Consider the following 41,968-nt stretch of genomic DNA (forward strand, 5'->3'; position numbering starts at 1 on the left):
AAAGGGCTAACAAATTGTTCAAGAGTGATTCGGCACGCGTGGCATTTTTACTATGCGTTGGTTTTAGTGGTTAAGGTGGTATGCGGAAGCTTCGGTATAGCGTGCCTCACACCTTAACAAGGCGTTATGTTCTTGGAGGAAATGGTGGGCTATCAAAGGGATAGGGTAACTTTCAGCGTTTTCCATAAACTGGCTTTAACTATTTACAAATGCTTAAAATTTAAGGTGTTAGGCGAAACAGAAAAGCTAGAGTGGCAGCAAATTTTAGTAGCCGATTGTTTGCGTGTTATAGGGTTTTGTAGTTTGGCTTATTGGCTAGCTTCCAAAGTCCAAATGTTGACATCTAGCGATAAGCACAAGTTTTGGTCTACTCATATTTCGGGTATTGCGTTGCAATACGCAGGTGATATGTGTGGTGCTGAAAGAGCATACTTACAAAGCCAAGATTACGGTTGTGTGCTTTCTTTGAGTTTTAGTTTACAACACTTGGGTAAATTAAACGTGGAGCTTGGTAACTATGAACTCGCTGAAAAGCAGTTTATTGAAGCATTGGCTATTCGAACGAAACTGAAGCGTACAGACTTAATAGATTCGACCAACCGAGCAATACAAGGGTTACAAAAGCTACGAACATAACAAACAGTTCAAGAGGGATTCAGCACGCGTGGCATTTTTGGTATGCGTTTGATTTCGGTGTTGAAGTGCAATGCGGTAACATCGGTATTGCGTGCTTCACCCCTTAACTGGGCGTTAGGAAAATGGAGATAGGCGTGAGTTTAAGGATAATTGAAGTCGTAGATTTTCAGTCGTCGTGGGCTGATGATTTTAACCGAGAGAAAGCGCTAATCTGTAATGCGTTAAACCAAGAAAATGTGGTGGGAGTTCACCATATCGGTAGCACTTCAATTGAAGGTCTATGTGCGAAACCAATTATAGATATTCTACTTGAAGTTAAATGTCTCAGTGATCTGGATGAGCAAAGTTGCTTGATGGAATCGCTAGGTTATCTTGCTAAAGGTGAGTTTGGTATCCCGGGTAGGCGCTACTTTCAAAAAGGTGGGGTTCAACGAACTCATCAAGTCCACGCCTTTCTAACCGATTCACATGAAGCACAAAGACACATCGCTTTTAAAGAGTATCTTATCGCTTTTCCTGAAGTGGCCGATGAGTATGGCGTGTTAAAGAAAACTGGAGCAGCAATCTGCAACAATGACATAGATGTATATTGCCGCCATAAAGACAGCTTTATTAAAGAGCATGAGGCTAAGGCTCTCAACTGGAAATTTGCCTAACAAAGCGTTCAAGAGGGACTTGGCACGCGTGGCATTTTCAATTTGCGTTGTGTTTAGTGGTTACGGTGTTATGCGGTCACTTTTGTATTGCGTGCCTGCGCCCCTTAACGCGGCGTTATGCCTATAAGAGGAAATATGGATAGTAAATGGGAGTGCTTTGGGTGCGGGCATAGCAATGAACACTCATCATTAAAGTGTGAAAAGTGCGGGTCTTTAGGCAAAGAGCTTGCAAACAAGCAGATGGCAAACCACCTGTTAGGGAATGACAAAGTGAAATCGAAGTTTGAATACTGCTGTGATAAATGTGGTTCAGAGTCATATGAGGTTGGTGAGTTAAGAGCCAGTGGTGGATTTTGGAGTACATTTTTCAATTACAACAAACACCGTTTTTATTTCTTATCATGCAGTAGCTGCGGTCACACTGAGTTTTACAAACGAGGTCTAGGTACTGGACAAAAAATACTAGATTTTCTAGGTGGTTAGCATAGGCATAACAAACTGTTTAAGAGTGATTCGCAACGCGTGGCATTTTTATTATGCGTTGGTTTTAGTGGTTAAGGTGGTATGCGGCGGCTTCGGTATTGCGTTGCTCACACCTTAACAGGGCGTTAGTTTTATGGAGGAAATATTGTGGAAATCTGGAAGTTATTGTTCTTTATACCTGCGTGTTTTGCGCTCAATAAGACACCAGGGCCAAACAATCTATTATCGATGAATAATGCTCGTTGTTATGGCTTCAAGTCTGCATTTATTGCTGGTCTTGGCCGGATTGCAGCGTTCACAGTAATGATCGCGTTAGCTGCTTCAGGTTTGGCGGTGGTGCTTTACGCTTCTGAGACCCTATTTCTAACCATTAAAATCGTAGGTGCGGCGTACTTGTTGTGGATTGCCTTTAATCTATGGCGTTCGGAGACAAGTCCCGTCGCTGAACTAGAACATACTCGCAACCGACTAGGTTTAGCTAAACAAGAATTTTTGTTAGCTGCTGGTAATCCGAAGGCGATCTTAATTTTTACTGCTTTTCTTCCACAGTTCGTTGATGTTTCGGCTAGTGTAAATGAACAGTTCTTTGTTTTAGGGGCTACGTTCCTAATATTAGAAATGGGTGCAATATCGATTTATGCCATATTCGGAATATATTTAAGACAGTGGTTCACGAAACCGAAAATGGCGAAGCACTTCAATAGAGGCTGCGCAACCTTTTTAGCTATGTCTGGAGCAAGCCTGTTACTAAGTCGCCAGCAATAAAACTAACAAACGCTTTAAGACGGATTCGCAACGCTCGGCGGTTTTAGTCTGATTTGGTTTTAGTGTTTACGGTGCAATAATTTAGTTTTGTGGTAGCGTTGCTCACCACTTAAGCGGGCGTTAGTTGCAAAGGACAAAATATGACGATTGAGCAGCTTGATAAAGTAGATGTTATTGCACATGACAATGAAAAAGTAATTTTGGTTATATCCGATCATTTAGAGTGGGATGATCAAAATGAAAAGCTATTACTGCTGCAAGACAAATTAAATCTGTATTTATCATTTATTGAATCTGGAGAAATATTTGAACAATACCCAATAGCAAAGGGCAAGCTTTTTGAAATTAGGATTGTTTCAAAGTATCAGCCAAACCGCGAAGCTGAAAAATTCGTTTCATTGGTTTCAGAAGTAGTAAGTGATGCAGGTTTTAGTCTCACGCACGAGTTGGGGACTTACAACTAACAAGGCGTTCAAGGCGGATTCACAACGCTTGGCGATTTCAATTCAAGTCAGGTTAAGTGTCTAAGATGCAATGGTTTAGGTTTGGCGACTGGCGTTGTTCACCACTTAACGCGGCGTTAGTTTGCAAGAGGAAAAACGCAGCTATATCGCAAGATCTAGTGGTAAAAGCTTAAAGTCGAAATTGTCGTATCGGCGTTCAATTTCAGTGTTAACTAGCGTGGTGAAAATCCAAAATTGGCATCGTTTCAACGGCTGATTTGTTTTTGGTGTGGCGACTTTTTGGTTAACTGATTTGAACTTTTTTGCTGAAACTCTGCTCGTTGAGTTTGTTGGTACAAAAGCCGATTTACTCGCTGAAATGACGTTTTCTCTGGTGTGGTAAGTTCACGTGGTTTCAGAGACTTTGTTGAAAGTCCGCATTGTGAGATTGGTTTTCCAAAAGTGCTTTTTGGTGTTGTGAGTTCGTTTCCTGCGGTGCTGTTTGTTCCAAGTCGTTTTATTTACTAGCCGCTTTGAGACTACGCCTGACTTATGTGTATCAAGGTGCATATAGTTTGTTGTTCGCAAAGTTTAAAATAACGCAAAATCAACCCTTTGGGTCTGCAAACTAACAAACTGCTCAAGAGGGATTCACAACGCGTGGCATTTTTACTATGCGTTGATTTTAGTGATTAAGGTGGTTTGCGGCGGCTTTTGTATTGCGTTGCTCACCCCTTAGCAGGGCGTTAGCAATATTAATCGTAACAATAGATGATTTAAATTGAATGGATTTGGGTGGTAAATATAATTTCCGCCCTTTTTATTCAATAAGTCAAAAATGAAAAAACTAACAATTTGCTCTTTACTTATGGGCTCTTTATTTGTGTCAGGTTGTTCTACGATTACCAACGGTTCTAATGAGCAAATCTCATTTAGCTCTCGTGAAGAGGGGACTAAGTTATTTGTTGACGGTAAATACTATGGAAAGGATCACGCGAGTATTACAGTGCCGCGCGGTGATGCTCACACTGTAGTTGCTCAGAAACCTGGATGTGAACAGACGTCAGTTACTACAGACTATAGTTTTCAATGGGGTAAAAGTTTGTTCCTTAATGTTCTAATCGACTTTGGTATTATCTCAATCCCGACAGACTTGCTGACAGGCTCTGCATGGAAAACAGATTCTTCTCATTACGAAGTTACGCCAAACTGCCCAGTAGATCCTGCTAGCTAAGGTCATAAGCTGTAAGAATATTGCTAACAAACTGTTTAAGAGTGATTCGCAACGCGTGGCATTTTTGCTATGCGTTGCGTTTTGCGTTTAAGGTGGTATGCGGTAGCGTTGGTATTGCATTGCTCACACCTTAACAGGGCGTTAGGCAAATGGAGATAGGCGTGAGTTTAAGGGTAATTGAAGTCGTAGATTTTCAGTCGTCGTGGGCTGATGATTTTAACCGAGAGAAAGCGTTAATCTGTAATGCGTTAAGCCAAGAAAATGTGGTGGAAGTTCACCATATCGGTAGCACTTCAGTTGAAGGTTTGTGTGCGAAACCAATTATAGATATTCTGCTCGAAGTTAAATGTCTCAGTGAACTGGATGAGCAAAGTTACTTAATGGAATCGTTGGGCTATCTTGCTAAAGGTGAGTTTGGTATCCCGGGTAGGCGTTACTTTCAAAAAGGTGGGGTTCAACGAACTCATCAAGTCCACGCCTTTCTAACAGGTTCACATGAAGCACAAAGACACATCGCTTTTAAAGAGTATCTTATCGCTTTTCCTGAAGTGGCCGATGAGTATGGTGTGTTAAAGAAAACTGGAACAGCAATCTGCGACAATGACATAGATGTATATTGCCGTCATAAAGACAGCTTTATTAAAGAGCATGAGGCTAAGGCTCTCAACTGGAAATTTGCCTAACAAAGCGTTCAAGAGGGACTTGGCACGCGTGGCATTTTCAATTTGCGTTATGTTTAGTGGTTAAGGTGTTATGCGGTCACTTTTGTATTGCGTGCCTGCGCCCCTTAACGCGGCGTTAGTTGGTTCAAAGGATTGCAAGCTATGTATAAACAAACAGAAGTTAATAAAGTATTACTAACTCTCCTTTTTATCCTAAGCGCGATCATAATATTTACGTCTAGCCACATAAGCAGCGCAGTGATTGCATTATCAATCAATTTGGTTATAGCTGTATTGTTTTACTCTATGACAGTCGGAATAAGTGGAAATAAAATTTACTGGTATTTTGGTTTCGGCTTTCTTCGCAAAGAAGTGGAACTGTCTGACATTGTACAGACTTCACTTTATGAGACTAAGTGGTATCAAGGTATAGGGATTCGTATGTTAAAAGATGGCTGGCTGTACAATGTTTCTGTGGGTAAAGCTCTTAAGTTAACACTGACTAGTGGTAAAAATGTTTATCTTGGGTGCAAAGACTGGAAAAGTCTTCAGCACGCGTTAAATTCAACCAACTAACAAAGCGTTTAAGAGGGATTCTCAACGCTTGGCATTTTCAGTTTGATTCAGCTTTATTGTTTACGGCACAATGATTTAGGCTAGGTGGTGGCGTTGTTCACCCCTTAACGCGGCGTTAGGGCGCAAGGAGTAAAATGATGATTCATCACATAGATCATATTGTTCTCACAGTCTCCGACATAGAAAAATCAGTGGACTTTTATAAACGGGTTTTGTGCATGGAAGAGGTGACTTTTGCCAATGGCCGTAAGGCTGTAACGTTCGGAAATCAAAAGATTAACTTTCAGCTTCTTGGCCAAGAACCGCGAAATGTAGCTAATGTTGGTTCAGGTGATGTTTGCTTAATTTCAGATTGGCCGTTGACATCAGTGGTAAACCATTTAGTCAAAGAAAATGTCAAAATCATAGAGGGTCCAGTCGAAAAATCAGGAGCTGTTGGTGCAATCCAATCGGTCTATTTTTTGGATCTTGATAAAAACTTAATAGAAGTCAGCGTGTATCAATAGGCTCTGCGCCCTAACAAACTGTTCAAGAGGGATTCGCAACGCGTGGCATTTTTACTATGCGTTGGTTTTAGTGATTAAGGTGGTATGCGGCGGCTTCGGTATTGCGTTGCTCACCCCTTAACAGGGCGTTATGCGTCAGAGTATTATGGATGTAAGAATAATTATGGAAAAAGACGATTTAGTTGAGCTAGTAGTTAAGTATTTCGAGAAAGTAGATGCAGGTGATCCTAGTTATCTGGATCTATTTTCAGAGGATGTTGATTTTTTCTTTCCTAAATTTGGACAGGCGAAAGGAAAGAGTGCCTTAGTGGAGTTTGGTAATAGAATTGGTAGCTCATTGAACAGTATCTGGCACGACATAGACGGTTTTCAAATAACAACATCTGGAAACAAGGTAATTGTTGAAGGACAGGAAGGAGGTGTAATGAGTGACGGTACTTCCTGGCCGGACAACAATGTATCCACTGGTCGTTTTTGTAGTGTATTTGAATTTAGTGGAAAATTAATAAGTCGTATGTACGTGTATGTAGATCCTGATTTTCCAAGCACAGATTTACAAAGAATTTCTGTGCTGTCAGAGGGAAAGTAACGCATAACAAACTGTTCAAGAGGGATTCGCAACGCGTGGCATTTTCACTATGCGTTGGTTTTAGTGTTTCAGGTGGTATGCTGCGGCTTTGGTATTGCGTTGCTTACCCCTTAACAGAGCGTTATGCCTCTAGGTATTCTGACAGTTCGGAGAAAGCATGGATAGCTATAAAGAGAGACTTCAAAATACGTTCTTTAATTCCCTCTGGGTCAAAGCTGTAGGTGATTCTTATCCACAAGATCTTCAGCCATACAGTAGTTGTACAAATGAATTATTAGCAAGCCTAGCTGAGACTATCAGAGATTTAAAACCTAAAAGGATCTTAGATCTTGGTTGTGGGTCAGGTGGTTTGAGTGTTTGGTTGGCAAAAGAGTTTGGGTGTACAGTTGTAGGATTAGATCGCTCGTTTGCAGCAATACAATTCGCTCGGGAAAGAACAGAGAAACAAGGGGTATGTGAAAAAGTGAGTTTTGAAGTTGCTTCGTTTGATGACATTAAAAAACTCGAGGGTAATTTCGATATGGTAGTTAGTATTGATGCACTACCATTTGCAAGCGATGAATATTCGGTCTTAACAGATATATATGAGCATTTAAACAACGGTGGGCAGTTATTTTTTACTACCCGTGCCCCTTTAGCTGACTCTCCAAAATTTAAACGTTTGGGCAAGACTTGGAACAAGGCTTTAAGATATTCTGGCTTTGTAAATTCAGCTGAAGTTATCGAGAGAGCAGGTGTTTCAGAGTACTGGGCTTCAATCTATCATGAATGGTTAGCGAATGAACAGCGACTGAGAGCGGAACTATCGGAGCAAGTTGTAGATCTTCTTCTAAACGAAGCAGATGAGGTAGGGTCTAGATTGTTTGACGGTAGACCTTGGTGGTTAATAAAAGCACAAAAGGCATAACAAATTGTTCAAGAGTGATTCGGCACGCGTGGCATTTTTACTATGCGGTGGTTTTAGTGGTTAAGGTATCATGCGGGAGCATCAATATTGCGTGCCTCACACCTTAACAAGGCGTTATGTGTCAATGGGTTTTTAAACAGAGTGAGAAAGATAAAAATGCAGTTTATTTGGGAAGTCTCGGACGTAGAAATAGATACCTTGTTACCTCAGTGGAAATGGTTGCTTAATCCTACAGGGAAACCTTTGTATCTAACCATCATGGGTGACTGGCTATTTGGTGAAGTGGATGGCTCAATTTCATTGTTATCGGTTTTAGATGGTACCTATGAAACAATTGCTTCGGACTTTCATGAGTACAATAAAATGAATAAATCACAAGATTGGTGTGATAATGTCTTTTTAACTAGTTGGTACGACTTGGCGCTCGAACACGGGCTACAACCAAAACAAGACGAATGCTTAGGTTGGAATCTGCATCCAATTATTGGTGGTGAGTTTTGTATGGAAAATTTGCAAGTATTTACTATGAAAGTATATCAATCACTAATGTCTCAGTTGCATTTTCAACTTCAGCACGCAAACACATAACAAACTGTTTAAGAGTGATTCGCAACGCGTGGCATTTTTGCTATGCGTTGCGTCTAGTGTTTAAGGTGGCATGCGGGAGCATCGGTATTGCGTTGCTCACACCTTAACAAGGCGTTAAGTGTAATGAGGGAGTTATGAAAAAAATCTTATTTCTATTATTGGTAGTTTCGACATCTGTATTTGCGGAATCAAGCTCAAGAGAGTTATCGTTGAAATTATATGATCTGATGTCAGTAGATGCTTCGGTGAAGCAGATGTCTGATTCAATGCGAAATATGTTAGAGAAGCAGGTCGAAGCAAACAAGAACATCCCTGATAGCAAAAAAGATGATGCTCAAAAAATATTTAATGACATCATTAATCTTCAAATGAGCATTTATTCTGACCCATCAATAAAAGATCATATCGCTAGCGCTTACCAAGAAATGTATTCAGATGAAGAACTAAAAGGGTTAGTGGAATTTTTTGAATCACCTGCTGGGCAAGCTTTTGCAACCAAAGGAAGCCAGATATCACATTACTTGCAAAGCTATATCCTTTCTAAGTTACAAGAAATTCAGCCTAGCTTGAAAGCTAAGGAGCAAGAACTACATAAGTTACTTGCAGAGTGAAAATTACACTTAACAAGCAATTTAAGAGGGATTCACAACGCTTGGCATTTTTGCTTCTACTTCAAATTTAGTGTTTATGGCACAATGCTTTAGGTTAGGGTGGAGGCGTTGTTCACCCCTTAATTGGGCGTTATATACCTAGGGAGCATAAAGGTGAAAAATAAAATAAAGTTAGTTTACTCATTGTTATTGTTAGTAGTTCTTACAGGCTGTGCATCTACGTTGAAACCGCAAGATCTTAAGGAAGTTGAAACCGTCGGGGTAGTTAACGAGTTTCCTGAATATCCTAACTTTGTAACGACTGGTACAACGATATTTAACAACGATTATGATGCAGTTAAAGATAGTTCTTTCTCTGATTTACTTGTTAAAACGGTCAAAGACTATGTCGAGGCAAAAGGGATGGCGGTTAAGCTTATCTCGGAGTCAGAAATCGGTGATGTTGATATGGCTATAAAGCTTGTACCTAGAGATATTTATGGTGTATCGAATACTTTCGGCTATGGTGTCCATCAACAATCAATCTTTGGTAAACGAATGGGTGCAATAACATATGTATCGTTAAATGTTGTTCCATATATTGATGGCGACAGCAAATGCAGTACGTGTTACTTAAAAGGGGTTAAGGTTCTCGACATTGAAGAGCTTCCCGCGCAGTTCTCGCTTTTATCTCAAGATGAACAAGCGCATGTAAAAGATAGTCTTGATAACAATATCCAAGAAACACTGACTAAAATTTTAGTCGATAGCGGTATATAACAAACTGTTTAAGAGTGATTCGCAACGCTTGGCATTTTTGCTATGCGTTGCGCTCAGTGTTTAAGGTGTTATGCGGGAGCTTCGGTATTGCGTTGCTCACACCTTAACAGGGCGTTATATTCAAAGGTGGAAATCAACATGGACGAGCAAGATAAAGGTCTCGACAAGCAGGGTTTTATCCGAAATATCTACTCATCAAAGAACATCCAGCCCGAATTCAAAGCTGTTGTCGATGCTGTCGTTTCTGAGTTGTGTTACCGACTACCTGATCAAGTCGATGGGATATATTTGTATGGTAGTGTGCCAAGAGGAAACGCGATTGTTGGTAGCTCCGATCTAGATGTATCCATCATACTTACAACCCCAATCAGTCAAAAGGAAGAGCAGGTATTTAATGAATTATCAGCTGCCATTCCTAAAGAGTATCCCGAGGTGAGTAAGCTCGATATTGACCCTGGTTACCTCAATATTGTTCTAGAACCAAAAGAAAAATATCATTGGCAATTTTGGTTGAAGCACTGTTGCTGTTGTATTTGGGGTAATGACTTGTCGGCTAGGTTCTCATCGTACCAACCAAGCATTGAAATAGCTCAAGCTCTTAATGGTGATTTGCTAACCTTCTTGGAACAAACGAGCTTCGGATATGCTGGTATGAGTGACGAGAATGTTGCTAAGGTTCTTGGTAAGAAGTTACTAAGAGCAGCCTATTACTTCGTCGCAGCTAAAGATTGTAGTTGGTATACAGACCTATCCCAATGTGTTGAAGTTGCTAAAAGGTACTATCCAGTTCAAAGTTATGATCTCGAATTAGCCTACCAATATGCTACAGGGAGACTGGTATCTAAAACTGAGGCGATTGAACTATACGAACGGTTAAGTCAAAACATTGTTCCTAGCTAAATGTAAGTACCACTGAACTCACTGAAATTTGAATATAACAAAGCATTTAAGAGTGATTCTCAACGCTTGGCATTTTTCATTCTATCGTTGAGTTCAGTGTTTACGGTGGTAAGGTTGAGTTTCGTGGTAGCTTTGCTCACACCTTAATGCGGCGTTATACGATTAAGGAGAGAAATGAAGCCTGATTTACACGGAAGTAGAATTGTTTTGAGGTCAATTCGAATGAATGATTCTGATGATTTGTTTGAAATTTATGGTGATATTCAAACAATGGAATTTGCCTCAGACCCAGTTTTTACATCGAAAGATCTGATAGTTCAGATGCTAGAAAGCGTTGCTCGACTAGAGAAATCAGGTGAATCGTTGGAATGGGCGATTATGGTTCAAGCGACAAACAAGGTTATTGGAACCTGCGGCTTACATGGCTTTAGTGATAACGGTGATTCCTGTGAAGTCGGATGCTTACTAAATTCATCGTACTGGCGACAAGGGTATATGTCGGAAGCTCTTAGCTTATTATTTTCTCATGCTCAAGCTTTGGGTATTGAAAGATTGTATGCAGATATTGATGAGGGTAACTTTCGGTCTCAAGCTTTGTTTAATAAGCTAGGTTTCAAAGCTAAAAACGGTCAGTTTCAGTGCTTGGTGTGAGGCATCGTATAACAAACTGTTCAAGAGGGATTCACAACGCGTGGCATTTTCACTATGCGTTGAATTTAGTGCTTAAGGTGGTATGCGGCGGCTCCGGTATTGCGTTGCTCACCCCTTAACAGGGCGTTAGGTGTAAGGACTGTTTTTTGAAATACTTCAATAAACTAACTAATTTATGAATATAATAAAAGGAGGGTGTTTTGAAATTTAAATTTCTTTTGTTTTGTATGGCGTTGTCTGGTTGTGCTAATACAACAAATTATAATGATAATAACTTACTTAAGTGGAATGAAATTGAAAATAAAAATCATGTAGTAGGCAAAAGTGAAGGTAATATAGGGTTGGTGAAAATTAGCACACACTCTATGTATTCATCAGAACCTGTTGTATTTGAGGTTTATTATGATTCAATGCCAGCCGTCTTCTACTTTGATTTATGTAAAGAACAAGAAAGATATAAAAAATCTTGTGTAAGTAAGTTTTCAATAAGCAAGTTCGAAGATTATGGTTATAAGGTTGATATCGACTTGAATTATATTGTAGCCGAGAGGGTTGCTGAGTTAAATATGCCTATCATTAAGAATTTTAGTTATGATGGAATGATATCGAAAGATAAAGTACATAAGGCTAATCGTAAAGAAATTGCCTATACAAATGGAAGTGGTGATAGCAAAGAAACATTACAAGAGCTGGATGTGATAGACATCATACCATTATAAACACCTAACAATCTGTTTAAGAGTGATTCGCAACGCGTGGCATTTTTACTATGCGTTAGGTTTAGTGGTTAAGGTGGTATGAGGTGGCTTCGGTATTGCGTTGCTCACACCTTAACAGGGCGTTATGGCGCAGGGCAAAATTCAGCTAAGGGAACTAGATGAGTGATAAAGTTAAAGTAGCCTTGCAGTGGCTCAAAGAAATCTTGGATGCAGAGGATGTGGAGTATCAAATAGTCGGTGGGTTAGCGGCAACCATTCATGGTGGTAGTCGGGAAATCGCAGATATAGATCTTTATATTCATAACTCTGACGCAGACAAGGTGTTATCGCATGTAGCAAAATACATATCAAAGCCGTTAGCTCATTATGCCGAATATGGTTGGGATTTAGAGTATTTCCAGTTGATTTACCAAAGTCAAAAAATTGAAATCGGTTTGTCTCAACATACGAAGATACAATCACGTCAAGATGGCTCTTGGCATCAGCTTGAAATCTACTTTTCAGAATCAGTTATTAAAGAATATCAAGGTATCGAGTTGCCAGTCATCCCAGTTCATCGTTTAGTCGAGTACAAGCGAATATTGGGTAGGGAAGTAGACCAAATTGATATACAAGAGCTAACTTTGAGTTCAGCGCCATAACAAAGCATTTAAGAGTGATTCCCAACGCTTGGCATTATCAGTTCAAGGTTAGGCTTTGTGGCTACGGTGCAATGGGTTAGGTTTAGTGGTAGCGTTGCTCACACCTTAATGCGGCGTTAAGTGTCAATTCAACATGGTATTACGGTTGGAAATAAGATTCGATGGAAGAAAATAATAATAGACTTAATCAAGAATGGGTGACTCTCAATGCGGTAAGAGACATGGTCAAACTTGCTTCCAAAGGCAGTATGTCAAAGTCTACTTACGACAACACGTTAGAGTTTGCTGGAGATCTTTATCCTGAGCTCCTTGGTCCGGAAAATAGCCTTCTAAAAAGAGAACGAGAGAGTGATACGACAAAGGAATATAGACAAAGAGCTGAATTAGAGTCTCTGCGTGAAGAAACGGAAGTTAGTGCCTTAGAATTAGTCTTAAAGGATATTGCTGAGTACGAGTCCTTACTCGATGTTGCTAAAGCAAACCAAAAAGACCGCAAACGGACTGACCAGCTTAAACGTAGGCTTAGCCAGTTAGATAAGGCAAAAAAAGAACTAGAACCTAAAGCTCACAGTGAAAATCAATTGATTTTCCGTGATGCATATAACGTTGAAAGAAATTTACCAGAGCTCTCAAAGGGACATGCGCATAAAGATTTTCGCTTAACTGATGGAAAGATCCTTCGAGTCCGCGTTTTACACCCAGATAGACCTGAGCACATAACAGGCGCAGATATAATATATGAGCGACATAATGATCGCACTGGTGGCATAAGTATCGTCGCAGTTCAATACAAAATCTGGGAAAACAGAAAAATGTATCTTTCCGATGATCGTATGAATGGGCAAATTGACAAGATGCGAGAATTTCTCTGTAACAAAGGGATTTGTCAGTCCAATTCCGATGAATATCGGTTCCCATGTTGTTCCGGTTTCTTGAGACCTACGGATAAACTGCAAACCGCTGAGCAAAAGTTTATTTCAACCGGTGAACATTTACCAATTTGCAAAATTGAAGAGTGTACGAGTTATGGTAAGCGCGGCGGTCTTCAACTTACGTATGACGATATAAAAGAGTACTCTCTTTCCGGTGACCTATTCGAAGAACTCTTTAACCGAGGAAAGATTGGTTCTCGTGAATTAACGCGTAATGAATTGGAAGACTTATATCATGAGGCATCTGTCATTGACTCGTCAGATACCGTAGTAATTTACGTGCAAGAATTTGACACTTAACAATCTGTTTAAGAGTGATTCGCAACGCATGGCATTTTTGCTATGCGTTGCGTTTGGTGTTTAAGGTGGTATGCGGCGGCATCGGTATTGCGTTGCTCACCCCTTAACAGGGCGTTAACTGTACAGGAGATAAAATGAAATACTTTGCTTATGGTTCAAATATGTCTTTGACAAGGTTAAGAGAAAGAGTGCCGAGCGCTGAAAGGGTCGGAATGTTTTCACTCAAAGAACATGATTTGGCATTTCATAAAAGTAGCAAAGACGGCTCCGGCAAGTGTGATGCGTATTTCACTGGAAATATGGAAGACAACATCTTTGGAGCATTGTTTGAAATAGATGAAAATGAAAAACGCTCTTTAGATCGTGCCGAGGGGTTAGGGTATGGTTATGACGAAAAAGTTGTTCAAGTTGAAGATGATCAAGGAAACTTCTTTGAAGCTATTACATATGTAGCAACTAACATTGATGGAAGTTTGGTTCCATATTCTTGGTATTTAAATCATGTAATTGTGGGTGCGCAAGAAATCGGAGTGCCAGTTAGTTACCTAGAAAAGATTCAAGCAGTAACTACCAGTGAAGATTCGAATAAAGAAAGAGATAAAGAGCAACGCGAAATGTACAGTTAACAATCTGTTTAAGCGTGATTCGCAACGCGTGGCATTTTTACTATGCGTTGCGCTCAGTGTTTAAGGTGACATGCGGTAGCATCGGTATTGCGTTGCTCACACCTTAACAGGGCGTTATGTGTTCCCACAGTATTCATCCGGAGTAGGAAGTGGATTATTTACCGAGAGAGGAAATTGAAGGCGTATGGTTTGATTTGTCATATACAGATCAAACTGATTTGCTATCTAAAGTATTTCAAAATAATTGGGAGTTTATCCTAGTTTATCCTAGTTGATCCCTTGTATCTTTTTGATGCAGACATGAACTTAGAAGGGTTAGCAACGCTCCAAGAGTGTGACGATAGTTCCTGTGGGGGTAGTTTATATTTTTATTTAACTATGTTTGCGGATATCGATGAGTTTAGTACGGTTTGGGTTGAAAACTATTCAGTCGAAGACGTAAAAGAATCGGATAAAGTTCAATGGCAATTAGCATTTGCTGGCATGTATTTTTATCCAAGCAAAAGAGATTGGTGTGGCATCTATCTTGACTACCCTTGCCAAGACTTTGTGCTGTTGGGGGCGGATTCATCATTAATTTCAAAAATTAAGGCAAATTTCAAACCAAGTAGTTTGTTTACTATAGAGCACATAGACACTTTGCTAGAAAAACGTTTCGGAAAATCTATTTAACATCAAACACATAACAAGAAATTTAAGAGTGATTCACAACGCTTGGCGCTCTCACTTCTAGCAAGTTTAGTGTTTATGGCACAATGCCTTAGGTAGGGTGTTTGCGTTGTTCACACCTTAATTTGGCGTTATATTTTTGTTCGAAATCACAGTTCAGAAATATCCTATCTTTATTCTAAATTGTGAGCTTTTTCAAACTATACGCTGTACAGTTAAGGGCATTTAGATTGTAATGTGTACAACGATAATAGAATAAAGTGGTAGCGTTATGAATGTGTTAGAAAACCTTAGAGTACTCAAAACAGACATGGAAAGTAACGGTTGGGTGATCGATGCGTTTCCATTCACATTTAAAGCGGTAGATTATATTGTACTAGTTAAGCTGTACGATAAAAACGATGCTAAAAGACCAGAGCATGCACTTTTGGAGCTAGAGTTTTTGAAGAAAAATGACATCTCAGATAACTTAGTTGCTCCAGCTAATACCAGGAAGCTTTTGATCACAGCTCAAGAGCTAAGAACATATTTTGGTATTGAGTGGTCAGAAAATTTGCGTGATATCTTAAGTCAATTTTATGAATATCTCTCTAACTTTATCCCCTTAACTGTTGGTTTACATAGAACTCAAGAAGTTGATGTTGCTATGGTTGAGTCTTTGTCAAAGAGTGATAGTGAGGACCCAAGAAAAATATACTGTTTTTCAGCTAAGAGAAATTCTAACAATAGGAATAGAAGTCCATATAATGACAATAAGACGCGAATATTAAGACCAATTTTGTACTCAAAACTATCAAGTGATCCTCAAGTTAGCTTTAATTACTCGTTAGACGAGGATAAGAAAAAGTCTGACTCAGAAATTATTAGCAACTTTAGTTCTAACAACAAGCTACCCGTTAGTGGAAAAATATAACAAAGCATTTAAGAGTGATTCCCAACGCTTGGCATTTTTCATTCCATCGTTGGGTTTTGTGTTTACGGTGGTGTGGTTAAGTTTCGTGGTAGCGTTGCTCACACCTTAATGCGGCGTTATGCGACCCAGTAAAAAGGAGTTTTAAGGTGGAAGAAATAATTGAACAATTGGTTTCTCAGGGCTACGAAATCTCTGGTAGTAACTCAAAGATTAGAGTGAAGATTGGAGGTTTCGCAGGTAAGGCTACAATTAGCAAAAATCATTATTCGAATACTTTCGTCGTATCTAGTTATACTTGGATTCAGCTTCTATCTTTGACGTTGATCTTTTCTTCTATCATGTCATCGCTCAACAGTCAGTGGGGGCAGCCTGAATTAAGTGGATCAGTGTGGTTTGGTTTGTCGGTTGGAATCCCCGTTATAGTCGTTGGGTATGTTTCAGCGATTATTTCAGAAATTCAATTACAACCGATACGTCAAGTTGTGCGAATGGCAAATTCACAGTTATCATCACCAATCGCATAACAAACTGTTTAAGAGTGATTCGCAACGCGTGGCATTTTTACTATGCGTCTGTTTTAGTGTTTAAGGTGATATGCGGCGGCATCGGTATTGCGTTGCTCACACCTTAACAGGGCGTTAGTGCGCAAAGATAAAAATTACAATTAGCAGGATTTAAAATGAGTGAAATTGCTCGTTTCATATCTGGTAAAGCTCCAGATAAATTTGGTCGCAATGTAGAGCAGGTGTTAGCTTACAACCACTTCTGGCTGGAGCATGATCATAAGTATATTCAAGTTCTTTTCCCGATTGATGAGGGGACTAAGTTCAATCTAAATGCTCCTTTGGTAACTCAAGCAGATCGAGAGGCTTTTGCCAACTCAGAAGAATTACGTGTTGCTCACTTAAAAGCACTCGACCTTTTACTTGAGTTTTGGGGATTACAGCGAGATGGATGTGAGATTTCTTCTTTACAAGCGCTAAGTCCTGCTAACCATGTCTGGCTTAAAAGTCATGACCACAACCAACTTCGTCTGACCCGAGCAATTCGTAGTTTGTATTTACTAGGTAATGAACAGATAGCAACTAACTTGTCTGACTTTCTAGTGGCAGCGGCAAGAGAAACTGGCTTGGTTTCAGATAAAACGGTCGAGTATTGGCGTAACGCGCTCAAAGGTTAGGTGATCGCTGAAAAAGCGCACTAACAAACTGCTCAAGAGGGATTCGCAACGCGTGGCATTTTTACTATGCGTTGGTTTTAGTGGTTAAGGTGGTTTGCGGCAGCTTTTGTATTGCGTTGCTCACCCCTTAGCAGGGCGTTATAACCACGGCATAAAATGGAGTATTTATGATAGCAAGGGAATGGAAAGCTACCTGTCCGAAGGAGCATGAAGAAGGGTTTATTGTGTACCTTTACGAGACAGGCATAAAAGACACATCAGCCACCAAAGGTTTTCTTGGGGCACAAATTCTGAATCGAGATTTAGGAGATGATGCTGAAATCACGTTGCTGACTTACTGGGAAGACCTAGATTGTATTAAGTCGTTTGCAGGTGAAGATATCAGTATTGCTAAGTTGTACCCAGAAGACGAGAAGTACAAATTAAATCCTGATCTCCACGTGAGCCATTATGAAGTCCGCGAGAACATGTGGTTATAACAAAGCGTTTAAGAGGGACTTGGCACGCGTGGCATTTCCAATTTGCGTTGGGTTTAGTGGTTAAGGTGCTATGCGGTCACTTTTGTATTGCGTGCCTGCGCCCCTTAACGCGGCGTTAGTTGCCAACGAGTAAAACGTACCTAAAGCAGAATGTTTAAGGCTAATGTCCATGTGTTTTTGGCTTGGTTTTCGTATTTCAATTTCTAGTTATTTGGGGTTGTGAAAATCGAGCTTTGGCTCCTTGTGCGGTGTGAGTTTTCTGTTTCAGACGCTGATTCGCTTGTTGAGAGTCAGCTCTGCGATATTGTCGTTTCAAATGAGCTTTTTGGTGTTGTTAGCCCGCTTTCTACGGCGTTGCGTGCTCCAAGTGGTTTCAGTGACAAACGCTTTGAAACTGCGCCTGATTTAAGTTTTTCAAAGCATGTAAAAACAGTTTTGGCAAAGTGGTAATAAACTTCAAATCAAAGCGTTAAGTTTGGCAACTAACAAAGCATTCAAGAGGGATTCACAACGCTTGGCAGTTTTGGTTTGAATCAACTTTAGTGTTTACGGCACAATAGCTTAGGCTGGGTGGTGGCGTTGTTCACCCCTTAATGCGGCGTTAGTTTGCAAGAGGAAAAACGCAGCTATATTGCAAGATCTAGTGGTAAAAGCTCAAAGTTGAAATTGTCGTATCGGCGTTCAATTTCAGTGTTAATTAACGTGGTAAAAATCCAAAAGTGGCATCGTTTCAACGGTTGGTTTGTTCTTTGGTGCGGCGACTTTTGGGTTAATTGAGTCGTACTTTTTTGTTGAAACTCTACTTTGTGAGTTTATTGGTACAAAAGCAGATTTACTTGCTGCGAGGAAGTTTTCTCTGGTGTTGTGCGTTCGCTTTCTGCGGCGTTGTTTGTTCCAAGTGGTTTCATTGACTAGCCGCTTTGAGACTACGCCTGACTTAAGTGCATCAAAGTACATATGGTTTGTTGTTCGCAAAGTTTAAAATAACGTAAAATCAACCCTTTGGGTCTGCAAACTAACAAACTGCTCAAGAGGGATTCACAACGCGTGGCATTTTTACTATGCGTTGAATTTAGTGATTAAGGTGGTTTGCGGCGGCTTCGGTATTGCGTTGTTCACCCCTTAGCAGGGCGTTAGCTGCTTAGAGGAAAAATGATGATCCAAGATAAAGCTACATCAAGTTCCAATTACATAAGATTTATCGACAGAGTAATCGAAAATCGAACTGTTTGGGGACTTCAGCATCCTGATGGTGGTTGGGCAGTTTGTAATTCGAATCAGTGTCCAGACGCATTAGTTTATGTTTTTTGGTCAGATAGAGCATACGCAAGTCGGGTCGCAATTGGTGATTGGGAGTTGTATGTCCCAAGTCCAATTAACCTAGATTCATTCGTTGATAATTGGCTAAAAGGTATTCATAGCGATGGACATCTTGTGGGTCTCAATTGGGATCCAAACCTGTGCGGTACAGAAGTTGTCGCAATTGATGTGGCAAAATGTTGGTACGCAGCTAACAAACTGTTTAAGAGGGATTCACAACGCGTGGCATTTTTACTATGCGTTGGTTTTAGTGATTAAGGTGGTATGCGGTGGCATCGGTATTGCGTTGCTCACCCCTTAACAGAGCGTTATGTAGCCGCGAGAGGACGGTAGGTTAAAAGGATTTATATATGTTAAATATTCGGCAAGCTCGCATTGAAGATATCAGTGTTATCAAGAAACTACAGTTTCAGCTTAATGAGTATCATCAAGCAAATTTACCTGATGACTTTTTATCACCGGAAGAAATTGAACAAAAAATAGACCTACACAAGATAATCGAAAGTGAAAGCTCGATTTGTCTGGTAGCCGAAAGCAAAGGGCAGTTAGTAGGTTTTGTTTTTGGTGAGCTATGGGTTCGTAAGTCTTGGACGCTCAAACAGCGAAAGATCGCAAGCGTTGAACAGATTGTTGTGGATTCATGCTTTAGGAGTCAGGGTGTTGGACTGGCGCTAATAGAGGCATTTGAAGAAAGTGCTATTTCTAACGGCGGAGAAGAGCTGTGGTTAGAAGTATATTCTTTCAATGAATCTGCTCTAGCTTTGTATCGCAAAGCTGGTATTGCGCCCAAAATCCAAATTGGACAGAAAGCACTACCCTGAAAGTCGGCTACATAACAAATTGTTCAAGAGTGATTCGGCACGCGTGGCATTTTTACTATGCGTTGGTTTTAGTGGTTAAGGTGATATGCGGAAGCTTCGGTATTGCGTGCCTCACACCTTAACAAGACGTTAGGGCTACAGTGTTTATCAGATCGATAGGTTAATAATGAGAAGTACAGACAAACTATTTAAGTATTTTACAGCTGATGGGGCTGTTCGACTTTTTGAAACCATGGGAATAAGGTTTACTCAACCCGACTTTTTAAACGACCCATATGAGTGTCATCTTGCATTTGATAAAGATGTAAGACTTCAATTAGTTGACCATTTTTACAATTCGATGGTCGCTAATGAAACAACTAAGAGTGAAGCTGAGCTACGTGATATTGCAGAGAGAAACGAAGATACCTTATTGATTAATGCTCTAAAAGGGTATCGAGAAATAAAAAAGGACTTAGGTGTTCTTTCGTTGACAGAGTGCCCTTTAAATTTGTTGATGTGGGCTCATTATGCTGACGAACATAAAGGCGTAGTTGTTGAGTTAGATTATACACATGAGTCACTTTTCAAAATGAGCTCTGGAGGGAAAGAGTTTTCAACTTTGAATGCCGTCAGGTATCAAAATGAAAAAGTCGTAGGTCTACCGTTCCCAGATAAGGTAGTGGAATCTCTGCTGACAAAGTCACCAGAGTGGGAATATGAGAGAGAGTGGCGATTTATTCGCACTCTCAACTTATTAGATGAAGTTAAACCTGATATCTATATTCAGAAGTTAGATCCTAAAGCGATTAAACGTGTGATATTTGGTGCTAGATTCCCAGGCAAGAGACTTGCTGAAATTACTAAGTTTACGGATCGAACCGAGTTTTCTCACGTAAAGCTGGAAAAAGCTACGATGATCCCTAACCGGTTTGGATTAAAAACTGTTAGCTTAGATAAATTCGCTTGGACTTTATTACATAGAGAGCATCACTTTGGTGAAGTCGCTCAAGAAGCACTGCTTTCAGTCGTTATGGAAGATGACGAGATAGAGCCCTAACAAACTGCTCAAGAGGGATTCGCAACGCGTGGCATTTTTACTTTGCGTTGAATTTAGTGATTAAGGTGGTATGCGGCGGCTTCGGTATTGCGTTGCTCACCCCTTAGCAGGGCGTTAAATTTATTGAGGTAGTATCGTGCAGAAAGATGAAATTGTAGAAATCCTTGGTGAGTACAGCTCTGAAATCGCAGCAATGCTACCGAGGTTCAGTAAAACTAGAGACGGTTTGTACATTGATAGCAATGACGGAAATCGTTTTAGAAATATTGTGCAAGAGGTAATAGATCTATGTCACGATCATATACCCGGTTCGTCCAACACCGCAAGCATGATTGCCCAGTATTACAATCAAGGTATTTCTAACTGGCAGCAAATTTCATCCTACGCAAGCCTTGAGGAAGTAAAAGGGGCCATTGATTCTCTATCGATAAGAATCGAGCGAAATCCAAAGATGTTTGACGAAAACCCCAAAATAGATATCGATAAAACTGCTCAGTCCTTGGATGGATTAAATACAATACTCAATCGTTTTCATTCAGTGGCTATGCAATTACGAAAAAGGTATTCCAACCGTTCAACTCTCGATGTAAATGATGAGTATGACGTTCAAAACTTGTTGCACTCATTGTTAAAGTTACACTTTGCTGATATTCGACCTGAAGAGTGGAATCCTAGCTATGCGGGTAGCTCCACTCGAAGTGATTTTCTTCTTCCAGAAGTTAATACAATCATTGAGGTCAAAAAAACTAGGCAATCGATGACCGATAAAGATTTAGGTGACCAGCTGGTTATTGATATTGCTAATTATAAGAAACACCCTCAATGTAACAGCCTAATATGCTTTGTATATGATCCAGAGGGGCGTATTGCAAACCCTAGAGGTATCGAACGCGATTTAAGTGATTGCGATAAAGACATTGATGTAAGAACTATCATAGTACCGAAGCACGAATAAATTTAACAAACAATTTAAGAGTGATTCAGCACGCTTGGCATTTTTGGTTTGGGTTGAGTTCAGTGTTTACGGTAGTCAAATGGAGTGCCGTGGTCGCGTGCTTCACACCTTAATTGGGCGTTATAGCGCTCGATAAAATTGAATATGGATGGTCATGGATAATATCGAAAAAGAGCTTTATCAAGCAGCAATAGAACTAGTAAATATGCGATATCCTTCTGGTTGGGGTGGTGCTGCGGCTGTTAGAACAGAGTCAGGAAAAATATTAACAAGCATTGCTCCTGATACTAAAAACGATGCTCTTTCACTATGCATGGAAGTGGGAGCGTATTTAGAGGCTCACAAACTCAATGAGCGAGTGACCCACTCATTATGCCTGTATCGTGAAAACGAGAACGATGAGTTTCTAATCTTGTCACCATGCGGAGTTTGCCAAGAGCGCCTCGTCCACTGGGGTGGGGATGTCAAAGCAGCCATAACGACTCCAGAGAATGCATTGGTTTTCAAAACTATACGTGAATTAATGCCTCATCATTGGTCACTTGTAAACGGCAAAGCGCTATAACAAACTGTTTAAGAGTGATTCGCAACGCGTGGCACTTTTACTATGCGTTGTATGTAGTGTTTAAGGTGGTATGCGGGAGCTTCGGTAATGCGTTGCTCACACCTTAACAGGGCGTTATATGCTTTAGGGATTTCTGAACAGGATGTTTTTGATACTAGCAATATTGGGTGCTATCTACCTGTTATTTAAGCTGTACCAAGAAGGCGAAGAGATAGGTTGGAATAGAATTTTAGTTACTATCTTTTTTGTCAGCTATTCAGCTCTGTATTTGTGTGTTCCACCTTTCTTAGGCATGAATAACCAATATGCAGGTAAAATGTACGAATTAGTTCCAATCGGGTGCTATTTCATGGCGTTACTTCCCGATATGGAAGAAGCAGAAACTGAGGCGAAAGCCTTTGTATTTTTCGCTTGGTGTGGTCTTATTCTCATAGCATCTTTCTTGGTTTACTTTAAGTTGTATGTGTGGTGATGGGTGCCAGTACGCATATAACAAACTGTTCAAGAGGGATTCACAACGCGTGGCATTTTCACTATGCGTTGGTTTAAGTGATTAAGGTGGTATGCGGCGGCATCGGTATTGCGTTGTTCACCCCTTAACAGGGCGTTATATGCTTTCAACTATAAATCAGTAAATAGGCTAGGAAAAATTATGAGTAAAGGATTATTGCTAATCGATATACAGAACGACTACTTCTTAGGCGGTGCTATGGAATTGGAGGGTATGGAAGATGCAGCTCGCAATTGTGCTCGACTGCTTTCTTACTTCCGAGAGCAAGAGTTACCAGTTTTTCATATTCAGCACATAGCCACGCGTGAAGGTGCGACCTTTTTCATTCCAAATACTTTCGGTTGCAAAATACACGAACTAGTTGAGCCGATGGAGAATGAGCCAGTGATTGTTAAGAATTATCCAAGTTCATTTAGGGAAACTAATTTAAATGAACTTCTTAACTCACAAGGGGCTGATGAACTTGTAATATGCGGTGCAATGACGCATATGTGTATTGACACAACGACAAGGGCAGCATTTGATTTGGGTTATAAATGCACTGTTATATCAGACGGTTGTGCAACGAAGAGTTTAGAGTTTGACGGTAAGCAAGTCTTGGCTTCTGACGTCCAGGCTGCTTATATGGCGGCGCTTAGTGTTCCGTTTGCTCAAGTGGTTTCAACAAATGCTTTGGTTGCTTCATTGTAGCACGCATATAACAAACAATTTAAGAGTGATTCGGCACGCGTGGCATTTTTAGTATGCGTTAGTTTTAGCGGTTAAGGTGGTATGCGGCAGCATCGGCATTGCGTGCCTCACACCTTAATTGGGCGTTATGTGACAGGTATGAAATTCGAACATAAGAAAGTAGAACCAAGTAACAGTGACTTTCAGTCGTTAGTCGCTGAATTGAACTCATCGCTTACTCAAATTACGAGTGACTCTGGTGAAAGTTCGTTTGCATCTGATACTTTTGATTCATCGAAAGATGGGTGCATAGTGGTATATCAAAATAATGTCGCAGTCGCATGCGGGGTGTTTCGATACCATGAAAGTGAAGTTTGTGAACTAAAGCGAATGTATTCCAACAAATATGGTGCAGGGTCTTAGTTACTGGAACAACTCGAACGCTACGCAGTCAACAAAGGGTATCGAAGAGCGATTCTGTCGACACGTAGAGTTAACTCAAAAGCAGTCAGTTTCTATGAACGCAACTCTTACTCAGAATCGGCCGCGTATGGTAAATACATAGGTGTAAAACGCTCAATCTGCCTATCAAAGGTGCTAGTCACATAACAAAGCGTTTAAGACGGATTCACAACGCTTGGCATTTTTGGTTTGAATCAGCTTTAGTGTTTACGGCACAATGGTTTAGGTTGGGGGGCGCGTTGTTCACCACTTAACGCGGCGTTATAACTCTTTTGTCATTTCATCATTACTTCTCAGAAGCAAAGAGGGCTAACCTATGAAAACTAGAATATTAGTCGGTACCATTTGGGTTGCTGTTTTTAGTTTGGGACTCAACGCAAGCCCTCTAAGCACTCAAAGTGATGAACGATTGTTCAAAAATTTTGCTCTTTCATCTTGTATCGCAACCAAATACAAGGGCTCTGATGTGGCTAAAGATGCGGTCACAGCAATGCAAGGTTATCGAGAGTTCTCGGATTTGCCTTTGGAGGTATTCTTTGATCTAAGTGAGTTATTGGAAAGCGGAAATACTACAGCTTACAAATCAAAAAATGGTAGCGTGATAGAGTTAGGCTATTGTATCGATTTCTCTAATTCGGACGTCGTGCATAAGCTGTACTCAAAGGCAAAATCAGAGTTATAACAATCTGTTTAAGAGTGATTCGCAACGCGTGGCATTTTCACTATGCGTTGGTTTTAATGTTTAAGGTGGTATGCAGGGGATTCGGTATTGCGTTGCTCACACCTTAACAGGGCGTTATAGCAATTAGGAAACTTCGGAGGTTATGATGAAACTAATCCGTAAACTATTGCTAACTATAGAGGAAAATCCAAGACAGTTAGAAGTTGAAGGATACGATAAAAACCAAGTTAAATATCATGCGTTACTTTTAATTGAAGCCGGATTTTTAGATGGAAATGTGTCAGATACTTTGGCTAATACTTCCGTAGTTCCAAGTTTTGTTTCTGTTAATCGATTAACTTGGGACGGACACGAATTTTTAGACAATATCCGCAAAGAAGAAGTTTGGAATACAATTAAGACGGAATTTAAAGATGCGAGCATCTCAACTGTGTTTAGTATCGGAAAGCAGTTAACTGAAAATTATGCAAAGAAAAAATTGAGTTCTTTGCTGGGCGAATAATTGCCATAACAAACAGTTCAAGAGGGATTCAGCACGCGTGGCATTTTCGTTATGCGTTGATTTTGGTGTTGAAGTGCCATGCGGCGGCTTGGTCATTGCGTGCTTCACCCCTTAACTGGGCGTTAGGCATCAGAGGAAAGTTATGGAAAACACGTTAATCACATTAGCTAGATTTCACTATGAACTCGGGATGATCGGATATGATGAATATAAAGAGCGTATTGAGGTCGCGTTATGGCTTTCAGATACTGGAGAAATATCTGCGGATCCACGACTAGATAGCGATGAGGATAATCCGGATGAAAATCATGAACTAAACGAGGATGAAGTACAGCCAGTAAGTATCCGCTCATCCACTGAAAAAACTGGCGAAGAAAGAGACAACTGGCTTGAAATTGTGTGTTTGGGTTTGTGGGTTTTTACTAAAGCAGATCCTGATTCTTATCCATCAATTCCACATGGCCACTACAAAAGTCAAAATAGACCTTGGCCAAAGTTAAACCCATATACAGGTCGTGTTTTTAGTTCCAAGCATCAAGAAGACAAGAGTCAAAGGTTATCCAAAAAAGAAATGAGAAATATTTGGCGTAACAAGACCGCTAAGAATGCCAAAGTGGTAATAATGCCTAACAAACTGTTTAAGAGTGATTCGCAACGCGTGGCATTTTTACTATGCGTTGGTTTTAGTGATTAAAGTGGTATGCGGAAGCAACGGTATTGCGTTGCTCACACCTTAACAGGGCGTTAGGCATTTCGAAAGCGGCTAGATGCTACAATTAATCTAGTTGAACTTCGGGGTGTTGAATATGAGTCTAAGATTTTCCTTGCCTTTCATTGTTCTATTAATTGCTGGTTGTGGTCAACCAAAAGACTTTGATGACTGTATATTACAGAGTATGAAAGGAGTCGATAGTGATTTAGGCGCAGAACAGATATATATGTCATGCCGTAAAAAATTTCCCGAAGGTTCAGAGTACAGAGGCAAAGAGCGAGCTTTAAACACCTTAGAATTGATGAACTTGAACGGACGAGCTGGTATCCAGTTTCAAGATGTATATCGTGGTAGCTTATACAATGGTAATAAAGATATCACCGTAACGTCAGTGACAATATCGATTGAAAGTAAGCTTGGTGAAAAGACTGATACTCGCCACTATGAAATTAAAAATGAATTACCTCCATTGTCGACTCGGTCATTTAGTATCAAAATTTTAGCCGGTGATGCGGGTTCTGAATATTCTTGGTCAATTACTGGTGCAAAAGGTGTTAGATAAAAATGCCTAACAAACTGTTTAAGAGTGATTCGCAACGCGTAGCATTTTTACTATGCGTTGGCTTTAGTGTTTAAGGTGGTATGCGGGGCCTTCGGTATTGCGTTGCTCACACCTTAACAGGGCGTTATGTGCTTGGAGGGAAAAATGAATTCAAAGGAAGTTGTCGTAGCATTTTGGGAAGCAATGAAAACTAATGATTTCGCGAAAGCGAGCGAGTGGCTTAGCCCGGATTTTGAAGGGTTTTGGCCTCAATCTGGTGAGCTTACTGTTGGACGAGACAATTTCATAGCAATCAACTCTTACTATCCAGCAAATGGCATTTGGGAATTCGTCGTTCATTCAGTTGTCTGCGATGGCGAAACGGTAGTCACTGATGTTTCTATAACTGATAGCGTTCAAAAGGCGCGTGCTATTACTTTTCATACTGTAGAAAATGGGCTTATTCAAAAACAAAAAGAGTTCTGGCCAGAACCAATGGAAGCACAAGAATGGCGCTCGAAGTGGGTGAGTTTTGTACAATAATAGGCTACGCACATAACAAAGCGTTCAAGAGGGATTCTCAACGCTTGGCGGTTTCGGTTCAAAGTTTAGCTTTTGTGTTTATGGCACAATGGTTTAACTTGGGGGTATAGCGTTGTTCATCCCTTAACGCGGCGTTAGCTTTCAAGGAGTAATTGTGCAACTCAATCTCAATACGTTTTCTATAGAAAGCTTTGTACTTGGCGCAGAGTGTAACTTTCCTGATGGTAGCCATTCTTTTGGATGCTATGTACTAAATGTAGTTAATGGTAAGGTGAACCACATCCATGTCCGCTTGAGTGAGTTTTATTCAAGAGGAGATGTGTTTAAAGGAGATCTTCTGTTGGGCAACCGTTATTTGTCAATAAATGATGGTATGCAGCCAGAACAAATAAAGGCGTTATTTTCTAATCATATTGAATACTGGGACGATGGAGTTGAGGTTAATTACCAGTATCTAGTTGATGGTATTGAGTTAGAATTTAGTTGGCATTACCTAGGAAAGAAACTCATAGCAAATTACATTGCATTGGAAATAGAAAGCTAACAATAAATTTAAGAGTGATTCGCAACGCGTGGCATTTTCACTATGCGTTGGTTTTAGTGTTTAAGGTGGTATGCGGAAGCATCGGTATTGCGTTGCTCACACCTTAACAGGGCGTTAGTTTGCAAGAGGAAAAACGCAGCCATATCGCAAGATCTAGTGGTAAAAGCTCAAAGCTGAAATTGTCGTATTGGCGTTCAATTTCAGTGTTAATTAGCGTGGTGAAAATCCAAAATTGGCATCGTTTCAACGGTTGATTTGTTCTTTGGTGCGGCGACTTTGGGGTTAACTGAGTCGAACTTTTTTGCTGAAACTCTGCTCGTTGAGTTTGTTGGTACAAAAGCAGATTTACTTGCTGAAAGGACGCTTTCTCTGGTGCGGTAAGTTCACTTGGTTTCAGTGGCTTTATTGAAAGTCCGCATTGTGAGATTGGTTTTCCAAAAGTGCTTTTTGGTGTTGTGAGTTCGTTTTCTGCGGCGTTGTTTGTTCCACGTGGTTTCATTGAGTAGCCGCTTTGAGACTACGCCTGACTTAGCTGCATCAAAGTACATAAAGTTTGTTGTTCGCAAAGTTTAAAACAACGTAAAATCAACCCTTTGGGTCTGCAAACTAACAAACTGCTCAAGAGGGATTCACAACGCGTGGCATTTTTACTATGCGTTGATTTTAGTGATTAAGGTGGTATGCGGCGGCTACGGTATTGCGTTGTTCACCCCTTAGCAGGGCGTTATGTTTACTTGTATTTCAAAGGCTTAAAGTTCTTAAGCTCTAGTTCTTTGTCCCTCTGGCAATTCGTCCCTAGTAGACTCAGCAAATTCGCGTTGTCTGCCTAAGTTCTTGAATCTCTCAGGCCGTAAAGCATGCCAATATTCGTGGGTTGCTTCATTATCAGGTCGTGGCGGTCGGCTTCTCGTTTAACTAGCTTAAAGTCGCTTTTAGATTCTTAGTCAATTAGCATTTCAGCTTGGCAGTTGCCTCGGCAATTAGCCATTGTTTTGCGCTTTGGTTGGTAAGAAAGGGCGTTTGTTGTTTCTTAGTTGGGTTGCCTCATTGGGCAGGGAAGTGGAAGTACTTGTTTTAGGTTAATCGCCTTTGGCGGCCAAGTTGGTTCTATCCTTATGGTTTGCTTCAGAAAACTAGTCAGAAATAGTAGTTCTTTCTCAAGTAAATCATGTGTTTGTGGTAAAACATAACAAACAATTTAAGAGGGATTCCCAACGCTTGGCATTTTTGCTTCTACTTCAATTTTAGTGGTTACGGTACAATGCTATAGGTTGAGTGGTAGCGTTGCTCACCCCTTAATTGGGCGTTATATTTCTTTTTAGTTCAGTACGTTATAATGTTAAAACTCAAGTCGAAAGTCGAAAGTCGAAAGCCGAAACGTGAATACGTCTCTCAGTGGTGGTCTCCTGAGACTGATGATGGCAGCCTCGATTTACTTTGCGTCAAATCCACCTGTTTTTGTGGTGCAGTTTCTCTTAGCGGAAATTGTGGGGTTTTTAACTAGTCAGACTAAGGAGGGAGAGCTTATGGGTATGAAAATTATCAACAAAATTAGTAGTCAATTTAAGCAACTTTCAAAATGTGTTGCCATGTTTTGGGAGAACCACCGCTCTTTTAAGTTTAACTTACTGATGATCTGGTGCAACTCCAGTGAAAAGAGCAAATTAGTAGGTGCGCATAGCCCAAATTACCTATAGCGCACTGAAATATAACAAGCAATTTAAGAGGGATTCACAACGCTCGGCATTTTTGCTTCTACTTCAAATTTAGTGTTTATGGCACAATGCTTTAGGTTTGGGTGGAGGCGTTGTTCACCCCTTAATTGGGCGTTATGAAGCAAGGCAGGTCTTTACAACCCGCCTGCTATTTAGAAGATTACTCGAACAGAGTAGTCACCAAATCGAGGAGATGAGCCTTCGATTTGAAATACGTCATTATCCCAACTGTATGTAACATTTGACCAATTCGCATCAAATTCGATATGGATGTTATCAGTATCAAAGTTGTCACTTGGACGCTCTTCAAAACGGATTTTTCCAAATTCATGGGTAGTTCTTGAAAGCCACATATCCGTAATTGTGTTTTCTACGTTTGATGCGGATTGAAAAGTAACTTGTAGGTGCTGGAAAATTGCATCACCATTTCCTACTTCGGGAAAGTCAAAGTTGTCTTGCAGCTATTGCAGTGCAGCAGAAGACTGTGTATCTATGCCTGTATAGCTCACGTTGTTTCCTTATTAATAGTGTGTGCTTATTAAAGTGAGGGCATAATGTTGTTTTTCAATGCTGTCACTAAAAATTGCTTCATAACAAAGCATTTAAGAGTGATTCCCAACGCTTGGCATTTCTCATTCTATCGTTGGGGTTTGTGTCTACGGTGGTATGGTTAAGTTTCGTGGTAGCGTTGCTCACACCTTAATGCGGCGTTATACCTCTTAGGGAAATTATGAAGAAATTACTAACAGCAGCCATGGGATTATTCGTTTCAAATACCAACGCAAATATTAGCTGGGAAGATTTTGTTACTGAAGCGCATACTGCTCTGACAGAAAAGCAGAACAAGCTGATGAGCGAATTCAAACTTGGTGAACATGAGCGTTTCGACTGGGACCAGGAAAGCGGTACTCTTATATTTTCAAACGATGGAAAGGTTGCTGTTATTGCAAAAGTACAGTTCGTCGGTTCCATTTCTACCACGTCAAATACATGGCTTTGGTCTTGGGCGAATTCTTACATTTATGACAATGTAAAAGATCAAATGCACATCGTTCGAGAGTTTGGCGAATCAAAAGGCTATGAATCGCTTACCATAGACAAGTGGCAAGCGGATGAGATTGATGGGTGGGAAATGACTTCCGTAACCTCTTATCTTTTGGAAGCTAAAGGCGCTTACCGAACCACGGAAGAGACGGGGTTTACTTACATGGTGATAACTGACATAAGTTGGGCAAACTAGGTATAACAAACTGTTTAAGAGTGATTCGCAACGCGTGGCATTTTCACTATGCGTTAGGTTTAGTGGTTAAGGTGGTATGCGGAAGCTTTGGTATTGCGTTGCTCACACCTTAACAGGGCGTTATGCCTATAAGAGGAAATATGGATAGTAAATGGGAGTGCTTTGGGTGCGGGTATAGCAATGAACACTCATCATTGAAGTGTGAAAAGTGCGGGTCTTTAGGCAAAGAGCTTGCAAACAAGCAGATGGCAAACCACCTGTTAGGGAATGACAAAGTGAAATCGAAGTTTGAATACTGCTGTGATAAATGTGGTTCAGAGTCATATGAGATTGGTGAGTTAAGAGCCAGTGGTGGATTTTGGAGTACATTTTTCAATTACAATAAACACCGTTTTTATTTCTTATCATGCAGTAGTTGCGGTCACACTGAGTTTTACAAACGAGGTCTAGGTACTGGACAAAAAATACTAGATTTTCTAGGTGGTTAGCATAGGCATAACAAACTGTTTAAGAGTGATTCGCAACGCGTGGCATTTTTACTATGCGTTGGTTTTAGTGATTAAGGTGGTATGCGGCGGCTCTGGTATTGTGTTGCTCACACCTTAACAGGGCGTTATGTATCCGAGTTTCGAAAGAATGATCGCACTATTTAATATGAAACAGGTTTGATTATTTTGAGTGTGTTAGAGTACTTTTTTTTTGTTTCAGTGAGGTACGTACAGTGTCAGTAATTCAATTTGCCAAGTTATGGAAAAACCATCCATACCCAAAATCTCCTTGTGATAGGGCTCATTTTCCTAATCAGTGTGCTATTCGTATGGGGGTTGCTCTGGAGGAAACAGGTATCGACACTTCAACTTTTGACCAAAAATATCCTAATAGGCGCTGCTACCCTGGCTTTAAACATAGTCCGAGACACATTTTAGCAGCCCAAGAGTTAGCAAATTGGATCTCTGTTAACCCTAATATATTTGGAAATAAAGAGCTTATTAAAGATCAAAGAGAAAAATCATTAATTGGTCGGAGAGGGATTATCTTTATCAGGAATGGGTGGGGTAGTACCGATCACATTGACGTTTGGGATGGCGAGCATATGAAGGGAGGCGCCCCTGATTGGATTAATCTTGGTGATGAAGTTTGGTTTTGGGAGATAAAACAGTGAAACAAATAACTGCGCTACTTTTATCGTTTGTTAGTTTTTCTTCGTTAGCATTTAATCTGTCAGTTAACAATGGATCATCTTGTACTTTGTTTGAAGAGTCTACCATTTTTGAAACAAAACTAACTTCTCCATGTAATTGGGCAGTTAATGCTCAAGGTGATTTACAGACACTCAGTGTAAAAGGTAACAAAGTAGCCATTCTTCTAGGTCAACCTATATCTTCTAATCAAGCTGAAAAATGGGGGGTAAGTGTCGAACAGAACTGTTCTCTTGAATCTGTTGGTGTAATGATTGATGAGGTTTCAAAAGTAATCGCGGTCAGTAAGCCGCTTGAAGGGGCATTGTTGTGCCCGGTTCTTCCTATAGATCATGTGTTTTTCAAAAGCTACAATTGGTCTCTCTAGCCGCTATACATAACAAAGCATTTAAGAGTGATTCCCAACGCTTGGCATTTTCAGTTCAAGGTTGGGTTTCGTGTTTTTTGGCGCAATGGTTTAGGTTCGTAGTAGCGTTGCTCACACCTTAATGCGGCGTTATAAGCTATCCGTAGTTGTAGGTTTGGAGAGTTAGGTGTACGAAACCCGTAAAGCTGAAAATAGTGACTATGAGTTCCTATTCGAACTTAAGAAATCAGCAGAATTTGAACCAATCAAAGCGGTATTTGGTTGGAACGACAGTGTTCAAAGAGAAATTCACCACAATGAGTGGGGCGAAGAAAAGCCAACCATAATCGAAGTTGATGGAGTCGCAGTTGGCAGTTACTTGGTGCAGTGCCATTCTGAGTATCTGTACTTTGGTCGCTTTTTCCTATTACCAGAATATCAGGGTAAAGGAATTGGTAGCCAAGTATTAAAAGCAGTCATTGAGCTTGCTGAACAAAAGTCGTTACCGATAAAGCTTTGCTACTTACAAGGAAACCGAGTAGGGCAACTTTACCAAAGGTTTGGCTTTGAGGTTACAGGGCAGGACGAACAGTTCGTGCACATGCTTAAACCACGCTTATAACAAACTGTTTAAGAGTGATTCGCAACGCGTGGTATTTTTACTATGCGTTGAATTTAGTGTTTAAGGTGGTATGTGGCGGCATCGGTATTGCGTTGCTCACACCTTAACAGGGCGTTAGTTTGCAAGAGGAAAAACGCAGCTATATCGCAAGATCTAGTGGTAAAAGCGCAAAGTCGAAATTGTCATATCTGCGTTCAATTTCAGTGTTAACTAGCGTGGTGAAAACCCAAAATTGGCATCGTTTCAACGGTTGATTTGTTCTTTGGTATGGCGACTTTGGGGTTAACTGAGTTGAACTTTTTTGCTGAAACTCTACTCGTTGAGTTTGTTGGTACAAAAGCCGATTTACTCGCTGAAATGGCGTTTTCTCTGGTGTGGAAAGTTCACGTGGTTTCAGTGACTTTGTTCAAAGTCACGCATTGTGAGATTGGTTTTCCAAAAGCGCTTTTTGGTGTTGTGAGTTCGTTTTCTGCGGCGTTGTTTGTTCCACGTGGTTTCATTGAGTAGCCGCTTTGAGACTACGCCTGGCTTAAGTGCATCAAAGCACATAAAGTTTGTTATTTGCAAAGTTTAAAATAACGTAAAATCAACCCTTTGGGTCTGCAAACTAACAAACTGTTTAAGAGTGATTCGCAACGCGTGGCACTTTTACTATGCGTTGTATGTAGTGTTTGAGGTGGTATGCGGCGGCATTGGTACTGCGTTGCTCACACCTTAACAGGGCGTTAGTACGGGTTTGAAATCAAAGGTCATAAGTTTTGGTGTTTATCTGTTTTGGCGCTCGTGTTTACACCTTTCAGTTAGTGCCTTTCACGTTCTTTCCGGTGGCACTATATGCGGAGTGTTTGCTTTGATTTCACCGTTTACGGTCTCTAACTCTTAGCCTATTTCTGTGGCGCTTCTTCTCTTTCGTGGCTTTTACTAAGTCAGAATTGTCTTTCTTTGGTATTGCCGTCGAAGTGCGAGGATCGAATCCTTTTCTAATTTGAAGCCAGTGAAAGTAGGGCAGTTCAATGTGTTTTTCTTCTAGCCAGCTTTCGTCTTTCAATCGGGGTAAAGTTTTGTAGCTGCCCGTCTCACTTCAGTGTTCGAAGCCTTTCATATCATGCCACTTTTCAATATCTTGGAGCGCATAAATAGAAGTAGCGCATGTACTAACAAATTGCCTAAGAGTGATTCGTAACACGTGGCATTTTTACTTTGCGGTGGCTTATGTGATTAGGGCGCTGTGCGGTAGCTTTTGTATTGCGTTACTCACACCTTAGCAAGGCGTTATACGCCAGAGTTCTCCTCGTGCTAGATAAAATATAAATTGAGTAATAAATGACGATACAACAATACTCGCCAATCAACTACGATGGCTCTCGGAAAGTATTCAAAGATGAGTCAGCAAACATTGCGGCTTTGACAGATATCATCACACGCAGGTTGGCGCAAAGTGAAGAGTGGAATTATGTCAACCCAGGAGATTTAGGGTTTGAAATCTACACCAAAACGTTATATCTGAATTTAGCTGACATTGACAGTGCATTGCACTCTCTTGTCGCTTGGCAATATTTTGACTCAAAAAGTATTGAATATGCCTTACTGGAGGGTGGCGAAAAGATTACGATTTCGTTACCAAACAAAGAGGTGTCATTTAGCTTTCACACTGGCAAGGATTACCGTGGGATTGAAGGTAACGATCTAACGGTATCAACATGGCGCTCCTTGTTGTGCGAAGATTTTGATAGCGCAAGACGCTTCGTTGAAATCGTGGATCACCCGCAAATTGAGTGGCAAAGTGAGTCTGATAAGATTTTACTCAAGATGCTCGGGTGCGTTTTTGGCTTGACTGATGGCGAGCCTACGGATTTGATTCAGGAGTACGTCAACTTTAGTGCTTCCGAGCCGGTGAATCACGGTGAACCTGATGCTGTCACCTACCTTCATTTACCAATGATCGATGTCATAATGAAAGTATTTGGTGGCGCTGATGAAAAAACCTACCAAAAGGCAATGTACTCGGCAGTTCAAAATCACCATGAATATTGGAGCCAGCCACGTTTGAATGATTCAAGACACGGCTATTTCTCCATGCAACTGACCACCCTGGCCAAAGTCGCCTTTGCAAGGCATGGTTACTGCATTGGTTTTGAGACTGACTACGTACCAGAGGCGTTCTGTAACCAACCGCTACCCACGTTGAGCTATGATTTTTTAAATAAATACACAGCACAAGAACACGACTAAACGGTATTACCTCTTCTAGTTTGCGTATAACAAACTGTTTAAGAGTGATTCGCAACGCGTGGCATTTTTACTATGCGTTGGTTTTAGTGTTTAAGGTGGTATGCGGCGGTTTCGGTATTGCGTTGCTCACACCTTAACAGGGCGTTATGCATCAAGGATATTATGAAGTCTACTAAAGAAAAGATTATTAAACATTACGCAGAGTTCTTTGAAGGTCATGATTTCGAGATATTGTCTTGGGAGCTTGGGCCAATTAAGAAAATTGTACCCGATTTTCAGGTTGTCAGGTTTGCACCTGGCCCTCAAATTAACATGTGGGTGTATTGCTCAGTAGGTGCATCAGAGATTACACACAGTGATTCAGCTCTTCACGAGTTTGTTGTCGTATCACAGATCGAGTCAAATCGTCTAGTTGAAATGCTGGCAATGGTAACTTACTACCATTCGAATCATAATTTGGGTTTTGGCCATACCTTGCCTATTGGTGAGCCTTGGCTTGAGGGTTCTAACTGTGAAAACTGGCTAATTTCGTTGCCGTATCCATTTGGAGAGGACTTGGAAATAATGCCTCTAAATAGTTCCCACGCTCACGTAGCTTGGTTACTTCCTATCACTGACGACGAACGAAATTTCAAAATCAAGCATGACCTAGATGCGCTCGAACAAAAATTTGATGACGCAGAGCTTAAGTACTGGGAAGTAAAGCGGTCTTCGGTAGTGTAAATGTATAACAATCTGTTTAAGAGTGATTCGCAACGCGTGGCATTTTCACCATGCGTTGGTTTTAGTGTTTAAGGTGGTATGCGGCGGCATCGGTATTGCGTTGCTCACACCTTAACAGGGCGTTAGGCATCAAAGGTTACAAATGTACAGCTCGATATTGATACTATTGTATGGCCTTTTGGTTTCGCTTGGTGCAGTTTCTGGTACGTGCACACAGGGAGATGATGGGCGTTTTTATGCTTCGATAATGTCTGGCTCAGTACTGTTCATTGTCATCATGATCAGGCTTCTTCGTGAAAATAGAGGTTCAAAATTTATATGGATTACGCCCTTAATTGCTTTGCTAGTTGCTATGCCAGTAACTTATTTCTGGGCTCCTTTTGTAATTGAAACAGCCATTGAAGGTCATCATTTGTGTGGCAAAGAACTTGATTCTCATTTGGTAGAGTCTGATGCCTGGTCTAGAAGCATACCAACGCTTCATATTGTTTTCTCGTTGGCTATTTTCATGCTTTCATTTTGGAAGTTAATTAGGTCAAAACGGGTAAGTAGTTTGTGGTGACAAGATGCCTAACAAACTGCTCAAGAGGGATTCGCAACGCGTGGCATTTTTACTATGCGTTGAATTTAGTGATTAAGGTGGTATGCGGCGGCTTTTGTATTGCGTTGTTCACCCCTTAGCAGGGCGTTATACGAATAGAGGGAATTTATGTACAAGAGTACTGATTTTAGCTTGGATTCAAAAGAGTTCAGGTTTAAGAAAGACTCATATGCTTTGTCTAAGATAAACAATGCTAGGGTTAAAAAGTTAAGTTTTCTTGATAATTTAGGTCAAGTGTTATTCTGGGTGTTTATTTTTTCAGGGGCTGTTTGGTTAGCCATTCCAAGCTTTGAAGAGGCACCGCAATGGCTACAAGTTTTAGTTCTTAGTTTGACGGCTGTAGGTTTCGTTTTTGCTCTTCTTCGTTGTTCTAAATATGCGCTTCAAGTCGAGTTTCGCCATATAGATGAAACGGGCGTTCAATGGGTTAATGTCGCTAAGTCATACTCAAAGTCAGATTGCGAGTTATTTGAACAACAAGTGCTGGCACTGAAGGAGAAATTCGTATAACAAATTGTTCAAGAGTGATTCGGCACGCGTGGCATTTTTACTATGCGTTGGTTTTAGTGGTTAAGGCGGTATGCGGAGGCTTCGGTATTGCGCGCCTCACACCTTAACAAGGCGTTATACGGAGATATGAATATTGAAGAATGTTGAAGCTTTTTTGGTTAATTCCTTTACTTCGAATGGAACTGGTGGGAATCCTGCTGGTGTAGTGCTTCACGCTGATCACTTGTCGAACGAAGAAAAATTACAAATAGCACAAGTTGTTGGTTACTCGGAAACTGCGTTTGTATCTCTCGATGACGAAGCCGACTTTGAGTTGTCTTTTTTCACCACAACAGGTGAAGTTGATTTCTGTGGACACGCCACATTGGCAGCATTTTCGACTATGTATCAAGACGGAATCATAACGGAAGGTAAATACCTTCAAAGGACTAAAGCAGGTTTGCTTGTGGTAACTATAGAGGCTAATGGTCATATAGTAATGGACCTGAAGTTACCAGAATTTCGTGGGGAGTTTAGTTATGAGGCTATATCAGAGTTAATTGGACTAGACTCGACGCTACTTGAGTCAACTCGGTTACCGATTGAGGTTATTTCAACAGGCTTACCTGATATTATTGTCCCAGTGCCCTTTGGGTATCTTGATCAAATTCAAGTGAATGAAAATTTAACTAGTGAGTTCTGTGAAAGGCATGGTGTAATTGGTATCCATGCTTTTGAGCTGCGTGAGAAAACAAGTAAAGTGACAGCAAGCTGTCGTAATTTCGCTCCATTGGTTGGGATTTCAGAGGAGTCAGCGACAGGAAGTGCGAGCGGTGCATTAGCTTGTTACTTAGCCAAACACCTTCCTAATACACATTCGAATAGCTTTACTTTTGAGCAAGGTCGGGCGATGGAGTGTGTTTCAAGAATTACAGCGTCTGTGGAGTTGAGCGACCAGGGAATTATTAAGGTTAGGGTTGGTGGTTTTGCTCATAAAGTCGGCAGGCAGAAAATCTCCGTATAACAAAGCATTTAAGAGTGATTCGCAACGCTTGCCGTTTTCGCTTCGCTCAAAGTATAGGCAAGCCCTGCTCACACCTTAATGCGGCGTTATGTGCTTGGAGGAAAAATGGAATATTTTCAGTACTATGGAATCGATTGGGTTGCAATGGTACTTACGTTTCTTGCAATTTGGCAAATTGGAAATAAGAACAAAATCGGTTTCATTTTAATGATGTGCGGTAACACTAGTTGGGTAGCAGTTGGTTATCTTACTGGCAGTGTGGCAATGATAATTGCAAATATCATCTTTTTCTCAATGAACCTTAGAGCAATCATCAAATGGTCGACGCCAGAGAAAGAGCCTAAAGTTAGTGTTGCTGAGCAGTCATCTACAAGCTAGAAGTTCGCACATAACAAACTGTTCAAGAGGGATTCGCAACGCGTGGCATTTTCACTATGCGTTGATTTTAGTGATTAAGGTGGTTTACGGCGGCTTTTGTATTGCGTTGCTCACCCCTTAACAGGGCGTTATATTGCACCGATAAATTTGGCTATTTAGAGCTTTAAAATGATAAGAAAGTACAACGAAAATGACATGGATTCAGTTCTTGAAATTTGGCTTAAAGCGTCAGTTAAAGCTCACGATTTCATTTCGGCTGAGTTTTGGGAATCTCAAGTAGAAAACATGCGTAGCATCTACATTCCAGCTTCAGAAACTTACGTTTACGAAGCTGAGTCGAAAGTAGTCGGCTTTTACGCACTGTATGAAAATAGCTTAGCTGCTATATTTGTCTCTCCTGAACTTCAAGGTAAAGGCATTGGTAAGCAACTATTGAGTCATGCTAAAACTCAGAGGGCGGAATTGAGTCTTTCTGTGTACAAGGAAAATCAGGCTAGTTATCAATTCTATTTGTCTCAAGGCTTCAAAGTCGTGAGTGAGCAATTGGATGAGCACACTGGACATCCAGAGTACACTATGAGTTCGGGCATATAACAAACTGTTCAAGAGGGATTCGCAACGCGTGGCATTTTCACTATGCGTTGGTTTTAGTGTTTAAGGCGGTATGCGGTGGCTTCGGTATTGCGTTGCTCACCCCTTAACAGAGCGTTATGTGCTTGGAGGAATTAATATGCAAAAGAAGCAAATTGTAAAATACATATTATTTTTCCTTGGTATTGGAATTGTTATAGCTATTGGCTTTGATCAGCTGTTTTTTCGAGGAAAGCTTATAGGGACTCATCACGGCGTGGTTCTATCTTCGTGGGATAACACAGATGCTCCTGGTAAAAGCCGAAGCATCCACATTTATAGAGCAGCTGTAAAGTTAGAGCATGGTGAGGTTGTACAGGTTATTTGCAAGTCGATCTGTATTGAGGGCAAGGTGGTTATTGTTGAACAGTACAAGCCATTGTTTGGCAGCTACAGCAACTATTACAGTTCATTATTGGCTCCGTCAAAAATGTAACTACACACATAACAAACTGTTCAAGAGGGATTCGCAACGCGTGGCATTTTTACTGTGCGTTGGTTTAAGTGATTAAGGTGGTATGCAGCGGCTTCGGTATTGCGTTGCTCACCCCTTAACAGGGCGTTAGCACTGGGTTGGCATCAAAGGCTAAAAGTTTCTGTTTTTATTGGTTTCTTTTCCTCACTTTACACCTGATCAAATGTGCCTTTCAGGTTCGCTCCGGTGGTACTAGAAGTTAAGTTTTCGCTTTGAGTTTATCGTTTACGGTTTCTAACTTTCGGGCTATTTCTCTGGCGCGGTTTCTTTGGTGCGGTTGATTTCTTGCCTTAAATTCGGATCATTGTCGTGGTTGTTCAAGTCCGATGTTCGAATTCTTTGCAAATTTTATTACTGCGAAAATAGTGTATTTTCGCATGTTTTTCTTCTTGCCAACTTGCGCTTAAAGTTAGTTTTCAGTTTGGCAGCTGTCCGTTTGGTATCAGTGTTTTAAACCATCAGTTTCGTGTTATATTTCAATATCTTGGCGTGTACCAAAGGCTTTAGGGGCAGCGTGCTAACAAACAGTTCAAGTGGGATTCAGCACGCGTGGCATTTTTGGTATGCGGTGGTTTCGGTGTTGAAGTGCCATGCGGTAACATTGGTATTGCGTGCTTCACCCCTTAACTGGGCGTTAGGTGCTTGAAGGAAAAGGTAAGTATGGAAATTGCTTTTCAGCAGATAAACATTGATGATTTCGAATTGTGCGTTGCTGCGAGAAAAGATGCATACTTTTGTAGTTTTGGGCATTACGATGGTTTCGACGATTTCATCAGTGGTTATCGTGAACGAGTATTAGACCGGTTAGCAACATCAGGATGGTTCTATATCCATATATTTGTGGATGGTCAGTTTGCAGGGCAGTTAGAGTTTCGTAGCTTTTCACCCGAGCCGGAGACTGGCTATGTGCATCTCATTTACTTAAAGCCGAACTTTCGTGGTTCAGGACTCGCTGCAAAATTGCAGGATTATATTGTAAGCACTTTGAGTAAAGCGGGTTGTTTGCGTGCAGTACTCTCAGTAAGCCGAACTAACCATCGAGCTCTCACATTCTATAAGCGCTATGGTTGGGAGTTCGTGCGCAAGAATCCCAAGCACGATGAAACAGACTTTTACCAACTTTGGCTACGCACCTAACAAACTGTTCAAGAGGGATTCGCAACGCGTGGCATTTATACTATGCGTTGGTTTAAGTGATTAAGGTGGCATGCGGAAGCTTAGGTATTGCGCTGCTCACCCCTTAACAGGGCGTTATGTGATTGGAGCAACATGGAAAAATTAGCGCATGAAATATGGATATTTGATGGTGAACCCGTTCAGTTCTTAGGGTTGCCTTTTTCCACTCGAATGACGGTTGTTAGACTTTCTAGTGGAGATTTATGGGTTCATAGTCCAATCAAATTATCTGAGTCAATTGCAGAGCAAATTGACAGTTTAGGTTCTGTTAAATATTTAATTGCCCCCAATCATCTACACCACTTGTTCTTATCTGAATGGATTGCGGCCTTTCCAAACGCAGAAGTCTATGGGACAAACGAGGTGATAAAAAAGCGTAGTGATATTTCTTTTCATACATCTCTTAATAACCCGCAAAGTTATGCTTGGGAGCCTGACATTGAACAAGAATTGTTTTCTGGTTCTCCGCTAATGGAAGAATGTGTGTTTTACCATAGCAGTTCAAGTACGTTAATTGTTACTGACCTGGTTGAGAACTTTTCAGGTAAAGACTTTAACTACTGGCAACGGGTTGTGGCCAAAGGTGTTGGTATACTTGCCCCTAATGGGCAAATGCCTTTGGACTGGCGTTTAAGCTTCATGTTTGGTAAAGCGGACGCGCGGAAACACCTCAATAGGTTGTTGTCTTGGAACCCGCAAATATTGGTCATGGCTCACGGTGAAATCGTCACTGAAAATGCAGACAAATTCTTACAAAAGTCTTTCAAATGGTTAGTATGAGAAACCTTTGAGAAAATCACATAACAAAGCATTTAAGAGGGATTCTCAACGCTTGCCGGTCTTGGTTCAAAGTTCAGCTTCAATGTTTATGGCACAATGGTTTAGGTCGGGTGGTTTGCGTTGTTCACCCCTTAATGCGGCGTTATGTTTATCGGAGGAAAAATGCCTGAGTATGCGTTACTAAATAATGTTATCGACTATATGGAAGAGCACGGTCGCACCTACAAATCTGTTAACCTCGATATAGATGAACAACTGGTACAAGAGATTAATGTAGCGAACAAAAGCACTTTTACTCTTGAGCAACTCGAAAAAGCAGCAGACAAGTGTTTAGCACATGAGTGGCTCAATCATGCGTATTTGGGAGGTGGCAACTACAAAGGATTGCAAATAACTCCTAAAGGAATTGGCGTTGCTCGTTCAAAAAAACGTTCAGATGAGCTAAAAGCAAACAGAACGTTTCTGAAAAAAACTTCTGATTACATTGAGGAGCACAAGGGGCTTTTTCTTGTTTTAGGTTTTCTTTTAGCCCTAGCAACACTTGGTCTGAAACTTACGGGGTATTATTAATGGAAGATGGCAACTTTACTGTAGAGCTTAAATGTTTGTTTTGTGATTGTCCTTTAGAGGGAGAGCCTGATCAGGAGTTTTCCTCTGGAGACTTAATAAAATGTCAAAATTGTAATGAATTAAATGATTACGATTCGTTGTTAGACGTTGCGGCTGAAGAGGGGCTAACAATAGTTCAAGCTCACCTAGACGATCATTTAAAAAAGACGTTCGGTAAGCTCTTCAAAAAATAAACATAACAAACTGTTTAAGAGTGATTCGCAACGCGTGGCATTTTCACTATGCGTTAGTTTTAGTGTTTAAGGCGGTATGCGGCGGCTTTTGTATTGCGTTGCTCACACCTTAACAGGGCGTTAGTCGCCAGAAAAAGCTAGCAATCAAAATCATGTTTCTGAGCTTAAAACTTAGCAGCAGTTTTTTGGTATACAGATTCATCGTCGATCACTAGAACTTAGTTTTAGCTGTTTCGAGTCCAAA

General features: G+C 40.7%; 58 protein-coding genes, 1 other RNA gene and 4 pseudogenes. All 63 read left to right on the forward strand.

Annotated features, from left to right (window positions below; translation table 11 throughout):
* The first annotated feature begins 126 nt into the window (after positions 1-126).
* The 63 genes and pseudogenes from L3V27_RS22215 (at position 127) to L3V27_RS22730 (ending at position 41,724) form a co-directional block, all read left to right on the forward strand.
* The gene (locus L3V27_RS22215; protein ID WP_069495707.1) at positions 127-636 is read left to right on the forward strand and encodes a hypothetical protein; all 510 of its coding nucleotides are present in this window, start codon (positions 127-129) and stop codon (positions 634-636) included.
* Positions 632-743, forward strand: a pseudogene (locus L3V27_RS22220) (DUF3265 domain-containing protein); the annotation flags it as partial. The gene L3V27_RS22215 and the pseudogene L3V27_RS22220, both read left to right, overlap by 5 nt.
* Before the next feature lie 27 nt (positions 744-770).
* The gene (locus L3V27_RS22225; protein ID WP_237312740.1) at positions 771-1,292 is read left to right on the forward strand and encodes a GrpB family protein; all 522 of its coding nucleotides are present in this window, start codon (positions 771-773) and stop codon (positions 1,290-1,292) included.
* 240 nt (positions 1,293-1,532) lie between these two features.
* Positions 1,533-1,775: a zinc ribbon domain-containing protein gene (locus L3V27_RS22235; RefSeq protein WP_080765108.1), complete on the forward strand. Its 243-nt coding sequence runs from the start codon at positions 1,533-1,535 to the stop codon at positions 1,773-1,775.
* Positions 1,776-1,922: 147 nt separating this feature from the next.
* A complete protein-coding gene (locus tag L3V27_RS22245; RefSeq protein WP_237312742.1) occupies positions 1,923-2,540 on the forward strand; it encodes a LysE family translocator in 618 nt (205 codons plus the stop codon).
* 140 nt (positions 2,541-2,680) lie between these two features.
* The gene (locus tag L3V27_RS22250) at positions 2,681-3,004 is read left to right on the forward strand and encodes a DUF6572 domain-containing protein (RefSeq protein ID WP_038217934.1); all 324 of its coding nucleotides are present in this window, start codon (positions 2,681-2,683) and stop codon (positions 3,002-3,004) included.
* Between the two features lie 817 nt (positions 3,005-3,821).
* Positions 3,822-4,217, forward strand: a complete 396-nt coding sequence (locus L3V27_RS22260) for a hypothetical protein (protein ID WP_140095693.1) — start codon at positions 3,822-3,824, stop codon at positions 4,215-4,217.
* 161 nt (positions 4,218-4,378) lie between these two features.
* Positions 4,379-4,900 (forward strand): GrpB family protein, encoded by a 522-nt coding sequence (locus L3V27_RS22270; protein WP_237312744.1) that lies wholly within the window; start codon positions 4,379-4,381, stop codon positions 4,898-4,900.
* Positions 4,901-5,041: 141 nt separating this feature from the next.
* Positions 5,042-5,455: a hypothetical protein gene (locus L3V27_RS22280; protein ID WP_237312746.1), complete on the forward strand. Its 414-nt coding sequence runs from the start codon at positions 5,042-5,044 to the stop codon at positions 5,453-5,455.
* A gap of 137 nt (positions 5,456-5,592) precedes the next feature.
* A complete protein-coding gene (locus L3V27_RS22285; protein ID WP_024701877.1) occupies positions 5,593-5,961 on the forward strand; it encodes a VOC family protein in 369 nt (122 codons plus the stop codon).
* 163 nt (positions 5,962-6,124) lie between these two features.
* The gene (locus tag L3V27_RS22295) at positions 6,125-6,550 is read left to right on the forward strand and encodes a nuclear transport factor 2 family protein (RefSeq protein WP_167426455.1); all 426 of its coding nucleotides are present in this window, start codon (positions 6,125-6,127) and stop codon (positions 6,548-6,550) included.
* A 157-nt stretch (positions 6,551-6,707) separates the two neighbouring features.
* A complete protein-coding gene (locus L3V27_RS22305) occupies positions 6,708-7,457 on the forward strand; it encodes a class I SAM-dependent methyltransferase (RefSeq protein WP_237312748.1) in 750 nt (249 codons plus the stop codon).
* 156 nt (positions 7,458-7,613) lie between these two features.
* Positions 7,614-8,045, forward strand: a complete 432-nt coding sequence (locus tag L3V27_RS22315) for a T6SS immunity protein Tdi1 domain-containing protein (protein WP_005386969.1) — start codon at positions 7,614-7,616, stop codon at positions 8,043-8,045.
* A gap of 134 nt (positions 8,046-8,179) precedes the next feature.
* Positions 8,180-8,656 carry a DUF2059 domain-containing protein gene (locus tag L3V27_RS22325; RefSeq protein ID WP_025527151.1) on the forward strand — a complete coding sequence of 159 codons (477 nt, stop codon included), beginning with the start codon at positions 8,180-8,182 and terminating at the stop codon, positions 8,654-8,656.
* A 153-nt stretch (positions 8,657-8,809) separates the two neighbouring features.
* A complete protein-coding gene (locus tag L3V27_RS22330; RefSeq protein WP_047010327.1) occupies positions 8,810-9,415 on the forward strand; it encodes a hypothetical protein in 606 nt (201 codons plus the stop codon).
* A gap of 138 nt (positions 9,416-9,553) precedes the next feature.
* Entirely contained in the window at positions 9,554-10,315 is a 762-nt protein-coding gene (locus L3V27_RS22340) for a nucleotidyltransferase domain-containing protein (protein ID WP_029845485.1), read from the forward strand.
* Between the two features lie 174 nt (positions 10,316-10,489).
* Entirely contained in the window at positions 10,490-10,966 is a 477-nt protein-coding gene (locus L3V27_RS22345; protein WP_237312750.1) for a GNAT family N-acetyltransferase, read from the forward strand.
* A 200-nt stretch (positions 10,967-11,166) separates the two neighbouring features.
* Positions 11,167-11,685: a hypothetical protein gene (locus L3V27_RS22355; protein WP_237312752.1), complete on the forward strand. Its 519-nt coding sequence runs from the start codon at positions 11,167-11,169 to the stop codon at positions 11,683-11,685.
* A gap of 158 nt (positions 11,686-11,843) precedes the next feature.
* On the forward strand, positions 11,844-12,326 hold the full coding sequence (locus L3V27_RS22365) for a MazG-related protein (protein ID WP_237312754.1): 483 nt from the start codon (positions 11,844-11,846) through the stop codon (positions 12,324-12,326).
* 161 nt (positions 12,327-12,487) lie between these two features.
* Positions 12,488-13,558 (forward strand): hypothetical protein, encoded by a 1,071-nt coding sequence (locus tag L3V27_RS22370; protein WP_237312756.1) that lies wholly within the window; start codon positions 12,488-12,490, stop codon positions 13,556-13,558.
* Positions 13,559-13,692: 134 nt separating this feature from the next.
* The gene (locus L3V27_RS22380) at positions 13,693-14,184 is read left to right on the forward strand and encodes a gamma-glutamylcyclotransferase family protein (RefSeq protein WP_077200586.1); all 492 of its coding nucleotides are present in this window, start codon (positions 13,693-13,695) and stop codon (positions 14,182-14,184) included.
* Between the two features lie 300 nt (positions 14,185-14,484).
* Positions 14,485-14,856: a hypothetical protein gene (locus L3V27_RS22390; RefSeq protein ID WP_237312760.1), complete on the forward strand. Its 372-nt coding sequence runs from the start codon at positions 14,485-14,487 to the stop codon at positions 14,854-14,856.
* Positions 14,857-15,124: 268 nt separating this feature from the next.
* Positions 15,125-15,766 (forward strand): DUF6037 family protein, encoded by a 642-nt coding sequence (locus tag L3V27_RS22395; RefSeq protein ID WP_029853472.1) that lies wholly within the window; start codon positions 15,125-15,127, stop codon positions 15,764-15,766.
* A gap of 146 nt (positions 15,767-15,912) precedes the next feature.
* Positions 15,913-16,290 (forward strand): hypothetical protein, encoded by a 378-nt coding sequence (locus L3V27_RS22400; RefSeq protein ID WP_237312762.1) that lies wholly within the window; start codon positions 15,913-15,915, stop codon positions 16,288-16,290.
* Between the two features lie 155 nt (positions 16,291-16,445).
* Positions 16,446-16,946, forward strand: coding sequence for an opioid growth factor receptor-related protein (locus L3V27_RS22410; RefSeq protein ID WP_237312766.1), 501 nt, complete (start codon positions 16,446-16,448; stop codon positions 16,944-16,946).
* Between the two features lie 167 nt (positions 16,947-17,113).
* On the forward strand, positions 17,114-17,425 hold the full coding sequence (locus L3V27_RS22420) for an antibiotic biosynthesis monooxygenase (protein WP_017420651.1): 312 nt from the start codon (positions 17,114-17,116) through the stop codon (positions 17,423-17,425).
* Between the two features lie 219 nt (positions 17,426-17,644).
* Positions 17,645-17,875 (forward strand): hypothetical protein, encoded by a 231-nt coding sequence (locus tag L3V27_RS22430; RefSeq protein ID WP_237312768.1) that lies wholly within the window; start codon positions 17,645-17,647, stop codon positions 17,873-17,875.
* 705 nt (positions 17,876-18,580) lie between these two features.
* Positions 18,581-19,003, forward strand: coding sequence for a DUF2750 domain-containing protein (locus L3V27_RS22440; protein WP_346346961.1), 423 nt, complete (start codon positions 18,581-18,583; stop codon positions 19,001-19,003).
* Between the two features lie 92 nt (positions 19,004-19,095).
* A complete protein-coding gene (locus L3V27_RS22450) occupies positions 19,096-19,566 on the forward strand; it encodes a GNAT family N-acetyltransferase (protein WP_237312772.1) in 471 nt (156 codons plus the stop codon).
* Between the two features lie 166 nt (positions 19,567-19,732).
* On the forward strand, positions 19,733-20,605 hold the full coding sequence (locus L3V27_RS22460; protein WP_237312773.1) for a DUF2971 domain-containing protein: 873 nt from the start codon (positions 19,733-19,735) through the stop codon (positions 20,603-20,605).
* A gap of 136 nt (positions 20,606-20,741) precedes the next feature.
* Entirely contained in the window at positions 20,742-21,560 is an 819-nt protein-coding gene (locus tag L3V27_RS23440) for a hypothetical protein (protein ID WP_237312775.1), read from the forward strand.
* Between the two features lie 154 nt (positions 21,561-21,714).
* Positions 21,715-22,125 (forward strand): cytidine deaminase, encoded by a 411-nt coding sequence (locus L3V27_RS22480; RefSeq protein WP_025630327.1) that lies wholly within the window; start codon positions 21,715-21,717, stop codon positions 22,123-22,125.
* A 142-nt stretch (positions 22,126-22,267) separates the two neighbouring features.
* Positions 22,268-22,597: a hypothetical protein gene (locus L3V27_RS22490; protein ID WP_164666866.1), complete on the forward strand. Its 330-nt coding sequence runs from the start codon at positions 22,268-22,270 to the stop codon at positions 22,595-22,597.
* A gap of 180 nt (positions 22,598-22,777) precedes the next feature.
* Positions 22,778-23,326 carry a cysteine hydrolase family protein gene (locus L3V27_RS22500; RefSeq protein WP_237312776.1) on the forward strand — a complete coding sequence of 183 codons (549 nt, stop codon included), beginning with the start codon at positions 22,778-22,780 and terminating at the stop codon, positions 23,324-23,326.
* A 138-nt stretch (positions 23,327-23,464) separates the two neighbouring features.
* The gene (locus tag L3V27_RS22510; RefSeq protein WP_237312778.1) at positions 23,465-23,728 is read left to right on the forward strand and encodes a hypothetical protein; all 264 of its coding nucleotides are present in this window, start codon (positions 23,465-23,467) and stop codon (positions 23,726-23,728) included.
* A 355-nt stretch (positions 23,729-24,083) separates the two neighbouring features.
* The gene (locus tag L3V27_RS22515; RefSeq protein ID WP_237312780.1) at positions 24,084-24,449 is read left to right on the forward strand and encodes a type VI secretion system amidase immunity protein Tai4; all 366 of its coding nucleotides are present in this window, start codon (positions 24,084-24,086) and stop codon (positions 24,447-24,449) included.
* A 145-nt stretch (positions 24,450-24,594) separates the two neighbouring features.
* The gene (locus L3V27_RS22525) at positions 24,595-24,951 is read left to right on the forward strand and encodes a DUF2513 domain-containing protein (RefSeq protein ID WP_237312781.1); all 357 of its coding nucleotides are present in this window, start codon (positions 24,595-24,597) and stop codon (positions 24,949-24,951) included.
* 4 nt (positions 24,952-24,955) lie between these two features.
* A pseudogene (locus L3V27_RS23445) lies at positions 24,956-25,066 on the forward strand (DUF3265 domain-containing protein); the annotation flags it as partial.
* A gap of 27 nt (positions 25,067-25,093) precedes the next feature.
* Positions 25,094-25,645: a hypothetical protein gene (locus L3V27_RS23450; protein WP_346346962.1), complete on the forward strand. Its 552-nt coding sequence runs from the start codon at positions 25,094-25,096 to the stop codon at positions 25,643-25,645.
* Between the two features lie 112 nt (positions 25,646-25,757).
* On the forward strand, positions 25,758-26,225 hold the full coding sequence (locus tag L3V27_RS22540; protein WP_237312783.1) for a hypothetical protein: 468 nt from the start codon (positions 25,758-25,760) through the stop codon (positions 26,223-26,225).
* A gap of 144 nt (positions 26,226-26,369) precedes the next feature.
* A complete protein-coding gene (locus L3V27_RS22550; RefSeq protein ID WP_237312784.1) occupies positions 26,370-26,747 on the forward strand; it encodes a nuclear transport factor 2 family protein in 378 nt (125 codons plus the stop codon).
* A 154-nt stretch (positions 26,748-26,901) separates the two neighbouring features.
* Positions 26,902-27,291 carry a hypothetical protein gene (locus tag L3V27_RS22555; protein WP_103187143.1) on the forward strand — a complete coding sequence of 130 codons (390 nt, stop codon included), beginning with the start codon at positions 26,902-26,904 and terminating at the stop codon, positions 27,289-27,291.
* A gap of 1,370 nt (positions 27,292-28,661) precedes the next feature.
* An RNA gene (locus tag L3V27_RS22570) (hammerhead ribozyme type II) lies at positions 28,662-28,722 on the forward strand.
* Positions 28,723-29,736: 1,014 nt separating this feature from the next.
* Positions 29,737-30,246 carry a DUF6882 domain-containing protein gene (locus L3V27_RS22575; RefSeq protein ID WP_198421128.1) on the forward strand — a complete coding sequence of 170 codons (510 nt, stop codon included), beginning with the start codon at positions 29,737-29,739 and terminating at the stop codon, positions 30,244-30,246.
* Between the two features lie 245 nt (positions 30,247-30,491).
* Positions 30,492-30,734: a zinc ribbon domain-containing protein gene (locus L3V27_RS22585; protein ID WP_237312802.1), complete on the forward strand. Its 243-nt coding sequence runs from the start codon at positions 30,492-30,494 to the stop codon at positions 30,732-30,734.
* 233 nt (positions 30,735-30,967) lie between these two features.
* Positions 30,968-31,408, forward strand: coding sequence for a T6SS effector amidase Tae4 family protein (locus tag L3V27_RS22595; protein WP_025769022.1), 441 nt, complete (start codon positions 30,968-30,970; stop codon positions 31,406-31,408).
* Positions 31,405-31,812, forward strand: coding sequence for a hypothetical protein (locus L3V27_RS22600; protein WP_025769021.1), 408 nt, complete (start codon positions 31,405-31,407; stop codon positions 31,810-31,812). Before L3V27_RS22595 ends, L3V27_RS22600 begins: the two co-directional genes overlap by 4 nt.
* Positions 31,813-31,978: 166 nt before the next feature.
* Complete coding sequence (locus tag L3V27_RS22605) at positions 31,979-32,413, forward strand: GNAT family N-acetyltransferase (RefSeq protein ID WP_237312786.1); 435 nt, start codon at positions 31,979-31,981, stop codon at positions 32,411-32,413.
* 267 nt (positions 32,414-32,680) lie between these two features.
* Positions 32,681-32,920, forward strand: coding sequence for a hypothetical protein (locus L3V27_RS22615; protein ID WP_237312789.1), 240 nt, complete (start codon positions 32,681-32,683; stop codon positions 32,918-32,920).
* Positions 32,921-33,736: 816 nt separating this feature from the next.
* The gene (locus L3V27_RS22630) at positions 33,737-34,645 is read left to right on the forward strand and encodes an Imm49 family immunity protein (RefSeq protein ID WP_021448774.1); all 909 of its coding nucleotides are present in this window, start codon (positions 33,737-33,739) and stop codon (positions 34,643-34,645) included.
* 34 nt (positions 34,646-34,679) lie between these two features.
* A pseudogene (locus L3V27_RS22635) lies at positions 34,680-34,782 on the forward strand (DUF3265 domain-containing protein).
* Between the two features lie 25 nt (positions 34,783-34,807).
* Complete coding sequence (locus L3V27_RS22640) at positions 34,808-35,368, forward strand: suppressor of fused domain protein (protein WP_237312793.1); 561 nt, start codon at positions 34,808-34,810, stop codon at positions 35,366-35,368.
* 142 nt (positions 35,369-35,510) lie between these two features.
* Positions 35,511-35,930: a hypothetical protein gene (locus L3V27_RS22650; protein ID WP_237312794.1), complete on the forward strand. Its 420-nt coding sequence runs from the start codon at positions 35,511-35,513 to the stop codon at positions 35,928-35,930.
* A 147-nt stretch (positions 35,931-36,077) separates the two neighbouring features.
* Positions 36,078-36,479 (forward strand): hypothetical protein, encoded by a 402-nt coding sequence (locus tag L3V27_RS22660; RefSeq protein WP_047010329.1) that lies wholly within the window; start codon positions 36,078-36,080, stop codon positions 36,477-36,479.
* Positions 36,480-36,612: 133 nt separating this feature from the next.
* The gene (locus L3V27_RS22670; RefSeq protein WP_213904248.1) at positions 36,613-37,482 is read left to right on the forward strand and encodes a PhzF family phenazine biosynthesis protein; all 870 of its coding nucleotides are present in this window, start codon (positions 36,613-36,615) and stop codon (positions 37,480-37,482) included.
* 105 nt (positions 37,483-37,587) lie between these two features.
* Positions 37,588-37,860 carry a nicotinamide mononucleotide transporter gene (locus L3V27_RS22675; protein WP_005462157.1) on the forward strand — a complete coding sequence of 91 codons (273 nt, stop codon included), beginning with the start codon at positions 37,588-37,590 and terminating at the stop codon, positions 37,858-37,860.
* 168 nt (positions 37,861-38,028) lie between these two features.
* Entirely contained in the window at positions 38,029-38,454 is a 426-nt protein-coding gene (locus tag L3V27_RS22685) for an N-acetyltransferase (RefSeq protein ID WP_042764686.1), read from the forward strand.
* Positions 38,455-38,590: 136 nt separating this feature from the next.
* Complete coding sequence (locus L3V27_RS22695; RefSeq protein WP_193289429.1) at positions 38,591-38,926, forward strand: hypothetical protein; 336 nt, start codon at positions 38,591-38,593, stop codon at positions 38,924-38,926.
* A gap of 558 nt (positions 38,927-39,484) precedes the next feature.
* Positions 39,485-39,592: pseudogene (locus L3V27_RS22705) on the forward strand (DUF3265 domain-containing protein); the annotation flags it as partial.
* Positions 39,593-39,625: 33 nt separating this feature from the next.
* Positions 39,626-40,102 (forward strand): GNAT family N-acetyltransferase, encoded by a 477-nt coding sequence (locus tag L3V27_RS22710; RefSeq protein WP_005448219.1) that lies wholly within the window; start codon positions 39,626-39,628, stop codon positions 40,100-40,102.
* A gap of 132 nt (positions 40,103-40,234) precedes the next feature.
* Positions 40,235-40,921, forward strand: a complete 687-nt coding sequence (locus L3V27_RS22720; protein ID WP_237312796.1) for a DUF4336 domain-containing protein — start codon at positions 40,235-40,237, stop codon at positions 40,919-40,921.
* 162 nt (positions 40,922-41,083) lie between these two features.
* Positions 41,084-41,491, forward strand: coding sequence for a hypothetical protein (locus L3V27_RS22725; protein ID WP_029790602.1), 408 nt, complete (start codon positions 41,084-41,086; stop codon positions 41,489-41,491).
* Entirely contained in the window at positions 41,491-41,724 is a 234-nt protein-coding gene (locus tag L3V27_RS22730) for a hypothetical protein (protein ID WP_016784599.1), read from the forward strand. The genes L3V27_RS22725 and L3V27_RS22730 overlap by 1 nt, the downstream gene beginning before the upstream one ends.
* Positions 41,725-41,968: the final 244 nt, after the last annotated feature.

The sequence above is a fragment of the Vibrio sp. J2-3(2022) genome (assembly GCF_021725735.1).
In the GTDB taxonomy this organism is placed as follows: Bacteria; Pseudomonadota; Gammaproteobacteria; order Enterobacterales; family Vibrionaceae; genus Vibrio; species Vibrio diabolicus.

What these genes read in the sequence shown, in the direction of transcription:
- L3V27_RS22510 (WP_237312778.1), top strand. Translation starts at nt 23,465, where the DNA reads ATGAAATTCGAACATAAGAAAGTAGAACCAAGTAACAGTGACTTTCAG.
- L3V27_RS22325 (WP_025527151.1), top strand. Translation starts at nt 8,180, where the DNA reads ATGAAAAAAATCTTATTTCTATTATTGGTAGTTTCGACATCTGTATTT.
- L3V27_RS22730 (WP_016784599.1), top strand. Translation starts at nt 41,491, where the DNA reads ATGGAAGATGGCAACTTTACTGTAGAGCTTAAATGTTTGTTTTGTGAT.
- L3V27_RS22525 (WP_237312781.1), top strand. Translation starts at nt 24,595, where the DNA reads ATGAAACTAATCCGTAAACTATTGCTAACTATAGAGGAAAATCCAAGA.
- L3V27_RS22710 (WP_005448219.1), top strand. Translation starts at nt 39,626, where the DNA reads ATGGAAATTGCTTTTCAGCAGATAAACATTGATGATTTCGAATTGTGC.
- L3V27_RS22480 (WP_025630327.1), top strand. Translation starts at nt 21,715, where the DNA reads ATGGATAATATCGAAAAAGAGCTTTATCAAGCAGCAATAGAACTAGTA.
- L3V27_RS22250 (WP_038217934.1), top strand. Translation starts at nt 2,681, where the DNA reads ATGACGATTGAGCAGCTTGATAAAGTAGATGTTATTGCACATGACAAT.
- L3V27_RS22285 (WP_024701877.1), top strand. Translation starts at nt 5,593, where the DNA reads ATGATTCATCACATAGATCATATTGTTCTCACAGTCTCCGACATAGAA.
- L3V27_RS22585 (WP_237312802.1), top strand. Translation starts at nt 30,492, where the DNA reads ATGGCAAACCACCTGTTAGGGAATGACAAAGTGAAATCGAAGTTTGAA.
- L3V27_RS22345 (WP_237312750.1), top strand. Translation starts at nt 10,490, where the DNA reads ATGAAGCCTGATTTACACGGAAGTAGAATTGTTTTGAGGTCAATTCGA.
- L3V27_RS22390 (WP_237312760.1), top strand. Translation starts at nt 14,485, where the DNA reads ATGAACTTAGAAGGGTTAGCAACGCTCCAAGAGTGTGACGATAGTTCC.
- L3V27_RS22540 (WP_237312783.1), top strand. Translation starts at nt 25,758, where the DNA reads ATGAGTCTAAGATTTTCCTTGCCTTTCATTGTTCTATTAATTGCTGGT.
- L3V27_RS22410 (WP_237312766.1), top strand. Translation starts at nt 16,446, where the DNA reads ATGAGTGAAATTGCTCGTTTCATATCTGGTAAAGCTCCAGATAAATTT.
- L3V27_RS22460 (WP_237312773.1), top strand. Translation starts at nt 19,733, where the DNA reads ATGAGAAGTACAGACAAACTATTTAAGTATTTTACAGCTGATGGGGCT.
- L3V27_RS22695 (WP_193289429.1), top strand. Translation starts at nt 38,591, where the DNA reads ATGCAAAAGAAGCAAATTGTAAAATACATATTATTTTTCCTTGGTATT.
- L3V27_RS22640 (WP_237312793.1), top strand. Translation starts at nt 34,808, where the DNA reads ATGAAGTCTACTAAAGAAAAGATTATTAAACATTACGCAGAGTTCTTT.
- L3V27_RS22675 (WP_005462157.1), top strand. Translation starts at nt 37,588, where the DNA reads ATGGAATATTTTCAGTACTATGGAATCGATTGGGTTGCAATGGTACTT.
- L3V27_RS22615 (WP_237312789.1), top strand. Translation starts at nt 32,681, where the DNA reads ATGGCGACTTTGGGGTTAACTGAGTTGAACTTTTTTGCTGAAACTCTA.
- L3V27_RS22500 (WP_237312776.1), top strand. Translation starts at nt 22,778, where the DNA reads ATGAGTAAAGGATTATTGCTAATCGATATACAGAACGACTACTTCTTA.
- L3V27_RS22260 (WP_140095693.1), top strand. Translation starts at nt 3,822, where the DNA reads ATGAAAAAACTAACAATTTGCTCTTTACTTATGGGCTCTTTATTTGTG.
- L3V27_RS22295 (WP_167426455.1), top strand. Translation starts at nt 6,125, where the DNA reads ATGGAAAAAGACGATTTAGTTGAGCTAGTAGTTAAGTATTTCGAGAAA.
- L3V27_RS22490 (WP_164666866.1), top strand. Translation starts at nt 22,268, where the DNA reads ATGTTTTTGATACTAGCAATATTGGGTGCTATCTACCTGTTATTTAAG.
- L3V27_RS22235 (WP_080765108.1), top strand. Translation starts at nt 1,533, where the DNA reads ATGGCAAACCACCTGTTAGGGAATGACAAAGTGAAATCGAAGTTTGAA.
- L3V27_RS22420 (WP_017420651.1), top strand. Translation starts at nt 17,114, where the DNA reads ATGATAGCAAGGGAATGGAAAGCTACCTGTCCGAAGGAGCATGAAGAA.
- L3V27_RS22720 (WP_237312796.1), top strand. Translation starts at nt 40,235, where the DNA reads ATGGAAAAATTAGCGCATGAAATATGGATATTTGATGGTGAACCCGTT.
- L3V27_RS22630 (WP_021448774.1), top strand. Translation starts at nt 33,737, where the DNA reads ATGACGATACAACAATACTCGCCAATCAACTACGATGGCTCTCGGAAA.
- L3V27_RS22395 (WP_029853472.1), top strand. Translation starts at nt 15,125, where the DNA reads ATGAATGTGTTAGAAAACCTTAGAGTACTCAAAACAGACATGGAAAGT.
- L3V27_RS22515 (WP_237312780.1), top strand. Translation starts at nt 24,084, where the DNA reads ATGAAAACTAGAATATTAGTCGGTACCATTTGGGTTGCTGTTTTTAGT.
- L3V27_RS22650 (WP_237312794.1), top strand. Translation starts at nt 35,511, where the DNA reads ATGTACAGCTCGATATTGATACTATTGTATGGCCTTTTGGTTTCGCTT.
- L3V27_RS22340 (WP_029845485.1), top strand. Translation starts at nt 9,554, where the DNA reads ATGGACGAGCAAGATAAAGGTCTCGACAAGCAGGGTTTTATCCGAAAT.
- L3V27_RS23450 (WP_346346962.1), top strand. Translation starts at nt 25,094, where the DNA reads ATGGAAAACACGTTAATCACATTAGCTAGATTTCACTATGAACTCGGG.
- L3V27_RS22315 (WP_005386969.1), top strand. Translation starts at nt 7,614, where the DNA reads ATGCAGTTTATTTGGGAAGTCTCGGACGTAGAAATAGATACCTTGTTA.
- L3V27_RS22685 (WP_042764686.1), top strand. Translation starts at nt 38,029, where the DNA reads ATGATAAGAAAGTACAACGAAAATGACATGGATTCAGTTCTTGAAATT.
- L3V27_RS22575 (WP_198421128.1), top strand. Translation starts at nt 29,737, where the DNA reads ATGAAGAAATTACTAACAGCAGCCATGGGATTATTCGTTTCAAATACC.
- L3V27_RS22725 (WP_029790602.1), top strand. Translation starts at nt 41,084, where the DNA reads ATGCCTGAGTATGCGTTACTAAATAATGTTATCGACTATATGGAAGAG.
- L3V27_RS22660 (WP_047010329.1), top strand. Translation starts at nt 36,078, where the DNA reads ATGTACAAGAGTACTGATTTTAGCTTGGATTCAAAAGAGTTCAGGTTT.
- L3V27_RS22305 (WP_237312748.1), top strand. Translation starts at nt 6,708, where the DNA reads ATGGATAGCTATAAAGAGAGACTTCAAAATACGTTCTTTAATTCCCTC.
- L3V27_RS22550 (WP_237312784.1), top strand. Translation starts at nt 26,370, where the DNA reads ATGAATTCAAAGGAAGTTGTCGTAGCATTTTGGGAAGCAATGAAAACT.
- L3V27_RS22440 (WP_346346961.1), top strand. Translation starts at nt 18,581, where the DNA reads ATGATCCAAGATAAAGCTACATCAAGTTCCAATTACATAAGATTTATC.
- L3V27_RS22370 (WP_237312756.1), top strand. Translation starts at nt 12,488, where the DNA reads ATGGAAGAAAATAATAATAGACTTAATCAAGAATGGGTGACTCTCAAT.
- L3V27_RS22215 (WP_069495707.1), top strand. Translation starts at nt 127, where the DNA reads ATGTTCTTGGAGGAAATGGTGGGCTATCAAAGGGATAGGGTAACTTTC.
- L3V27_RS22280 (WP_237312746.1), top strand. Translation starts at nt 5,042, where the DNA reads ATGTATAAACAAACAGAAGTTAATAAAGTATTACTAACTCTCCTTTTT.
- L3V27_RS22450 (WP_237312772.1), top strand. Translation starts at nt 19,096, where the DNA reads ATGTTAAATATTCGGCAAGCTCGCATTGAAGATATCAGTGTTATCAAG.
- L3V27_RS22365 (WP_237312754.1), top strand. Translation starts at nt 11,844, where the DNA reads ATGAGTGATAAAGTTAAAGTAGCCTTGCAGTGGCTCAAAGAAATCTTG.
- L3V27_RS22380 (WP_077200586.1), top strand. Translation starts at nt 13,693, where the DNA reads ATGAAATACTTTGCTTATGGTTCAAATATGTCTTTGACAAGGTTAAGA.